Annotated in this window: 60 protein-coding genes (2 of these 60 only partly in view); 9 read left to right on the top strand and 51 right to left on the bottom strand. The window is 42.3% G+C overall.

From position 1 onward, the window contains the following. On the top strand, positions 1-1,011 hold the 3' portion of the coding sequence (rny, locus tag ACZIX4_RS14595) for a ribonuclease Y (RefSeq protein WP_463336370.1). Its footprint begins 552 nt before the window's first position; the window shows 1,011 of its 1,563 coding nt (coding positions 553-1,563); its start codon lies beyond the left edge, outside the window; it ends in the stop codon at positions 1,009-1,011. A 290-nt stretch (positions 1,012-1,301) separates the two neighbouring features. On the opposite strand, the gene ACZIX4_RS14590 is transcribed toward rny, so the two are convergent. The 8 genes from ACZIX4_RS14590 to ACZIX4_RS14555 all read right to left on the bottom strand — a co-directional run bounded on the left by ACZIX4_RS14590 (position 1,302) and on the right by ACZIX4_RS14555 (position 14,536). Beyond that, the gene (locus tag ACZIX4_RS14590) at positions 1,302-2,564 is read right to left on the bottom strand and encodes an asparagine synthetase B (protein ID WP_463336369.1); all 1,263 of its coding nucleotides are present in this window, start codon (positions 2,562-2,564) and stop codon (positions 1,302-1,304) included. Between the two features lie 175 nt (positions 2,565-2,739). Continuing rightward, entirely contained in the window at positions 2,740-3,252 is a 513-nt protein-coding gene (locus tag ACZIX4_RS14585) for a 3'-5' exonuclease (RefSeq protein WP_463336368.1), read from the bottom strand. Between the two features lie 134 nt (positions 3,253-3,386). Next, positions 3,387-4,748, bottom strand: coding sequence for a pyridoxal-phosphate dependent enzyme (locus ACZIX4_RS14580; RefSeq protein ID WP_463336367.1), 1,362 nt, complete (start codon positions 4,746-4,748; stop codon positions 3,387-3,389). A 45-nt stretch (positions 4,749-4,793) separates the two neighbouring features. Further along, on the bottom strand, positions 4,794-6,740 hold the full coding sequence (locus ACZIX4_RS14575) for a putative porin (RefSeq protein WP_463336366.1): 1,947 nt from the start codon (positions 6,738-6,740) through the stop codon (positions 4,794-4,796). A gap of 138 nt (positions 6,741-6,878) precedes the next feature. Continuing rightward, entirely contained in the window at positions 6,879-7,694 is an 816-nt protein-coding gene (locus tag ACZIX4_RS14570; protein WP_463336365.1) for a DUF4843 domain-containing protein, read from the bottom strand. 18 nt (positions 7,695-7,712) lie between these two features. After that, complete coding sequence (locus tag ACZIX4_RS14565; protein ID WP_463336364.1) at positions 7,713-9,302, bottom strand: RagB/SusD family nutrient uptake outer membrane protein; 1,590 nt, start codon at positions 9,300-9,302, stop codon at positions 7,713-7,715. Positions 9,303-9,315: 13 nt separating this feature from the next. Continuing rightward, entirely contained in the window at positions 9,316-12,369 is a 3,054-nt protein-coding gene (locus ACZIX4_RS14560; protein WP_463336363.1) for a SusC/RagA family TonB-linked outer membrane protein, read from the bottom strand. A 250-nt stretch (positions 12,370-12,619) separates the two neighbouring features. Beyond that, entirely contained in the window at positions 12,620-14,536 is a 1,917-nt protein-coding gene (locus ACZIX4_RS14555) for a S8 family serine peptidase (protein WP_463336362.1), read from the bottom strand. A 187-nt stretch (positions 14,537-14,723) separates the two neighbouring features. On the opposite strand from ACZIX4_RS14555, the gene ACZIX4_RS14550 reads away from it, so the two are divergent. Then, positions 14,724-15,329: a ribonuclease HII gene (locus tag ACZIX4_RS14550; protein ID WP_463336361.1), complete on the top strand. Its 606-nt coding sequence runs from the start codon at positions 14,724-14,726 to the stop codon at positions 15,327-15,329. A gap of 2 nt (positions 15,330-15,331) precedes the next feature. On the opposite strand, the gene lipB is transcribed toward ACZIX4_RS14550, so the two are convergent. Beyond that, on the bottom strand, positions 15,332-16,057 hold the full coding sequence (gene lipB, locus ACZIX4_RS14545) for a lipoyl(octanoyl) transferase LipB (RefSeq protein WP_463336360.1): 726 nt from the start codon (positions 16,055-16,057) through the stop codon (positions 15,332-15,334). Positions 16,058-16,213: 156 nt separating this feature from the next. On the opposite strand from lipB, the gene lysS reads away from it, so the two are divergent. Next, positions 16,214-17,908 (top strand): lysine--tRNA ligase, encoded by a 1,695-nt coding sequence (lysS, locus tag ACZIX4_RS14540; protein WP_463336359.1) that lies wholly within the window; start codon positions 16,214-16,216, stop codon positions 17,906-17,908. 68 nt (positions 17,909-17,976) lie between these two features. Here lysS and ACZIX4_RS14535 read toward each other — a convergent pair whose 3' ends face one another. From ACZIX4_RS14535 to rpsL, 39 genes are all read right to left on the bottom strand, one after another. After that, a complete protein-coding gene (locus ACZIX4_RS14535) occupies positions 17,977-20,175 on the bottom strand; it encodes a DUF7619 domain-containing protein (RefSeq protein ID WP_463336358.1) in 2,199 nt (732 codons plus the stop codon). Between the two features lie 40 nt (positions 20,176-20,215). Then, positions 20,216-20,977: a LytR/AlgR family response regulator transcription factor gene (locus tag ACZIX4_RS14530; RefSeq protein WP_463336357.1), complete on the bottom strand. Its 762-nt coding sequence runs from the start codon at positions 20,975-20,977 to the stop codon at positions 20,216-20,218. After that, positions 20,974-22,947: a tetratricopeptide repeat-containing sensor histidine kinase gene (locus ACZIX4_RS14525; protein WP_463336356.1), complete on the bottom strand. Its 1,974-nt coding sequence runs from the start codon at positions 22,945-22,947 to the stop codon at positions 20,974-20,976. The genes ACZIX4_RS14530 and ACZIX4_RS14525 overlap by 4 nt, the downstream gene beginning before the upstream one ends. A gap of 125 nt (positions 22,948-23,072) precedes the next feature. Continuing rightward, the gene (locus ACZIX4_RS14520; protein WP_463336355.1) at positions 23,073-25,232 is read right to left on the bottom strand and encodes a DUF7619 domain-containing protein; all 2,160 of its coding nucleotides are present in this window, start codon (positions 25,230-25,232) and stop codon (positions 23,073-23,075) included. Positions 25,233-25,345: 113 nt separating this feature from the next. Continuing rightward, entirely contained in the window at positions 25,346-26,641 is a 1,296-nt protein-coding gene (gene eno / locus ACZIX4_RS14515; protein WP_463336354.1) for a phosphopyruvate hydratase, read from the bottom strand. A gap of 24 nt (positions 26,642-26,665) precedes the next feature. Then, a complete protein-coding gene (gene carA / locus ACZIX4_RS14510) occupies positions 26,666-27,781 on the bottom strand; it encodes a glutamine-hydrolyzing carbamoyl-phosphate synthase small subunit (RefSeq protein WP_463336353.1) in 1,116 nt (371 codons plus the stop codon). 176 nt (positions 27,782-27,957) lie between these two features. Next, positions 27,958-28,449 (bottom strand): 50S ribosomal protein L17, encoded by a 492-nt coding sequence (gene rplQ / locus ACZIX4_RS14505; protein WP_463336352.1) that lies wholly within the window; start codon positions 28,447-28,449, stop codon positions 27,958-27,960. A gap of 38 nt (positions 28,450-28,487) precedes the next feature. Continuing rightward, positions 28,488-29,480, bottom strand: coding sequence for a DNA-directed RNA polymerase subunit alpha (locus ACZIX4_RS14500; protein WP_463336351.1), 993 nt, complete (start codon positions 29,478-29,480; stop codon positions 28,488-28,490). A 23-nt stretch (positions 29,481-29,503) separates the two neighbouring features. Continuing rightward, positions 29,504-30,109 carry a 30S ribosomal protein S4 gene (gene rpsD / locus ACZIX4_RS14495; RefSeq protein WP_463336350.1) on the bottom strand — a complete coding sequence of 202 codons (606 nt, stop codon included), beginning with the start codon at positions 30,107-30,109 and terminating at the stop codon, positions 29,504-29,506. A gap of 90 nt (positions 30,110-30,199) precedes the next feature. Further along, positions 30,200-30,583: a 30S ribosomal protein S11 gene (gene rpsK, locus ACZIX4_RS14490; RefSeq protein WP_463336349.1), complete on the bottom strand. Its 384-nt coding sequence runs from the start codon at positions 30,581-30,583 to the stop codon at positions 30,200-30,202. A gap of 8 nt (positions 30,584-30,591) precedes the next feature. Next, positions 30,592-30,966, bottom strand: coding sequence for a 30S ribosomal protein S13 (gene rpsM, locus ACZIX4_RS14485; RefSeq protein ID WP_463336348.1), 375 nt, complete (start codon positions 30,964-30,966; stop codon positions 30,592-30,594). Positions 30,967-30,968: 2 nt separating this feature from the next. After that, the gene (gene ykgO, locus ACZIX4_RS14480) at positions 30,969-31,085 is read right to left on the bottom strand and encodes a type B 50S ribosomal protein L36 (protein WP_002987490.1); all 117 of its coding nucleotides are present in this window, start codon (positions 31,083-31,085) and stop codon (positions 30,969-30,971) included. A gap of 14 nt (positions 31,086-31,099) precedes the next feature. After that, positions 31,100-31,315 carry a translation initiation factor IF-1 gene (infA, locus tag ACZIX4_RS14475; protein ID WP_026714631.1) on the bottom strand — a complete coding sequence of 72 codons (216 nt, stop codon included), beginning with the start codon at positions 31,313-31,315 and terminating at the stop codon, positions 31,100-31,102. A gap of 5 nt (positions 31,316-31,320) precedes the next feature. Next, on the bottom strand, positions 31,321-32,670 hold the full coding sequence (gene secY, locus ACZIX4_RS14470) for a preprotein translocase subunit SecY (protein WP_463336347.1): 1,350 nt from the start codon (positions 32,668-32,670) through the stop codon (positions 31,321-31,323). 16 nt (positions 32,671-32,686) lie between these two features. Next, the gene (gene rplO / locus ACZIX4_RS14465; protein WP_463336346.1) at positions 32,687-33,139 is read right to left on the bottom strand and encodes a 50S ribosomal protein L15; all 453 of its coding nucleotides are present in this window, start codon (positions 33,137-33,139) and stop codon (positions 32,687-32,689) included. A gap of 13 nt (positions 33,140-33,152) precedes the next feature. Then, positions 33,153-33,335 carry a 50S ribosomal protein L30 gene (gene rpmD, locus ACZIX4_RS14460; protein WP_463336345.1) on the bottom strand — a complete coding sequence of 61 codons (183 nt, stop codon included), beginning with the start codon at positions 33,333-33,335 and terminating at the stop codon, positions 33,153-33,155. A 13-nt stretch (positions 33,336-33,348) separates the two neighbouring features. Then, positions 33,349-33,873 (bottom strand): 30S ribosomal protein S5, encoded by a 525-nt coding sequence (rpsE, locus tag ACZIX4_RS14455; RefSeq protein ID WP_463336344.1) that lies wholly within the window; start codon positions 33,871-33,873, stop codon positions 33,349-33,351. An 8-nt stretch (positions 33,874-33,881) separates the two neighbouring features. Continuing rightward, on the bottom strand, positions 33,882-34,232 hold the full coding sequence (rplR, locus tag ACZIX4_RS14450) for a 50S ribosomal protein L18 (RefSeq protein WP_463336343.1): 351 nt from the start codon (positions 34,230-34,232) through the stop codon (positions 33,882-33,884). Between the two features lie 13 nt (positions 34,233-34,245). Further along, positions 34,246-34,788 (bottom strand): 50S ribosomal protein L6, encoded by a 543-nt coding sequence (gene rplF, locus ACZIX4_RS14445; protein ID WP_463336342.1) that lies wholly within the window; start codon positions 34,786-34,788, stop codon positions 34,246-34,248. Positions 34,789-34,806: 18 nt separating this feature from the next. After that, entirely contained in the window at positions 34,807-35,205 is a 399-nt protein-coding gene (gene rpsH, locus ACZIX4_RS14440; protein ID WP_463336341.1) for a 30S ribosomal protein S8, read from the bottom strand. A gap of 72 nt (positions 35,206-35,277) precedes the next feature. Beyond that, positions 35,278-35,547, bottom strand: coding sequence for a 30S ribosomal protein S14 (gene rpsN, locus ACZIX4_RS14435; RefSeq protein ID WP_322625147.1), 270 nt, complete (start codon positions 35,545-35,547; stop codon positions 35,278-35,280). A gap of 3 nt (positions 35,548-35,550) precedes the next feature. Then, the gene (rplE, locus tag ACZIX4_RS14430) at positions 35,551-36,102 is read right to left on the bottom strand and encodes a 50S ribosomal protein L5 (RefSeq protein ID WP_463336340.1); all 552 of its coding nucleotides are present in this window, start codon (positions 36,100-36,102) and stop codon (positions 35,551-35,553) included. A gap of 2 nt (positions 36,103-36,104) precedes the next feature. After that, positions 36,105-36,419: a 50S ribosomal protein L24 gene (rplX, locus tag ACZIX4_RS14425; RefSeq protein WP_463336339.1), complete on the bottom strand. Its 315-nt coding sequence runs from the start codon at positions 36,417-36,419 to the stop codon at positions 36,105-36,107. Between the two features lie 11 nt (positions 36,420-36,430). Continuing rightward, a complete protein-coding gene (gene rplN / locus ACZIX4_RS14420) occupies positions 36,431-36,799 on the bottom strand; it encodes a 50S ribosomal protein L14 (RefSeq protein WP_116787132.1) in 369 nt (122 codons plus the stop codon). Positions 36,800-36,801: 2 nt separating this feature from the next. After that, positions 36,802-37,059, bottom strand: coding sequence for a 30S ribosomal protein S17 (gene rpsQ / locus ACZIX4_RS14415; protein WP_411409567.1), 258 nt, complete (start codon positions 37,057-37,059; stop codon positions 36,802-36,804). 16 nt (positions 37,060-37,075) lie between these two features. Continuing rightward, a complete protein-coding gene (gene rpmC / locus ACZIX4_RS14410) occupies positions 37,076-37,267 on the bottom strand; it encodes a 50S ribosomal protein L29 (protein WP_463336338.1) in 192 nt (63 codons plus the stop codon). A gap of 12 nt (positions 37,268-37,279) precedes the next feature. Continuing rightward, positions 37,280-37,699 (bottom strand): 50S ribosomal protein L16, encoded by a 420-nt coding sequence (rplP, locus tag ACZIX4_RS14405; RefSeq protein ID WP_072781252.1) that lies wholly within the window; start codon positions 37,697-37,699, stop codon positions 37,280-37,282. Positions 37,700-37,717: 18 nt separating this feature from the next. After that, the gene (rpsC, locus tag ACZIX4_RS14400) at positions 37,718-38,467 is read right to left on the bottom strand and encodes a 30S ribosomal protein S3 (RefSeq protein ID WP_463336337.1); all 750 of its coding nucleotides are present in this window, start codon (positions 38,465-38,467) and stop codon (positions 37,718-37,720) included. A gap of 5 nt (positions 38,468-38,472) precedes the next feature. Then, positions 38,473-38,886: a 50S ribosomal protein L22 gene (rplV, locus tag ACZIX4_RS14395; RefSeq protein WP_322625153.1), complete on the bottom strand. Its 414-nt coding sequence runs from the start codon at positions 38,884-38,886 to the stop codon at positions 38,473-38,475. Positions 38,887-38,891: 5 nt separating this feature from the next. Further along, positions 38,892-39,170 carry a 30S ribosomal protein S19 gene (gene rpsS / locus ACZIX4_RS14390; RefSeq protein WP_073583326.1) on the bottom strand — a complete coding sequence of 93 codons (279 nt, stop codon included), beginning with the start codon at positions 39,168-39,170 and terminating at the stop codon, positions 38,892-38,894. 10 nt (positions 39,171-39,180) lie between these two features. Beyond that, the gene (gene rplB, locus ACZIX4_RS14385; protein WP_463336336.1) at positions 39,181-40,005 is read right to left on the bottom strand and encodes a 50S ribosomal protein L2; all 825 of its coding nucleotides are present in this window, start codon (positions 40,003-40,005) and stop codon (positions 39,181-39,183) included. A gap of 6 nt (positions 40,006-40,011) precedes the next feature. After that, positions 40,012-40,302: a 50S ribosomal protein L23 gene (rplW, locus tag ACZIX4_RS14380; RefSeq protein WP_411409562.1), complete on the bottom strand. Its 291-nt coding sequence runs from the start codon at positions 40,300-40,302 to the stop codon at positions 40,012-40,014. A gap of 8 nt (positions 40,303-40,310) precedes the next feature. Next, positions 40,311-40,940 (bottom strand): 50S ribosomal protein L4, encoded by a 630-nt coding sequence (gene rplD / locus ACZIX4_RS14375; protein WP_463336335.1) that lies wholly within the window; start codon positions 40,938-40,940, stop codon positions 40,311-40,313. Further along, the gene (rplC, locus tag ACZIX4_RS14370; protein ID WP_463336334.1) at positions 40,940-41,557 is read right to left on the bottom strand and encodes a 50S ribosomal protein L3; all 618 of its coding nucleotides are present in this window, start codon (positions 41,555-41,557) and stop codon (positions 40,940-40,942) included. The genes rplD and rplC overlap by 1 nt, the downstream gene beginning before the upstream one ends. A 493-nt stretch (positions 41,558-42,050) precedes the next feature. Next, entirely contained in the window at positions 42,051-43,526 is a 1,476-nt protein-coding gene (locus ACZIX4_RS14365; protein WP_463336333.1) for a T9SS type A sorting domain-containing protein, read from the bottom strand. Positions 43,527-43,687: 161 nt separating this feature from the next. Next, positions 43,688-43,993 (bottom strand): 30S ribosomal protein S10, encoded by a 306-nt coding sequence (rpsJ, locus tag ACZIX4_RS14360; RefSeq protein WP_114676975.1) that lies wholly within the window; start codon positions 43,991-43,993, stop codon positions 43,688-43,690. Positions 43,994-44,004: 11 nt separating this feature from the next. Further along, entirely contained in the window at positions 44,005-46,140 is a 2,136-nt protein-coding gene (gene fusA / locus ACZIX4_RS14355; protein ID WP_463336332.1) for an elongation factor G, read from the bottom strand. 29 nt (positions 46,141-46,169) lie between these two features. Beyond that, positions 46,170-46,646, bottom strand: coding sequence for a 30S ribosomal protein S7 (gene rpsG / locus ACZIX4_RS14350; RefSeq protein ID WP_463336331.1), 477 nt, complete (start codon positions 46,644-46,646; stop codon positions 46,170-46,172). Positions 46,647-46,671: 25 nt separating this feature from the next. Further along, positions 46,672-47,085, bottom strand: a complete 414-nt coding sequence (gene rpsL, locus ACZIX4_RS14345) for a 30S ribosomal protein S12 (RefSeq protein WP_322625160.1) — start codon at positions 47,083-47,085, stop codon at positions 46,672-46,674. Positions 47,086-47,267: 182 nt separating this feature from the next. On the opposite strand from rpsL, the gene ACZIX4_RS14340 reads away from it, so the two are divergent. From ACZIX4_RS14340 to rlmB, 6 genes are all read left to right on the top strand, one after another. Further along, positions 47,268-48,932 (top strand): BamA/TamA family outer membrane protein, encoded by a 1,665-nt coding sequence (locus ACZIX4_RS14340; protein WP_463336330.1) that lies wholly within the window; start codon positions 47,268-47,270, stop codon positions 48,930-48,932. A 165-nt stretch (positions 48,933-49,097) separates the two neighbouring features. Further along, entirely contained in the window at positions 49,098-52,190 is a 3,093-nt protein-coding gene (locus ACZIX4_RS14335; protein ID WP_463336329.1) for a SusC/RagA family TonB-linked outer membrane protein, read from the top strand. A gap of 12 nt (positions 52,191-52,202) precedes the next feature. After that, positions 52,203-53,699 carry a SusD/RagB family nutrient-binding outer membrane lipoprotein gene (locus ACZIX4_RS14330; RefSeq protein ID WP_463336328.1) on the top strand — a complete coding sequence of 499 codons (1,497 nt, stop codon included), beginning with the start codon at positions 52,203-52,205 and terminating at the stop codon, positions 53,697-53,699. Between the two features lie 11 nt (positions 53,700-53,710). Beyond that, positions 53,711-54,460: a BT_2262 family domain-containing protein gene (locus ACZIX4_RS14325; protein ID WP_463336327.1), complete on the top strand. Its 750-nt coding sequence runs from the start codon at positions 53,711-53,713 to the stop codon at positions 54,458-54,460. A 12-nt stretch (positions 54,461-54,472) separates the two neighbouring features. Beyond that, a complete protein-coding gene (locus ACZIX4_RS14320) occupies positions 54,473-54,982 on the top strand; it encodes a lipid-binding protein (RefSeq protein ID WP_463336326.1) in 510 nt (169 codons plus the stop codon). Between the two features lie 70 nt (positions 54,983-55,052). Next, complete coding sequence (gene rlmB / locus ACZIX4_RS14315; RefSeq protein WP_463336325.1) at positions 55,053-55,802, top strand: 23S rRNA (guanosine(2251)-2'-O)-methyltransferase RlmB; 750 nt, start codon at positions 55,053-55,055, stop codon at positions 55,800-55,802. Between the two features lie 94 nt (positions 55,803-55,896). Here rlmB and ACZIX4_RS14310 read toward each other — a convergent pair whose 3' ends face one another. The 3 genes from ACZIX4_RS14310 to ACZIX4_RS14300 all read right to left on the bottom strand — a co-directional run. Beyond that, positions 55,897-56,334 carry a hypothetical protein gene (locus ACZIX4_RS14310; RefSeq protein WP_463336324.1) on the bottom strand — a complete coding sequence of 146 codons (438 nt, stop codon included), beginning with the start codon at positions 56,332-56,334 and terminating at the stop codon, positions 55,897-55,899. Between the two features lie 15 nt (positions 56,335-56,349). Next, a complete protein-coding gene (locus tag ACZIX4_RS14305; RefSeq protein ID WP_463336323.1) occupies positions 56,350-57,018 on the bottom strand; it encodes a hypothetical protein in 669 nt (222 codons plus the stop codon). Between the two features lie 123 nt (positions 57,019-57,141). Beyond that, positions 57,142-57,671 carry the 3' portion of a rhomboid family intramembrane serine protease gene (locus tag ACZIX4_RS14300; RefSeq protein WP_463336322.1) on the bottom strand. Its footprint extends 241 nt past the window's final position, so the window shows 530 of its 771 coding nt (coding positions 242-771); the start codon falls outside the window, past its right edge — the gene reads right to left on this strand; it ends in the stop codon at positions 57,142-57,144.

Below are 57,671 nucleotides of genomic sequence, written 5' to 3'. Positions count from 1 at the left end.
ACTGCACAGCAGGAAGCCAAGAAAATCATTATCAACACCATACAACGTGTAGGTACTGAAGAAGCCGTAGAAAACTGTGTATCGGTATTCAACATAGAGTCTGATGACGTTAAAGGACGTATCATTGGCCGTGAAGGACGTAACATCCGTGCGCTTGAAGCTGCTACCGGCGTAGAAATCATTGTGGACGATACCCCAGAGGCTATCATCCTTTCGTGCTTTGACCCTGTAAGGAGGGAAATTGCGCGCCTTTCACTACACAAACTGGTGACGGACGGACGTATACACCCTGCGCGTATTGAAGAAGTTGTTGCCAAAACTGCCAAGCAGATTGAGGACGAAATTATAGAAGTAGGTAAACGTACCGTTATAGACCTTGGTATCCACGGGCTTCACCCGGAACTTATCAAGATTGTAGGCCGTATGAAATACCGTTCGTCTTACGGACAAAACCTGTTACAGCACAGCCGCGAGGTAGCCAAACTTTGTGGTATTATGGCTGCTGAACTGGGCCTTAACGTGAAACTTGCCAAACGTGCCGGCTTACTACACGATATAGGTAAGGTTCCTGATACTGAAAGCGACCTTCCGCACGCGCTACTGGGTATGCAATGGGCTGAGAAATACGGTGAAAAAGAAGAGGTGTGCAACGCGATTGGTGCCCACCACGACGAAATAGAAATGAAGTCGATGCTGTCGCCAATTGTACAGGTATGTGACGCTATTAGCGGTGCAAGGCCGGGTGCTCGCAGGCAGGTGCTTGACTCGTACATACAGCGCCTTAAAGACCTTGAAGATATCGCTTACGGTTTCCAGGGTGTGAAGAGCGCTTATGCGATACAGGCAGGTCGTGAGCTTCGTGTAATAGTAGAAAGCGAAAAAGTAACCGACGATATGGCGGCTAACCTTTCGTTTGAAATATCTCACAAAATACAAACCGAAATGACCTATCCGGGCCAGGTAAAAATTACCGTAATCCGTGAAACAAGGGCGGTGAATATTGCTAAGTAACCGGTTATATGGTTATTTGTTAATTCGGTTATTCGATATAAAGGCTGCAGTTTTGCAGCCTTTTTTATTGCTTTATATTTTCTCGAATTATACTTTCTCTCGCAAAGGAGCTGCTTTTTTGAGTAGATATCATACCACTATTTTTATAGCAGGTTTCATCTCGCAAAGACGCCAAGGCGCAAAGTTTTTAACCCTATAAAGCGTGGCAAATCTTAGCGCCTTGGCGTCTTTGCGCGAAATAGCATACAAAAAAAGCCCTCTTTGGGCTTTTCTGAATCTATAGATATTTATTACGTTTTAAGCTTCTTCTTCTTGGCAGCAGGGAACAAAACATTGTTCAGGATAAGCCTGTAGCCCGGTGAGTTCGGGTGCAGGTCGAGCACTGTAGGGGCATCCCCTACCCTATGCTGGTAATCTTCAGGATCGTGTCCGCCAAAGAAGGTAAACATCCCCTTGCCTTTAGTGCCGTGTATGTAGCGTGCTTCGCCATTCTGCTTGCATTCGCCCATAACAAGAATATTAGATTTCACAAGGTCACCCACAAAAGCAGTGGTTTGCCCCATAAAGCCTTTTACCAATTGGGTATGGTTTTGGCACAGCATGCTTGGAATCGGGTCCCACTTGGCCGAATATTCCATCAGGGTGAAATAATCATTATCAGGCAAGATATTTCGTTTGGTAGTAGTATCGATATCCGAGAACTCGTACACCACAGGATTGCGTTCCAACACAAAATCCTTAAAGGCAAAAGTACTGTTGTAGTCAATACGCGACTGGTAGTTGGCATCGCTTGGGTCACCGTCAAACATCGGTTCGCATATATCCGTACCTTCCGCCGAAAGCGCAATATCAAAACTATCCGTAGCCGAACACATGGCAAACATAAAGCCGCCGCTAATTACAAAATCACGTATTTTTTTGGCCACAGCCAGCTTCTCCTGCGAAACCTTATTGTAACCTAATTTTGCAGCCAGCTTCTCAGCGTCCTGCTTTTGTTCTATATACCAGGGCGCATTGCGGTATGCCCCAAAGAATTTACCGTATTGCCCTGTAAAATCCTCATGGTGCAGGTGTAGCCAGTCATACAACAGCAGGCCATCGCCCAGCACTTCCTCATCATATATCGGCGTAAACGGTATCTCCGCATACGTAAGCACAAGCGTTACGGCATCGTCCCAAGGCTGCTTGCCCGGTGGTGTGTATACGGCCACTTTAGGTGCTTTTTCCAGCAGCACGTTTTCCATGTTTTGAGACGGGCTGCTTATTTCATCGAGTATACTGTTAGCCTGTCCATCGCTGAGTACTTCAAAGCTTACACCGCGAATCTGGCACTCTTTACGTATTTCAGAAGCATCAGGCAGCAGGAACGAGCCACCACGATAGTTCAGCAGCCAGTTGGCTTTATAGTTTTTAGAAAGTACCCAGTAGGTAATACCGTAGGCTTTGAGGTGGTTTTTTTGAGAGGTTTCGTCCATTGGCACCAGTATCATAGAGGCTTTTGCCCCAAATGACAACAGCAATACCAGCACGAAACATATTTTCCTGAAATTCATTACAAACAACTTTACTCCAAAGATAACGAATAAAAGGCAGATTAGATTGTAGGAGGTTTGGATTATTAGATTTGTTAGAACGTTAGATTTTTGGATTTTAAGAATATCAGAAAGCATGCGTAGTTTCCAATTTTCTAAAAATCTAAAAATCTAACAATCCAATAATCTAAAAAAATCAAATCTTCATTTTCACCTGGCTATCGTGCAGCAGGTATAGCTTTGCACACGCACGGGCATCGCTCAGGGCTTCGTGGTGGTTCAGTGCTATGTTGTTACGGTCGCAGCAGTATTGCAGATTGGCTTTAGGGTAACCTTTAGCGCGGTAAATTTTTACGGTACATTCCCATCGGTTGGCAATTTCAAGCTCGTCATAATGCAAGCCGTAATACGCCATGGTTTTAGACAATACACTACGGTCAAAACTTTCGTTATGAGCAACGATTTTTCTGCCAAAAAGCCGCTTCTGTATCTCCGGGAACAGCGTATCGAATGTAGGCACATTAAGAGTATCGTATGGTTTTATGCCATGCACCATAATGTTACGCGACCAATATTCATTATCGGGCGGCTGAATCAGGGTATGGTATTCTTCGGTAATAATACTGTCCTCTACTGTAATAATACCCACGGCACAGGCACTGTGGCCGTACCCGGTAGCGGTTTCAAAGTCTATTGCGGTAAAGTTCATGACTGTATTTTTACATTAGCCTCAACGTAGTTTCATTGTGAAGAACGAAGCAATCTCATCACTATAAAGTTATTTATGAGATTGCTTCGTCGTTCCTCCTCGCAATGACAGTACGCAAGGTATCGGGAGTTCCCTTATTTTATTGAACTAATGATGTCGTGCTTCGTAATGATGTGGTACCTGCCCTCTTCCAGTTCTACCAGTACAGCCTGGTTGTCTTTGGTAAACAGCTTTGAGATTTCATCTACCGAAGTACCTGATTTAACTACCGGATACGGTTTGCCCATTACATCCTTAATAGGTTTATCAGCGATGTCCTTATCCTCAATATAACTACGGAACAGGTCGGTTTCATCCACAGACCCAACAAAACCATCGACATCTACCACCGGTATCTGCGATATTTTGTACTTCCGCAGGCGGTCTATGGCGTGGCTTACCAGCTCTTCGGTGCGCACGGTTACCAGCGGCTTATCCGAATGGTCTTTAATAAGGTCTTCAGCCTTGGTTATTTCATCGTCAAGATAACCGCGTTCGCGCATCCAATCGTCGTTAAACATCTTGCCTACGTAACGGCTGCCACTGTCATGGAACAATACCACAACCACATCTTCGGGTTTAAAATGCTCTTTTAGCTGCAGCACGCCTTTCATGGCAGCACCTGCTGAGTTGCCTACAAAAATACCTTCCTCAAGTGCCAGCTTACGGGTATATACCGCAGCATCCTTGTCGGTTACTTTTGTGAAGCCGTCAATCAGGCTAAAATCAACGTTCTTTGGCAAAATGTCTTCACCTATACCTTCTGTAACATACGAGTAGATTTCGTTTTCATCGAAAATACCGGTTTCGTGGTACTTTTTAAACACTGAACCATAGGTATCTATACCCCAAATCTTTACATTCGGGTTGTTTTCTTTAAGGTATTTCGCTACACCGGAGATAGTACCACCGGTACCCACACCCACTACAAAATGCGTAATCTTGCCTTCAGTTTGTTCCCAGATTTCAGGGCCGGTTTGCTCATAGTGTGCCACTGTATTGCTAAGGTTATCGTACTGGTTTACGTACCATGAGTTAGGCGTTTCCTCAGCAAGACGCTTTGATACGGAGTAATACGAACGCGGGTCGGTAGGCTCCACATCGGTAGGGCAAACCACCACACGGGCACCAACGGCGCGCAGTATGTCCATTTTTTCCTTGCTCTGCTTGTCTGATATTACACATACAAGCTTATACCCTTTTACTATAGCACCCAGTGCAAGGCCCATACCAGTATTACCTGATGTACCTTCTATAATGGTCCCACCCGGTTTCAGGCGGCCATCGGCTTCGGCATCCTCTATCATTTTTACGGCCATACGGTCTTTTACCGAGTTGCCGGGGTTAAAAGTTTCTACTTTAGCCAGTACCAAGGCATCGATTTCCTTAGCCAGCTTGTTTATTTTTACCAAAGGAGTGTTACCAATGGTTTGCAGTATATTTTCAGCGTATTTCATATCAGTTGAATATGGCACAAAGATACGTTTATTTGTGAAATTGTTTTACGAGAAGAAATCCCAGATGACGCCAAAACGCACGGTGAAATCACGGTAAGGGTAGTTTGGCGCAGAATAAAAAGTAGGGCTGCTAAATGAGGAATTAAAATGTTCCGCACGGAGAAACACCCTAAACTCCTGGATTTTTGCATTTATGAAAAAATCCATCAACGGGAAACCACCAAACTTGCGTTTATCCTGCGAATAAAACTCACCCATTATAGGGTTGTAGTCGTTGCCATAATATTTTGTGAAGTACTGGAACGTAAAACCAGTTTGTATTTGCAATGCCCTTTTAAACCATCTGTCTGTGTAGTACAGTGTATTTCGTGTTACGAAAGAAGGCACATTAAGCACGTTACTTTCTTGTTGCACATTTTGGTACAATACCGTGTTATCAAGCCCAAGCTTCCAAAAACGGATATCCTTATGCGCCTTTACTGACAGGTAATTAATGGTTTTATCATACTGCACAGGCTTTACATACAGTGTATCAAAATAATTGGCTGTGTCTTCGCTTTCAAATGTATTAGCAAAGTAAAGATGGTCTTGTAATATAGAATACTGTACTGAAGCATCGAGCCATTTGGTTTTTGCTTCAAACTCAAAGCTGTTTATTTTTTCGTTCTTAAACGTATTGCTCCAGTTATACTCCTTGTAATCGCTTTGGTACAGCTGGTAATTCAGGTCGGGTAGCTTGTTCATATTCTGGTAGCGTGCCGAAACCTGGTTTTTATCGTCAAACTTATACGATGCCTGCAGGTCGATATTAGCCAACGACTGGTCTGTAATACTGTTTGAAATTAGTGCAGTACCTTTCCAGTTATTTTTTTGGTAACTATACTTAGCACCATAAGTATCTATACGGTCATTAAGTGCATTTGGCACTTCTACAGAAAAGTCGTTTTGCAGGATTATAGAATTGTAATAGTAATTATAGGTATAATCTTCTACGTAAAATTCTATATCGCCAATGGTTTCATTAGAGTACGCCGCACCAACCATATTGTACATGCGGTTATACCTGGTCTTGTTATTTGCCGATGTGGTATATGCATCACCGTACTTATCACTGAGTGTGGGCTGCTTAAACTCGAAAAATTTATCCTCGTAGTTAAAACGGTGGTGTACTACAATACTATTTGGGTTGCTTTTACTAAGACGGAACTCGTGGTCTATGAAAAAGCGCTTGCCTTTAAGCATGGAGCTTGCATCGGTAAAGTATACCTCAAGGCGTTCGCGCTCCGATGATGTCTGGTCACCGCCTTCAAATACACCGGTATCAATAATACCGCCATTTTCTTCATTTGAGAAATCCTGGCCGGTAAAGTGGAATTTAAGCATATAGCGGTTACCTTCCGTATTATAGCTGCCACCTATTTTAAAAACACCATTACTGGAAATAGAATTGATGTACTTACCTATAGACCGAAGGCCTTTATATCCCACAAAAAGGTTCAGTTTTTCAGATGTGTTTACCGTAAACAATGCATCAAGTATTTGCCCCTGCGACTGTGTGGAGCGGTACATTAAATCCGAATACGGTGTGGGTACATTATAGTACTTTATATCTTCAACTTCTGCATACGCAAAATGTTTGGCTTTAAAGCCAAAACCCGGGAAAGGGTCGAATTTAGTTAGCCCAAAATCAAGGGTATTGTATGCCTGCCCGTCATTAGCTAACGGCAACAACCCGAAATTATCTTTACGCAGATAGTTTGTAGTATATTCCTTTTCTATGGTAAGGGTGGTATCTACAAGAATAGTATCACGCTCAAGCGTTACTATTTTGTACATATCTATAGTGGCTATAGTATCTGCCGGAGCAAGTTGTCCGTCTGCATCGGGTGTTTTTTTATCGGCAGAGGTATCGCGCTTTATATTCATGTTCTTTGCCCTCGTAAGGCCCTGCTGCGAAAGCATTACCAACGGAAACAGTAACAGTATAAGCAAAAGCTGTTTTTTAAACATATATCGGGTATATGGAGAATATAACGGCAAAGATACTTTTTTAATATAAAAATAAGCTATTTATATAATGCGAAAAAGGCTGCCCAATGGGCAGCCTTTAATCTATTGAACAAACAGTAATTACTCTGCTGGAGTAAATATTGTTGTAGTGTCAAACTCAACATTGAAGAATGCCTGATCGAAAGTAACCGTTATAACACCGGTTTCAAAATCATAGGTACCCTCACCTTCACCAGTATCGCCACTGGCGTTAGTACCTTCCATTACTACACTACCATCACAATTTATAGTGATTAGCCCCGGATATATATAACCGGCATAAGATGTGTTATCAGCAAGTACTGCAGGAAGTGTTCCCCACATTGAATTGCTTGTAAAAGAGTTAATACCTACAATTTCAGATGCACGTGTTAAAACAGCATCAAATTCAACAGTAGTACCATAACCTGTAGCCTGGGCAGTATAGTTACCTTCAGCTTCTATAATACAACCCCTGAATATAAATACGTTAGCATCTACACTTTGGTCGTTGTAAGAATCAGCATCCTGTACAGAAACAAGTGTAAGTGCAATCATGCGTTGTTCCGTTTCAGGAAGGTTAGCATAATTAGCAGTTACTTTAACCTCACCTACATACTCACCTGCAGGTATTACCATTACAGGGTCTATAGTATACTGGTCTGGTGTTGCAGTACTAAGCAGTTCTTCAACCTGTACTACAAAAGTACGGTCATAGTCAACTTTATTTGTAACCCCTACTTCTACATAAGCTACATTTTCTGCAGCATCTTCAAAAGCAGGCAGGTTAACAATTTCCTGGTTAAAACCGGCATAAGAATAGCTTGAAACCAAGGTTTCGTTTTCAAAAGACTCACAGCTTGCAAGGGAAACAATCGCTAATGCAAACAAAAAAGACTTTATAAAATATTGTTTCATAATAATAAGCTTTTTTTATTAATAACCAGGGTTTTGCTGATCCTGAATATTAGGGTTAGAGATTATCTCAAGATTAGGGATTGGCATTGTAAACCTGTAATCAGTAGAACTAAGTGTACAAGAACCATATGGCTCACAATCCTTAAGGTAACGGTCTACGTTTTTACCGGTTACAGGACCAAGACGCTTAAGGTCAAGGTAACGGAAGCCCATAAATGCAAGCTCTTTCCTTCTTTCATCAAGGATGATAGAAAATGCTTCCTGTTGCGAGCTACCCATACTTACTGCAGTATTTATACCGGTACGGAAATTACGAAGCCTCCTTATCCAGTAGGCAGCAGAATTAACAGTGTTTCCGTTATAGTTACCTACACCGGCAAGGGCTTCTGCCCTAAGCAGTATAAGTTCACCTATTGTAAATATTTTAACGTCGTTAAGTAGTGCCTCACCCTGAACTTCATTACCCGGATATTTATTCACTACAAGTACATCATTATTCCTGTAAGTGCTTTGCGAAGCTATAGCCAGCTGCGCAGGACTCATTATAAGAGATGTTTCATCTATAAGAGCATTTGGTTGTATCCTGATATCTGTACTTCCGTAAGAGTTATAAAGCGCACGGCCAACTTCAAAGAACGGTGCACCATCTATATTACTACTTTGAGAGTTCCAGTAGCCACCAATCTGCGCATCGCCAAATACACGTGCAATTTTAAATATCATTTCTTCTGAAGATGTTTCCTCTAACTGGCCTATATAGCCATCAACTGTATTTTGAAGCGTATATGGAGCAGAACCCATAGGTAAGTCCGTAACAACATCTAAAGCTTCCTGATATTTTTTACGGTATACAAGCTCGCGTACTTTTAGTGCTAAAAGGAAATCCTCAGACACATAATACGTACTTTCAAGCACCGGATTTGGTGAAGCATCATAAATATCAAGAGCTTTCTGTATGTCTGAATCTACAAGTGCATAGATTTTATCATTAGTTACCCTTGGTAAAAACGTACTGTAATCATCAGCAGGTACAAAATCAAGCAGCATTACGCCAAGTGCACTGTCGTCAGCAGGATCTGTAGAGAACCAGCTTACAAGATCTACATAAGCATATGCCCTAAGGCCGTATAACTGTGCCCAAATATTGTCGTAACGGGTTGTTACATCAAGTTTTTCGTTTATTTCATCTTGAGAGGCATCAGGACCAGACTCTTCCCAGTAATACGGATTGTTATCCTTAAAATTCTGGGCAGCTACCATAAGGCGGTTAGCAAAGTTAATAAGCAAATAGTTCCTTTGCCATATAGCCTGTGGTGCATCAGAACCTGCGTTCAGGTTAAAGTTATAAACACCACTAATAAGGCCCTGGCCACCATTCTGTATACCTATTGAAGTTTCATCAGTAAAAATTGAGGTAAACTCAATTTCTGCATCAGTACCGAAAACTGCATAAACACCGTTAAGGCCGCTTTCAAGATTATCAATAGAAGTATAAACATCATCAGGATTAGTAACCTCTCCCGGCTGAGCAATGTTATAAGCATCATCACACGATGCTAAAAGCCCTAAAAGAGCTAAAGCTGTTAATAAAAATTTATTTTTTCTCATAGTAATGTTTTTTTTAGAATTGAACCTCAAGGCCTAACGACAGCATTTTTGGAGTAGGATACTGTGATTGGTCTGAACCACGGTTACTTTCCGCATCATAACCTCTCCACTTTGTCCATGTGTAAAGGTTTTCTGCTTGTCCATAAGCCCTGATAGCGCTAAATGGAGTTTTGGCAAGAAGTTCTTTGCTGAAGCTGTAACCTACACTAAGGTAACGAAGCCTTACGTAAGAAGCATCAATAAGGAACCTGTCTGAATAACCATCCCAAGACCTGTTAGTTGCATAAAGGCCCGGTACATTAGTTACACGGTTTTCAGGAGTCCAGTAATTATTAATATCTGTAGATTTATTAAACAGGTTAATATCTGTAGGGTCCATTAGGTTAGACCAGTCCCAGTCAAACCTGTAAAGGTCTGCTACGTAAGTAAACATTGCGTTAGCAAAGAAGCCTTTGTACTGAACGTCAAAACCAAAACTTCCCTGATATTTAGGCAACGATGATTTGTTTGTCCACTGGCGGTCTGCCTGCGATGGGTTTTCTGTAAGGTTACCATCTTTGTCATAAAACAACAGGTTACCGTTAGCAGGGTTAACACCGGCATATTTAATTACATAGTATTCATTGATAAGGCCACCTTCCTTCATTGCAGAAAGTGAGTTACCATCCCATATTACACCACTTGGAGGTGTAAGGTCTAACAGTTTGTTTTTGTTGTAAGAACCGTTAAAGTTTAACGTCAACAAGAAATCGTTAGTACTGATAACGTCATAACCTAACTGAAGTTCAACACCCCTGTTGTAAAGTGAACCGAAGTTACCGGCAATACTGTTAGAACCGTTTACAGCAGAGATACCTTTATCCTGGTAAAGATCTACCGTCCTTTTTTCGTACACGTCGAATACACCACGAAGCCTCCTGTTAAGCAATTCAAAATCTACGCCGAAGTCAAGCTGTTTAACCGTTTCCCATTGAAGGTTAGGACCTGCAAGTGAAGTAAGGGTATACGCCTGGCTGTTGTTGTAACCAGAACTAATGTTGTAAATAAACTTAGTAAGCGAGTTACCTATGTAAAGGCCAGAACCTGTAACATCCTGGTTACCTGTAGTACCGTAAGAACCACGAACTTTAAGCGCATTAAACACGCTCTCTTTCATAAAGTCCTCCTGGTCTACATTCCAGCGGCCGGCTATAGAGTAAAAAGTACCCCACCTGTTTTCTCCTGTAAACCTGAATGAAGCATCCCTCCTTATTGTTGCAGAAACACCATATTTCTCTTTGTAGTCATAATCTGCCGAAGCAAAGTAAGAGAACAAACCAGATTCACTTTTAGATGAACCCACTTCAGGAACATAGTATGTGTTATCTGACTGGAAGCCAATATAACCATTACCTGTACCAGGATGAGAGAACACAGGATCTAAACCGTTTTGTGTAGCAGAGAAACCTTTGTAGTGTGCTTTAAGATATTCTGTAAACGCACTGAAATCAATGCTGTGGTTACCGAAACGCTTAGAGTATGAAATGTTAGTAGTAGTAGTCATAGACACACTCCTTACGTAGCTTTCAGTCTGAAAACCACCCACCTGGTCACCTATGCTAAAGTAATAAGAGTTAAAACTCTCAGGATCTTGCCATGTAAGGCCTGTAGTATTTACATAATCAAGACCAAACTGTGTGCCTACAGAAAGATCATCTGTAATTTTATAGTTAGCCTTACCCTGCCCTATACCTTTAACCTCTTCTACCTGGTTTTTAAAATACCTTAGCTTATCCATTAGATAAAGCGGGGTTTTTTCAAGAGATAAAGCCTGGTTCCTCGCAAGATCAAAACCACTTGTGTAATCACCAGGGGTAATGTAAGGCGCTGCCTGAATGGCACCGATTACAAAGTTCTGGTTTATACCACCTGTACCAAGGCTGGTAACAGTGTTAGAAACTGAGTAGTTAGCTGTAAAAGTAGTAGAGAAGGTAAATTTACCATCGTTGCTTTTACCATCAAGGTTACTCCTGAAGTTAAACCTCCTAAGGTCAGAACCTTTAAGGATACCTTCCTGGTCAAGGAAAGCTAAAGAGGTAAACGAAGAAAGGTTTTTAGAACCTGCAGAAATATTCAGGGTGTGGTTTTGAGAAACACCAGTCCTGTAAAAATAATCTTTCCAGTCATAGTTAGCAGATGCTGCAATTTCCGCATCTGTCATAGGACGAGCTGTCTCAGTACCGGTAGCACCTGTATAAGCAGCACCACGACCTGCACCGTAAGTCCTTTGAAGCTCAAGCAACTGCTGGCCACTCATGGTGTTGTAACGGTTTTTCTGCATTTCAGAGAAACCTGTTATACCGCTATATTTAACCGTCATTTTAGAGTCATAAGACCCCCTTTTGGTTTTTACAACGATAACACCGTTAGCACCCCTGTTACCGTAAATAGCAGTAGCACCGGCATCTTTAAGTACAGTAGCACTTTCAATATCAGCAGGGTTAATACTCCTGAAGTTATCTCCGGTTTGCGGTACACCATCTATTACATATAACGGCTCTATGTTACCGTTAATAGAACCCGCACCCCTAAGGATTACCGTAGTATTGTTAGAACCCGGCTGACCCGATCCTGAAGCAATGTTAAGACCCGGAACCTGGCCCTGAAGGGTTTGCACAAACGAAGCGTTCGGGCGGCCTTCAATGGTTTTAGACGTTACTACTGCAGCAGCAGTAGCATTCTTAGGCCTTGACATGGTCCTGTAGCTGTCTACAACCACATCCTTAAGCACAGTACCTTCCTCAAGCTGTACATCTATTGTAGAAGAATTACCCACAGTAATCACCTGTGTAGTAAAACCTACAAAAGAGAAAACAAGCTTTTGGCCCGGAGCAGCACTAATAGAGTACTTACCATCAAGGTCTGTCTGAACACCTGGCGCCTTGCCCTCAACCATAACAGTTGCATTAGGTAATCCCAATCCCTGGGCATCATTAACTGTACCCGTAATGGTTTTTTCCTGGGCAAAGGTTAACTGAATGCAAAACGCCATTAAAAGCGTAAAAATCCAAGTAAACTTTGATTTCATATTTAAATTAAATTTGAGTTAGTTAAGCTGCAAAGCTAAAAATTTATTTTTATATAACAAAGTTTTAACATTGCATATTCCTTGATTAAAAACACGATTTTTTTTAATGTAAGCAATAAATCCACAACATATTTACGTCTATAACCTCCATATTTATATATTTTTAAAAAAAACGTCAGCTACAAAGAGCTGACGTTTATAATTACATATATAAGATGTAGATTATCTAAAAAGGTTGCGTAACTGCTAATTATTTAACAATAATTTTTTTAACAAATTCGTTACCACCACTAAATACTTTCACAAAATACACTCCGGCCGTTAGCTGGCTTATATTAGCAGTAGCAGCATTAGAACTTATTGCTTTGCGTAGTACTTCACGGCCTTGTATGTCAAAAATAGCCATTGAAGCATTAGCACCAAAATCGCCTGTAGCAAGTGATACGTTTACCACATCTTGCGCAGGGTTTGGCCATACTGTAATATTTTTATCCATATACTCCTTAACACCATTAGTACCGCCTATACCAGTTATAATAAGGGTATAATCCTGCGCCTGGGCACCATAAAGCGATGCTTTGTGAGATACTGTAACAACATAAGTACCTATACCAGGGTTTGGTATCCATATTTTCTCTATGTTATCTACTTTATTGTCTCCTGTAGTAACTGTAGGATTCACTAAAGTACCGGTTAGCTTCCATGGATAATATATTTCGCCGGTTTCTAAATTTTCCAGCCTAAGGTCAAGGTCGTTTACCAAAAGATCCTGCGCATTGTTTAGCAAAGCATCAGGATTATTTGTATTGTTATTTTCAGCAGCAGGCCTGTCTGTCCATGATATGGTAGCTTCAAGCGGATTTTCACCGTTAGACACTACTTCAAATGTATACTGGTCACCGTTTTCTAAAGATGTTTCTTCAAACACTTGCGATTCCGAACCTTCATTTTGGATTATAAGGGCAGCTTTGTATGCATTAGCAAGCCCCCAGCCCGTCATATGGTCCGGTCCGTCATTTGGTCCGGCCTCATCTGCCGTGTGCGCCAGCAAGCCCCTTACAGAAGCAGAGCGTAACAGGTTTAAAATATCAATATCATCTGAAGGATGCATATCAGAATACAATTGCTGTAACAATACTATAACCCCAGTTATACCCGGCGCAGCCATTGAAGTACCACTAAGGTTTCCGTAAGCCGTATTGTTGCTACTCACAGAAGAAAGCACGTTTACACCTTTTGTAGCGATATCCGGTTTAATACGCATATCGTCAGTAGGGCCATAGTTAGAAAAACCAGCAATTTGTACTGAGTTATGGTCAACGTAAGTATCTACCTGGTTTACCGCAGCAACCGTAATAACGTTTTTAGCCACACCCAAGCCAGACAACAGGTCGTTACCCCCTTTATCGGGGTTAATACCGTTATTCCTATCATTACCTGCTGCAATTACCGGCTGGTAGTACGGGTTATTAAACGTAACCTGATCAACATCATGGGCTTCATAGTTATACCTTCCGAATGGATATACAGCCCCGTTTAACACTTCAGCCTTTAACCCGTAAGAGTGGTTTGAGGCACAGATATTATCTGCAGCAGAAGTCATTTCAGCGATATCACCGTTCCAATCATAATCCCATATTGAAGCACTGTAAGCAAGACCCCTTGCCTGGGTGTTTCCTGAACCGGAACCTATTATAGTACCACTTACGTGCGTATTGTGCTCAGACAATTCGCTACCGGCATCTTTAACCGAAAGCCTGCCCCCGAAAGTAATATGGGTAGAGCGTGCATGTAGTTCATCCCACACACCGGCAAGCATCTGGCTACCGTCAAGGTCAAAGCCCATATTAGCACTTGAATAAAGAAGGTTAGCCCTTGAGGTAATAGCAGAACCTACATTGTATGTCTGGTAATATTTAGGCTCACCGCCCGGCATAATGCCTACAAGCTCTGCGTGTACACCGTTTTCCTCTATTTTCAGTGGCCAGCCTTTTATGGCAGCCATCTGTATTGCTTTTTCTTTTTGCAGAACAGAACGGTTGTAAAAAACCTTAGCAAGAGAGTCGTTAATTGCCAGCCTGGCAGGGTCTTTACGCTGTCCGTAAGCAACGGTACCTAAACACGCAAAACCAAACACCAGGACAACCCTCAGCGTATTTTTTTTCATGATAGTTTTAATAAAAAATTAATAATTGTAAACCTCTTAGCACCGCAAATATCTTTAAAAAAAATGTTAAGGCGGTAAAAAGAATAGCAAAAATAGCAATTATAACAAATTAAACTTCAAGAATTTAAATTTTAACTTTCAGGAAGTTATATTTGCGGAGTTACAATTCCTAAACAAAATCGTTATAATGCTTTTACTTAAACACTCTGTATACCAGGTTGAAACAGGAACAGACGAAGCCGGGCGCGGCTGCCTTGCAGGTCCCGTTACCGCAGCCGCTGTAATACTGCCTGACGATTTTGAAATGGAAGAACTGAACGACTCTAAACTACTTACGGAAAAAACGAGGAAACGGTTGCGTCCTATTATAGAAGAAAAAGCGATTTGCTATCACGTAGTACACCTGGGTCCTGAAGTTATAGATGAAATAAATATACTGAACGCCTCTATACGTGCCATGCAGCAATGCATAGAAAACCTTACCCCCGTACCGGAATATATTATTGTAGACGGCAACCGTTTTAAAGCCGTAGGCAACATACCGCACAGCTGCATTGTAAAAGGCGACAGCAAATACCTGAGCATAGCAGCAGCATCGGTACTGGCAAAAACGTATAGGGATGAATACATGGAGCGCCTGCATGAGGAATACCCTATGTACAACTGGAAACAGAACAAAGGCTACCCTACCGCAGCACACCGTGAAGCCATAAGGCAATTCGGCCCTACACCACACCACCGCATGTCATTCCAGTTACTGCCTGCACAGTTGGAAATGGATTTCGGATTGTAAAATTATTCTACCGGAACTACAGCATCTGAAGCAACTACAACCTCTGCTTCAAAAAGCTGTGAAAAGTATTTGAGTATCTTTTCACGCACTTCTGCTTCGTCTACTTCGCGGTTCAGTTCAGCATGCATAGAAGTAACGGCTTTGCCGCGTATACCACATGGGATGATATTATCAAAATAACCGAGGTTAGCATTTACATTCAGCGCAAAACCGTGCATGGTTACCCATCGTGATGCACGCACCCCCATAGCACATATTTTGCGGGCAAAGGGCGTACCCACGTCCAGCCACACACCGGTTTCGCCTTCGCTGCGTACACCGTTAATACCATAATCAGCCAAAACCATAATCATGGTTTCCTCCATAAGGCGCAGGTATTTGTGTATGTCGGTAAAAAAGTTCTCCAAATCGAGTATCGGGTAGCCTACAATTTGCCCGGGACCGTGGTAGGTAATATCCCCTCCCCTGTTTACCTTGTAATATTTGGCACCTTTTTCCTCAAGCTGTTTTTCATTGATAAGCAGGTTACTGAAATCGCCGCTTTTACCCAACGTATACACATGCGGATGCTCCACTAACAGTAAATAGTTTGGCGTTTCGGTTTCAGTACCTTCCCTCCTGTTTATTATTTTAACATCCAGGGTCTTCTGGAAAAGTTCTTCCTGGTATTCCCACGTATCTTTATAATCCTTTTCACCTAAATCCTGCACAAATATTTTCCTGTTCATGGTATACAGACTAATGTTTTACAGTACAAATTTACGAACATATTCTCAAAATTGTTCACCTGTATGCAAGCTAATAAAGTAAGCGATTTGCAAATTGCTTATTCATTAACATTCACTATCTTTGCAGCCTTAAAAACACTATTAATTTAATATATCATGCAGCTTTCAGAACAGGAAATCATCCGCAGAGAAAAACTGGACACGCTGAGGAACCTCGGCATTGAACCCTATCCCGCAAACCTTTTTCCGGTAGATACTACAAGTAAACAGGTTAAGGAAGATTTTTCTGAAGGTAAACAGGTGGTACTTGCCGGCCGTGTTATGAGCATGCGTATACAGGGTAAAGCCTCGTTTGCAGAGCTACAGGACAGCGAAGGCCGTATACAGATATACATTAACCGCGACGAAATTTGCCCCGGCGAAGACAAAACCCTTTATAACGATATATTTAAAAAACTGATTGACCTTGGCGACTTCATAGGCGTTGAGGGCAAACTGTTTACCACACAGGTAGGCGAAAAATCAGTTTGGGTAACCAATTTTACCTTGCTGAGCAAAACGCTGCGCCCGCTTCCGCTGCCTAAAACGGATGCCGAAGGTAATACGTTTGACGGCTTTACCGACCCAGAGCTGCGTTACCGCCAACGCTACGTAGACCTTGTGGTAAACCCTCAGGTGAAAGAGGTGTTTGTAAAACGCACCAAGCTGTTTAACGCCATGCGTAACTTCTTTAACGACAAAGGTTACTTTGAAGTGGAGACCCCTATCCTGCAATCTATTCCGGGTGGGGCAAGCGCCAGGCCGTTCATTACGCACCACAACTCGCTGGACATTCCGCTGTACATGCGTATTGCCAATGAGCTGTACCTGAAACGCCTTATTGTAGGTGGTTTTGACGGTGTGTACGAGTTTAGTAAAAATTTCCGTAACGAGGGTATGGACCGCACCCACAACCCTGAGTTTACGGCCATGGAAATATATGTAGCCTACAAAGACTACAACTGGATGATGGAGTTTACCGAAAACCTGCTGGAGCACTGTGCTACTGCGGTTAACGGTACTACCGAAGCTACTTTTGGCGAGCATAAAGTAAACTTTAAAGCGCCATATGCCCGCGTAACCATGACGGATGCTATTAAGCAATTCACAGGTTTTGACATTACAGGCAAAACCGAAGCTGAACTGTTTGAAGCTGCACGTGGTATGGGCATAGCCGTAGATGAAACTATGGGTAAAGGCAAGCTTATCGACGAAATATTCGGGGAGAAATGCGAAGGCAACTTTATTCAGCCTACGTTTATTACTGACTACCCTATCGAGATGAGCCCGCTGTGTAAAAAACACCGCGAAAACCCTGAGCTTACGGAGCGTTTTGAGCTTATGGTATGCGGTAAGGAGATTGCCAACGCCTACAGCGAGCTGAACGACCCTATAGACCAGCGTGAGCGTTTTGAAGCCCAGCTGAAGCTTAGCGAGCGTGGCGACGTAGAGGCAGCCCAGTTTATAGATAACGACTTCCTGCGTGCGCTGGAGTACGGTATGCCGCCTACATCGGGCCTTGGTATCGGTATGGACAGGCTAATTATGTTCCTTACCAATAACCCAAGCATACAGGAAGTACTGTTCTTCCCGCAAATGCGCCCGGAGAAAAAAGGCCCTGAACTTACCGAAGATGAAAAAGCCGTAGCCGAACTGCTTAAAGCTGCCGGGCAACTTGCCCTTGATGCGCTTAAAACCCAGGCCAACCTAAGCGGCAAAAAATGGGATGCTGCCATGAAAGGACTTGCCAAACATGGGCTTGTAAAAGTGGTAGTAGACGGAGACACCAAAACCGCAGAATACAAAGGATAATTTTTATCCTCTTTATAAACTAAAAAAGGTTCGGCAATGCCGAACCTTTTTTAGTATCTGTTATTATATTATTGCTTAATTAGCTTTTGTGTTGTGGTGCCTTTTGCTGTACTCACTTTTACAAAGTACACACCTACCGCCCTTGACGAAAGGTTAATTGTAGCCCTGTTAAGGTTTACAATATCTGACTGCAGCAGCCTGCCCTGTACATCGTAAAGCTGTACTGAGCTGATTTGGCCTTCGGCACTTATGGTAACCTCTGTAGTTGCAGGGTTAGGATATACCTTAACGCTGGCATCTTGGTTTACTTCATCTACACCGGCAATACCAAATACGGTTGTTGCGGCATTAGTCTGCTGTGGAAGCGCATAGTCGTAGAAAATACGTGCCTGGCCACTTACCTGGCTGTTCACCGCAAGGTTACCCCTGGTTTTCAGCTTAAACAATATATCGCCATGCCCGTTTCCGGCAGCTACGTTAGCACCATCCATTAAAAACTTGATGCTGTTGTTGCTTATCCTTGCCGTAGCATCGTGCGATGTATTCATTACTTCAAGGGTACTGATGTCAAACTGTGTAGGGTCTATATCCTGGGTTACTACCACATTTTCAGCTGCAGTGCTGCCGGTATTGGTAAAATAAATATGGTAATGCAGGTATTCGCCTATATAATCAGATGACAGTGTTTCGCCCTCCAGGCATTGTATAAAGTTATCCTGGTAAGCGTTTTCCACCTGCTGGTCCAATACAAAACTGTTATCATCAGGCAACTGGTCCAGGTATTGGGTTATTGTTGCCGTAAACGGAATGTCATCACCCACATACACCGGAGTACCAGAACCTGAATTATTCAGGGTAAGCGTCATGGTTATTTGTCGGCTTTCAAAAGGCTTCAGGTCGTAGAAGCTCCACTGGTAGTTATTTATACCCATGTAGCTTGCAGATGGGTTTATGTTTGATACAGCACTAAACTGGCTGGTATTCCAGTTACAGTTTACAACACCAAACAACGTTGTATTCCCTTTATTCTTATACACTATTTTATAATCGGCAGGCATGCCCGGCACCGCTTTGGTTACAGGTACCATTACCACCTCCAGGTCGTTACTGCTGCCCACGGCGCTTACGCAAAAATCCTGCCCGTTTACAGAACCGTCTACCGCTGCAAAATTTACAGTAGCCGATGGCGGGTATGCCGAAAACAAACTGCTGTTTTCAAACTGTGGCGTCACGGTATAACTGCCCGCCTGGGTATAAAAATCATACGAACCAAACATATCGGTAAAAGTATACGAGCCATCGCTCAGCATTACCTTCATATAACACTGCGGTGCATCTGAGCTGTCGCAGCCATTTCCGTCACTGTCTGAAATAATAGTGCTTGTTATAGTATTGTATTCACCACCCGGGGTAAATGTGCAAAAGGTATTTACACTGATGTTGCTGTACCCGTCAAGAATCAGCTGGTCTTCAATAATTGTTATTTCATCTTCATCGCCGCATACATACGTCAGGGGATTATTTTCCCAGTCGTTAATATTGTATACAGCCGACTGTACATTTCCGTTTTTAAGGATAATGGTAGTTATACTATTATTAGCACACCTTAGCACAGAAAACTGCGGGCAATCGCTAAAATCAAGCTCTGTAAAGTAGTTACCGGCACCGTTAAAGCTTTGCAGGTATCCCAAACCTGCAAATGAAAGTGCCGTTAGCTGATTGTTTGTACATACCAGTTCCTGCAAATGGTCTAATCCCGTAAGCGAAAGTGTACTGATACTATTGTAGCTGCAATCAAGGTTACGTAAATCATCAAGCCCCGACAGGTTTAGTACAGAAAGCTGGCAACTGTTGCAATACAATTCCCTTAACGACGACATGCCCGCTACAGTTAGTGATGTAAGCCCCACACTTCCCTGGCAGTCCAATATCCTTAGTTCGGTTAACGCCGTAACATCAAGCGTTGCAAAAGAGTTACCGCTACAATCCAGCGTGCGTAATCCTGTAAAGTGCTGCACGCCCTCCATATTGTCTATATTGAGTCCACCCAAATATAATTCTTCTATTTCATCGGCTTCACTTTGCTGTATAAGCCCGTCACTATTTGTATCTATCACCACCGGGTTACCGCCGCTGTTAAGCGCAATGCCGTTGACAGTATTTGCCGAAAGCAGTGCATTCAGCAAATTGGCATTGGGTATGGTAATAACCTGCGCCTCGGAAAAAGCAACGGAAAGCAAGAGCAGGGTAATCAAAATCTTCTTCATAACGCGGGGATTTTATGTTTTTTCTATGGGCTTCTTTGGTTTAAAGTGATTTAAGCAGTTCCTGTAACCTTTCTTTTTTGCGCTGGCTTATGGGCAGGTTACTGTTATCGGCCATTACAGCATAGCCTCCATCCTTTTTTATGTACGACTTAAGGTAGGCCAGGTTAATCAGGTGGCTCTGGTGTATGCGTTCAAAACCCTGTTCGCTAAGCAGGTCTTCATATTCCTTCAGTGTTTTTGCTATCAGCACCGGCTTACTGTTCTTAATATAGAACTTAGTATAGTTATCCTGTGATTCAAGTCTTATAATGTCGCTTACTTCAAACAAATGTATGCCATCTGAAGTAGAAAGGGCAATACGTTTAAACTTGTCCACTTTTTTCCGGATATTTTCCAGCAACAAATCAATATGCGCATAGTTATCATTACCCGAAAAAGCCTTTTTCACTTTCTCGGTTACTTTGCGCAACTCCTCAGGGTCTACGGGCTTCAGCAGGTAATCCAGCGCACTGAAACGGAATGCTTTTACTGCATACTGCTCATGGGCGGTAATAAAAACCACCTGCGATTTCAGCTTGCCGTTTTTTTGTGCAAACTGCTCCAGTATATCAAAGCCGGTACCGTCGCCCAGCTGTATGTCCATAAAAACAACATCGGGCGTAAACTGCGAAATGGCCGCTATACCTGCCTTAACGCTGTCTGCCTCGCCCAATATGTGGATGTCCGGAGCATACATACCCAGCAACCCCTTCATGGCGTTACGAAGGTTAGTATCGTCGTCTATGAGTAATGCCGAAATCATTTGCTGTCAGATAAATATTGTACAGGTAAATATAATGTTATTTTAGTTCCTTCAGGGCTGCCATCCTCACCTGTGCCGTCTGTAATTTCCACATGGGCAGGTTTACCGGTGTAGGCCTGTATCACTTCAAGCCGCTTCTTTGTTATTTCCAGCGCCATAGATTTGTGCACGGTAACAGAGTTGGCCTTCATTTCCCTGCTTTTTTGCATGCCTATGCCATCATCAGTCACGGTACACACCAGCGAATCGCCTTTAATAGCAAAATTCACTGCTATGTGCCCCTTCTCTTTTTTAGGCACTAAGCCGTGTATTATAGCATTTTCTACAAACGGCTGAATGAGCAGTGGTGGCATGGCCGTATCGTCTTCTATAGCCGGATCTTTGGTTATTGTAAAATCAAAAATCTGGTTAAAACGCAGCTGTTCCAGTTCCAGGTAGTTTTGCAGGCTTTCGGTTTCCTTATCTATGGGAATCAGCGGCTCTTTGCTATATTCCAGCGTAAGGCGCATCAGCTTGCTGAATTTAGACAGGTATTTTATAGCCGAATCGGTACCGTTTTGCACTATAAACCCAGATATGGCACCAAGGCAGTTAAACACAAAATGCGGGTTCATTTGCAAATGCAGTGCCTTTTGTTCGTACTCAGCCAAATCACGCTGCAATGTAAGGTTTTTCTTTATTTGTCTGCGGTTGTATATTAAAAAAGCAAAACCGAATACTAATATTCCCAGCAATGCCGAAAAGAACAATTGCAGCCTGTGGCGCTTGCTCTGCTCGTTGTACAGCGCCTGTTTCTTTTCAATTTCAAGTTTGCGTTGTGCCTCGCGGCGTTCAAACTCAAAATTCATTTCCTCGCGCACCAGCGCTTTTATATTTTCGCCGTTAACAATACTGTCATTGGCCACCACATATTTTTTATAATGCTCAAAGGCATTTTTTACATCGCCCTGTTTTTCATACAGCTCGCTCAGCGCCTTTTCAGAATCCCGAAGCTGGTCTGTAGCACCTACTGCTGTTGCTGCCGCAGATGAAGCTTTGTAATACTCTATCGCTTCGTTAAACTGCTTCTCCTGCTCTGCAATCCTGCCCAGGTATTCCAGCGAAGCCGATGCCCCAAAACTGTATTCTACAGCATTAAATAACCCCAAAGCCTTTTCATAATAGCCACGGGCTGTTTCGGTTTGTTTTTGTTTGCGGTAATAATTCCCGAAGTTGTTGTACAACTCACCCAAAACGGTTTTATCGGTATCGTTAACCAGTTTTTCTTCGGCTTTTTTGTACGCCGCCAGTGCTTCGGCATCCTTACCCTGGTCCAGGTAAACGTTGCCTATATTAGTAATGGTTACACCACTGTCGTCATACTTGCTGTTTTGTTGTAGAGCGAGTGATTTGTTGTAATACTGAAGCGCCTTATCATACTCTTTCTGCGATTCGTACACTACACCTATACCATTGTAAATGCGTGCTACAACTTCATTTTGCCGGGTTTCTTTATACAGCTTCAGGGCTTTAAAAAAATATTCAAGCGCCTTTGGATAATCGCTTTGCCTGTTGCACACAATACCTATGCTGCCGTAAGCGCGAGCCAGGCCGTCTTTTACTTCTTCAGAACGGTCTTTATGCAAAAGGCGCTCATATACCGCCTGCGAAGCGGTAAAATACTTTATCGCTTCGGGGTAATTCCCGTTCATTATACCACAATTCCCCAGGTTAAACCAGGCATCGGCCTGTTCGCGCTCCATATTTCCTTTTTTGGCTAAAGCCAAAGCTTTATGGGCATACTCTTCTGATTTTTTATCGTCAGTACCCGAATATTCGCTGGAAATTAGATTGTACAAATGCGCTTTATCTGCATCTGCCGATGCATGCCCGAGTTTTGTAAGTAAGCTGTCAAGCACCTGTTGCTGGGCAAAAACATTTGCTCCACACAACAAAACAGCACCTGCCAGCAATATCCTTAAAAGCCTCATATAGTTCTCCTTAATCTACTGCAAAAATATGATATTGTACGCATACTACGCGCGCGAATTAGAATTTGCCCATAATGGGTTAGAATTTGAAATAAAAAATCCTCCGCTATGGGAGGATTTTATCATCACTGTTTTATAAGCCTTCGGGTTATGCTCCCGGTATCTGTGGTAATTTTTACGAGGTAGACCCCTATAGGCTGTGCAGCTATATTTAAAACAGCGCTGCTGCTTGCCGGTTGCGATTTTTGAACGAGCCTTCCCGCTATGTCAAACACACTTATTTCTGCTATCTCCGATATTGCTTCAAGTGTCACTATGTCTTTAGCAGGGTTAGGGTAAATATGTATATTATTTAGTCTAAATTCATCTGTAGCAGCAGTATCCTCATATACAGTAACTGCCTCGTTAGTAGCAATGGCTTCATTAAAATCGAAAACAATGCTTGCCTGGTTTATTACTGCATCGCCTTCCGCAAGGGTTTCAAGAGATTTTATTTTAAAGGTAACACTCCCCTGCCCCTGCGGCGCCAGGCCTATATCATTAAACCTGAATTCAAGGATGTTGTTTTCTAATGACGGGGTAACAAGGTGGGTACTGCCTAATATTTCTATTGAACTTACATCATATTTGGCAGCATCTATAGCACTGGTAACAATTACAAAATTTGCAGCTGCCGTTCCTATATTCTCAAAATTTATGGTGTAGTGCAGGTACTCCCCTATTTTAGTCACCGGTTCAGAATCGCCTTCAAGGCAAACAATATTGTTCGGGTCTAACGATGCCCTTACTTCCTGGCTGAAGTCAAACTGGTTATTCTCCGGGGTTTCATCCTCCTGGCTTATACTTCCTGTAAACGAAAACTCAAGGATATCGCCAAGCAAAACCGGCGGGGTACTTGCAGGGGTGTTTACATAAAGGGTCACCAAAACAGTGCGGATTTCAAAAGGCTCCAGATTTGAAAAATCCCACGAAACCAGCCCTGTAGCAGAACTTGTATAAGGCACTGTTGCAGTAACATAATTCAGGGCATCGTCGTTATAGCTAAATGAAACTGTGCCATTAAGCGTTTGGTTACCGTTATTTTTATACGTAAGCAAATAATCACGGTTAGTACCTACAACAACACCGGCTGTAGCACCAATACTAACCTCAAGGTCAGGATGCACACCAACAGGCACTATACAAAAATCCTGTATTGTTTCGGTACCGTTTAGTTCAGGAAAACTTATTAATGGCGCAGTAGTGCTTGTACCAAAATACTGTAAACCCTGCAAATCAAGCGAAAGCTGGTAATCTCCGGTTTCGGCAGCAAAAGCATAGTATCCGGAAGGTGTTGTCCATACAGAAGATGTGTTGCCGTTGTGTAATGATGATACTTTAACCAATTGCAGTAAAGAATCCCCGCTATCGCAGCCATTGGCATCCCCGTCAAAACGTATTGTACCTGTAATGGTATTATTTTCCTCCCCGTTAACAGAGCATATGGTAGAAAATTCAATGTTTTCGACACTAACTCCACTACTAAATTCTGACATTGCAACTATAGCATTATAAGCCAAGTCATACTCTCCTTCATCAAGGCATATATAATTCAGGCTTATGCATCCGCCAAAAGTCTCAACATCAAAAAAGTCAATATGATTGTTTTTTAAATATATAGAGCTTAAATAAGGACATCCAAATACATTAAAATATTCTAAGCCCGTTTGTGTAGAAAAATCAAGACTGGTAAATAAATTATCGCCTGCGGTAATTTCTGACAGGCTAACAGGAGACAAATCTATTTCGGTCATCAGATTACTACTGCAATGCAATTCATCCAGGCTTGTAAGCCCCGTAAGGTCTAAACCTGTCAATTCATTCATTCCACAATTAAGGAATACAAGCCCCGTACATCCGCTAAGGTTAAGCGTGGCCAGTGAATTGTTATATACATTCATGTTAGCCAGGTTTACCATACCCGACACATCTAATGCTGTAAGGTTATTATTACTTTTACAGATAAATTCGGTAAGGTTAGTAAACGACTGTATACCCGTCAGGCTACTAAGGCCTATGTTATTCGCTATATTCAGCCTGTAAACCAGTTGCGCTTCAGCCTCTTGGATTTCCCCGTCGGCGTTAGCATCTACAACCATACTGTTGCCACTTATATCCCTTGCGTAGTGGTTAGTAGCCGTAGCATTCAACAGGAAGTTTTTAAAAACATTATCCGGTATATCCACAATCTGTGCAGAAGCAATTGCAGTAACAAACAATAGCGCTAAAAGTAATTTTTGTTTCATAATTGTAAGGTGGTTTTCCTTTAGAACAATTTAAACCTAAAATACCCTATATGCCGTGCACAAAAAAAGCCCCCACCTGTCGGCGAGGGCTTCATATTATAGAACCTTAATGATTAAGCTTTTACTTTAAAAGCTTTTTCACCAGGGAAGTAAGCTACTTCACCAAGTTCTTCTTCAATACGAAGAAGTTGGTTGTACTTAGCCATACGGTCTGAACGTGAAGCAGAACCGGTCTTAATCTGGCCACAGTTAAGGGCTACAGCAAGGTCGGCAATGGTGTTATCTTCAGTTTCACCCGAACGGTGCGACATTACAGATGTATAACCCGCATTGTGTGCCATGTTTACAGCAGCAATAGTCTCAGTAAGTGTACCTATCTGGTTTACTTTGATAAGGATAGAGTTAGCAATGCTTTGGTCTATACCCCTAGAAAGGCGCTCTACGTTAGTAACGAATAAATCGTCACCTACAAGCTGTACTTTATCACCGATTTTTTCAGTAAGCAGTTTCCAGCCAGCCCAGTCATCTTCATACATACCATCTTCAATAGAGATGATAGGGTATTTAGCAGCAAGCTCGGCAAGGTATTCTACCTGCTCTTCTGAAGTACGGATTTTTCCGGTTGGGCCTTCAAATTTAGAGTAGTCGTATTTACCGTTTACATAGAACTCAGAAGCAGCACAGTCTAGCGCGATTTTAACGTCGTCACCAAAAGTGTAACCTGCTTTTTCTACAGCAATTTTAATAGTTTCAAGGGCGTCTTCAGTACCACCTTCAAAGTTTGGCGCAAAACCACCTTCGTCACCTACAGCAGTGCTAAGGCCACGGTCGTGAAGCACTTTTTTAAGGTTGTGGAATACCTCAGTACCTATTTTCATAGCGTGAGTAAAGCTTTCTGCCTTTACAGGGAAAATCATGAACTCCTGGAACGCGATAGGCGCATCTGAATGCGAACCACCGTTTACAATGTTCATCATTGGTACAGGAAGCGTATTACCAGATACACCGCCTACGTAACGGTACAGTGGAAGGCCCAGCTCATTTGCAGCCGCTTTAGCTACAGCAAGAGAAACACCAAGGATAGCATTAGCACCAAGGTTTGATTTGTTTGCTGTACCATCAAGCTCTATCATGGTTTTGTCTATAGCATTTTGCTCAAAAACAGACATACCTACAACAGCAGCAGCAATAGTGGTGTTTACATTTTCTACAGCCTTAAGAACGCCTTTGCCCATGTAATCTTTACCACCGTCGCGAAGCTCTACTGCCTCGTGCTCACCGGTTGAAGCTCCTGAAGGCACTGCAGCCCTGCCAAGAACACCGTTTTCTGTAATTACATCTACTTCTACCGTTGGGTTGCCACGAGAATCCAGTATTTGCCTGGCGTGTACTTTGATAATAATACTCATAATCGCTTTCGGTTGTTTTAAAGTTTAATTATTGTGTTTACCTTTTTCTATGTTTTCTATGAACTGGTCAAACAGGTACGTAGCATCGTGCGGGCCGGGGCTGGCCTCAGGGTGGTACTGTACCGAGAAACAGTTCTTATTTTTCATACGCATACCTGCCACCGTACCGTCATTAACGTGTACGTGTGTAATTTCAAAGTCAGGGTGCTGCTCCAGGGCTTCCCTGTCTACCGCAAATCCGTGGTTTTGCGATGTTATTTCGCCTTCGCCTGTAATAATGTTCTTTACCGGGTGGTTTATACCCCTGTGCCCGTTAAACATCTTGTAGGTAGGGATGCCGTTAGCCAGTGCCAGTACCTGATGGCCAAGGCATATACCGAATACAGGCTCATCATTTGCCAGTATCTGACGGGCAGTTTCCTGAGCCGAGAACAGCGGATCAGGGTCGCCGGGGCCGTTAGACAGGAAGTAACCGTCAGGGCTGAATGTTTTCAGGTCCTCGTACGATGCATCATACGGGAACACTTTTATGTAACAATCCCTTTTAGCAAGGTTGCGTAATATGTTCTTTTTAATACCAAGATCCAGTGCCGATACTTTGTATTTAGCATCCGGGTTGCCCACAAAATAAGGCTCTTTGGTAGATACTTTGCTGCTCAGCTCCAGGCCTTTCATATCAGGCACGGCTGCAAGGCGCTGCTTCAGCTCCTCTATATCGCAGTCTTCTGTACAAATAGCTGCATTTTGTGCGCCGTGGTCGCGTATGTAGCTTACCAGCGCACGGGTATCTACATCAGATATTGCCACAAGGTTTTGCTCTTCAAAATATTGTTTCAGGCTCTCATCAGAGTTAACGCGCGAGTGGTTAAAGCTGAAGTTTTTACAAACAAGGCCCGAAATCATGATTTTATCGGCCTCTACTTCTTCACCGTTGGTGCCGTAGTTGCCTATGTGAGCGTTAGATGCTACCATTATCTGCCCGAAATAAGACGGGTCTGTAAATATCTCCTGGTAGCCTGTCATACCGGTATTAAAGCATACCTCGCCAAATACAGTGCCCTCTAAGCCGACAGATTTGCCATAAAATATTGTTCCGTCTGCCAGTAGTAGGATCGCTTTATTCCTGCTTTTGTATTTCATTTAAGTAGTGTAAAATGTTGTTGTGTTGCGTGCAAATTTACTATAATTTTTCGTGAAGATAAAAGTATGGTATTACTTTTACATTAAGCGTAACCGATAACGGTAAAGCCTTGCCAAAAAAAAAGGACAAACTATAAAGTTTATCCTTTTTATATTGAAAAATCAGTTGTTCATGATTATTCAGTAGCTTCAGTGTTTTCAGCTGTGTCAACGGCAGGAGCTTCAGCAGCAGGTGCAGCTTCAGCTTTCTTAGCAGTACGGCTACGACGGGTAGTCTTCTTAGCCTCTTTCTTAGCTACGTTGTACAGTTCATTGAAGTCTACAAGCTCGATCATTGCCATATCAGCGTTGTCACCAAGACGGTTTCCAAGCTTAATGATACGGGTATATCCACCCGGACGATCGCCTACTTTTGCAGCTACTTCGCGGAAAAGCTCAGTAACAGCATATTTGTTGCGTAGGTAAGAGAAAACAATACGCCTGTTGTGTGTAGTGTCCTCTTTTGCTTTAGTTACCAATGGCTCAAAGTATACTTTAAGCGCCTTGGCTTTTGCCACAGTCGTATTAATACGCTTGTGTTCTATAAGTGAGCAAGCCATGTTAGCCAGCATCAGTTTCCTGTGCCCAGCCTGCCTGCTTAGGTGATTAACTTTTTTACCGTGTCTCATTGTCTGTAACTTTAAACCAGTACCACAGGGGTATCAGGTTATTCTTTATCTAATTTGTATTTGCTTAGATCCATCCCGAAGTGCAGGTTTTTAGAAGCTACAAGCTCATCAAGCTCTGTAAGCGACTTTTTACCGAAGTTACGGAACTTCATTAAGTCATTTTTGTTGAAAGATACCAGGTCTCCTAATGTATCCACTTCAGCCGCTTTTAAGCAATTCAGTGCCCTTACAGACAGATCCATGTCTACAAGCTTCGTCTTAAGAAGCTGCCTCATGTGAAGTGATTCTTCATCATAAGATTCTGTTTGTGCAATTTCGTCGGCCTCAAGTGTTATCCTTTCGTCAGAGAACAGCATAAAGTGGTGTATCAGCGTTTTTGCTGCCTCTGTAAGCGCATCCTTAGGGTGAATAGAACCATCTGTAATGATTTCAAAAACCAGCTTTTCATAGTCGGTCTTCTGCTCCACACGGAAGTTTTCTATTGTATATTTTACATTCTTTACCGGGGTAAAGATAGAATCTGTAAATATAGTACCAATAGGAGCGTTTTGCTTTTTGTTCTCCTCAGCCGGTACATAACCACGTCCTTTCTCTATAGAAAGTTCCATGTTTATGTTAATGCTGCTGTCCATGTTGCAGATCACAAGCTCCGGGTTAAGCACCTGAAAGCCTGAGATAAATTTCTGGAAGTCACCTGCAGTAAGCTGGTCTTTACCGGTAAAAGAAATAGATACACTTTCGTTATCTACGTCCTCTATCTGGCGCTTAAAGCGAACCTGCTTCAGGTTAAGGATAATTTCTGTAACATCTTCAACAACCCCGGGGATAGTAGAAAACTCATGCTCCACACCTTCGATACGAACAGATGAAACAGCATAACCTTCTAACGAAGAAAGCAAAACTCTTCTAAGTGCGTTACCAACTGTCAATCCATAACCAGGCTCCAGGGGGCGGAATTCGAATTTCCCCTGAAAATCGGTTGAATCGATCATGATAACTTTATCGGGCTTCTGAAAATTAAATATTGCCATATTGTCGACTAAAATGTCAATTATTATTTGTTATACAACTCAACGATTAGTTGTTCTTTGATGTTTTCCGGTATCTGGATCCTCGCAGGTGCATTTACAAATGTACCTTCCTGAGTATCGTTGTTCCAGGTAATCCACTCATATACGTGAGCAGAGTTAGATAAAGAATTTGTGATAGTTTCAAGTGATTTTGATTTCTCACGTACAGCAACTTTATCGCCGGCTTTAAGGTGGTAAGACGGGATGTTAACAAGCTCACCGTTTACTGTAATATGCCTGTGGCCTACGATTTGACGGGCAGCACGGCGAGACGGGGCTATACCCATCCTGAATACTACGTTATCAAGCCTTGCTTCGCAAAGTTGAAGTAGTACTTCACCGGTTACACCTTTAGTAGCAGCAGCTTTTTCATACAGGTTACGGAATTGTTTCTCAAGGATACCGTAAGTGTATTTAGCTTTCTGCTTCTCCATAAGCTGAACAGCATATTCAGATTTTTTACCCCTTTTCTTGGCTAAACCATGTTGTCCCGGAGGGTAATTTCTTTTTTCGAAGGCTTTGTCGTCTCCGAATATCGCCTCGCCGAATTTACGGGCGATTTTAGTAGTTGGACCAGTATATCTTGCCATTTCTAAAAATTAAAACGAACAGGGGATTATGAATTCAGGTTCCATCCTACGATAATCCTTGCCCTGTTCTTGTTATACTCTAATAAAAAATTAAACTCTCCTTCTCTTCGGAGGGCGACAACCATTGTGTGGTAGCGGAGTTACGTCGATGATCTCAGTAACCTCAATTCCTCCGTTGTGGATAGACCTGATAGCAGACTCACGTCCGTTACCCGGGCCTTTAACGTAAACTTTCACTTTCTTTAGGCCAGCCTCAAGAGCTACTTTACCACAATCTTCTGCAGCCATCTGTGCGGCATATGGTGTGTTCTTTTTAGAACCGCGGAAACCCATTTTACCTGCTGATGACCAAGAGATAACTTCACCTTTCTTATTAGTAAGTGAAATGATGATATTATTGAAAGTAGCGCTGATATGAGCTTCGCCTGTAGATTCTACTACAACTTTACGTTTTTTGGTACTAGCTTTAGCCATACTATTTATTATTTAGTTGCTTTTTTCTTGTTAGCAACAGTTTTCCTCTTACCTTTTCTTGTCCTTGAGTTATTCTTGGTACGTTGGCCACGTAGTGGAAGACCAGCCCTGTGGCGGATACCCCTGTAGCAGCCTATGTCCATAAGGCGCTTAATGTTAAGCTGTATTTCTGAACGAAGTTCACCTTCAATCTTAAAGAAAGAAACTGCTTCACGGATGGCGCTGATATCATCATCATTCCACTCGTTAACTTTTTTATCTTCGTTCACCTGGGCTTTAGCCAGTATTTCTTGTGCCCTGCTTTTTCCAATACCAAAGATGTATGTTAAAGCAATAACTCCTCGTTTGTTTTTAGGTACATCTACCCCTGCAATTCTTGCCATAATTATCCTTGCCTTTGTTTAAATCTAGGATTCTTTTTGTTAATAACGTATAATCTGCCTTTCCTGCGCACTATAATGCACTCGGCACTTCTTTTCTTAACTGATGCTCTTACTTTCATTTTAGTATTTAGCTTTAGTATCTATAAGTAATTCTTGCTTTAGACAAATCATAAGGGCTCATTTCCAGCTTCACTTTGTCGCCCGGAAGCAACTTTATGTAGTGCATACGCATTTTGCCGGAAATATGAGCGATTACCACGTGCCCGTTTTCTAATTCAACACGGAACATAGCATTTGATAATGCCTCAATAATTGATCCGTCTTGTTCTATTGCTGATTGTTTTGCCATAAAAATTAAGCTACAGCCTTTCTGTTTTTACCACTCTTCATCAAACCATCATAGTGCCTGTTCAGCAGGTAGGTATTTATTTGCTGTATGGTATCGATAGCAACACCTACCATAATTAGCAATGAAGTACCTCCGTAGAACAATGCCCACTGTTGCTGAACTCCGAAGTTATGCACCACAGCCGGGAACACGGCAAGCAGGGCAAGGAACAGAGCTCCAGGCAGTGTGATAAGTGACATAATCCTGTCTAGGTAGTCTCCGGTTTCTACACCAGGCCTTACGCCGGGTATAAATCCTCCACTCCTTTTAAGGTCGTCTGCCATCTTATTTGTAGGCACCGTAATGGCGGTGTAAAAGTACGTAAAAATTATAATTAATAAAGCAAACACGCAATTATAGGCTAAACCAAAGACATTCTGGAAGTTAGCTGTAAAAGTTTTAGCCGTATCAGACTGAGAAAGGCCAGCCAGTGCAGCAGGAATGAACATAATAGCCTGTGCAAAGATGATAGGCATAACACCACTGGCGTTTAGTTTAAGCGGAATCCACTGGCGGTTGCCACCGAACATGTCCTGCTCAAAATCGCCCGATGCGGTGCGCCTTGCATACTGTACCGGTATTTTCCTTACGGCCATAACCATAAGAATACACGCTATTATTACCCCAAGCCAAACTACAACTTCAAGAAGCAGTTTTAGAGGGCCACCGTTGTTTTGTGTTACCACAGAGGTGAACTCCTGTACAAATGCCTGAGGCAACCTTGCTATAATACCAACAAGGATAAGAAGCGATATACCGTTTCCTATACCTTTGTCTGTAATCCTTTCACCCAGCCACATTGCAAAAATGGTACCGGTTACAAGGATAACGATAGAAGATACAAGGAACTGTAGCGAATCTGAAGGCAGCAAGAATGCGCCCGGAGTATCGTTAAGCTGACGGTGCAGGTTGTATATATAACCAGGACCTTGTACTAACGTAATAAGTATCGTTAGCCAACGGGTAATCTGGTTAAGCGTACGCCTGCCGCTTTCCCCCTCTTTCTGCAGTTTTTGCAGGTACGGAATGGCTATACCCATAAGCTGCACCACGATAGATGCAGATATATATGGCATAATACCCAATGCAAACACAGATGCCTGCGAAAACGCACCACCTGTGAATACATCGATAAGCCAACCGATACCGCTATCAGTCTGCTTAGTTAAGTTTGCAAGCCTTGCAGCATCAATACCGGGAAGCGTTACGTGTGCACCGAAACGGTATACAAGTAATAATCCCAAAGTAACTAAGATACGGTTCTTTAGTTCTTCAATCTTCCAGACATTTTTAAATGCTTCAAAAAATTTCTTCATAAGGCTTTAATTGGGGTTATAAACTTACAGCTTCACCACCAGCAGCTTCAATAGCAGCTTTAGCGGCAGCAGTAAATTTGTGGGCACTAACTTTTAGTTTTGCCTTCAGCTCTCCTCTTCCTAGTATTTTTACCTCTTCATTTTTAGTAGCCAGGCGGTTTTCTACAAGTACTGCAAAATCTACAGTATCTGTAACAAGACCTTTGTCTACAAGAGCTTGAAGCGTGTCAAGGTTTACACCTGCATACTCCTTACGGTTTATGTTGTTAAAACCATATTTAGGAACACGCCTTTGAAGTGGCATCTGTCCACCTTCAAAACCTATCTTTTTAGAGTAACCAGAGCGTGATTTAGCACCTTTGTGGCCACGAGCAGCAGTACCACCCTTGCCAGAACCTTCACCACGTCCTACCCTTTTATTTTGATTATGAACTGAACCCTCAGCCGGTTGTAAGTTACTTAAATTCATTGTCGTTCAAGTATTAGTTAGTTTCTTCAACAGAAACTAAGTGTTTAACTTTATTTACCATTCCAAGGATAGCAGGAGTAGCATCGTGCTCTACAACTTGCCCAAGCTTACGAAGGCCAAGAGACTCTAGCGTAAGTTTTTGTGTTTGAGGGCAGTTGATTTTGCTCTTTATTTGTTTTACTTTTATTTTTCCCATGATTTCCCTTGAATTAACCTTTGAATACTTTTTCTAAAGAAATACCCCTTTGTTTTGCAACAGTAACGGCACTCCTCATTTGAAGAAGGGCATCAAAAGTAGCTTTAACAACATTGTGAGGGTTAGATGAACCCTGAGATTTAGATAGTACGTCGTGTATACCTACAGATTCAAGTACGGCACGTACAGCACCACCGGCAATAACACCGGTACCATGAGAAGCAGGCATAAGCAGTACACGTGCACCACCGAATTTACCTTTTTGCTCATGCGGTACGCTTTGTCCGCTAAGTGGAATCCTTACAAGGCTTTTCTTAGCATCTTCTACGGCTTTAGCAATAGCTTCAGATACGTCTTTAGACTTACCAAGGCCATGGCCTACTACACCGTGCTCGTCTCCTACCACTACGATAGCAGAAAAACCGAATGCCCTACCACCTTTAGTAACTTTAGTTACACGGTTTACAGCTACCAGGCGATCTTTAAGCTCAAGACCGCTTGGTTTTACTAGTTCTACGTTTTTATAATTATGATACATAATTTCTCTTAGAATTTAAGTCCGGCTTCCCTTGCGCCTTCTGCTAATGATTTAACACGTCCGTGGTACAGGTAACCACCCCTATCAAAAGAGATAGTTGATATACCGGCTTGTAGCGCCCTTTCAGCAACAAGTTTACCTACTGCAGCTGCAGTTTCGATGTTAGTACCTTTTGTGATACCACCTTCGCGAGAAGAAGCAGCAGCAAGGGTTACACCGTTAACGTCATCTATGATCTGTGCGTAGATCTCTTTATTGCTCCTGAATACAGAAAGACGTGGCTGAGATGCAGTTCCGCTTACAATCTTCCTGATCCTGTACTGAATCCTTTGTCTTCTTTCAGATTTATTTAATGCCATGATCTTTTAATTTTTAAGCTGATTTACCTGCTTTTCTCCTTAGAACCTCACCTACAAACTTAACACCTTTTCCTTTGTAAGGCTCAGGCTTACGGAACGAACGTATCTTAGCAGCTACCTGACCAAGAAGTTGTTTGTCGTATGACGTAAGTTTGATGATTGGGTTCTTACCTTTTTCTGATATAGTTTCTACAACTACTTCAGGAACAACCTCAAGTACAATGTTGTGAGAGAAACCTAAAGCTATATCCAGTTTTTGACCCTGGTTAGAAGCCCTGTAACCAACACCTACAAGCTCTAGAGACTTTGTAAAGCCTTCGCTAACGCCTGTAATCATGTTGTTTATAAGAGCCCTGTACAATCCGTGTTTAGACCTTTGAACTTTGTGATCAGAAGACCTTTCCACAATAACCTGACCTTCTTCTACTTTAATGGTTACATCATTGTAATCCTGAGTAAGCTGGCCGTTTTTTCCTTTTACCGTAACCAGGGTATCTGTAACTTCTACAGTTACACCCGCCGGTATTGTGATTGGATTTTTACCTATTCTTGACATCGTGTAAAGTCTTTTAGATTAGTAAACGTAGCAAATTACTTCACCACCTACATTGTTTTGCCTTGCCTGCTTATCAGTCATAAGACCTTTAGAAGTAGAAACAATAGCAACACCAAGTCCATTAAGAATCCTTGGAAGGCTGTCAGCACCGGCGTACTTACGCAGACCTGGCTTACTTATCCTTTGGATGTCTTTAATTACCGACTCTTTAGTCTCTTTGTCGTACTTAAGAGCGATTTTAATGGTACCTTGTACACTACTGTCTTCGAATTTGTAGCTTAGGATGTACCCTTGGTCAAATAAAATCTTGGTGATTTCCTTTTTAAGGTTTGATGCAGGGATTTCCACTACTTTGTGGTTTGCCCTTACAGCATTTCTTACCCTTGTAAGGAAGTCAGCGATAGGATCTGTATACATATTTGTTTATTTGCGGTAACGGTTTTCGGCCCTGTCGGGCCGAACCTGGTACCAATTATACTCTTTGTTTTATTACCAGCTAGACTTTTTAACACCCGGTATTAGGCCGCTGTTAGCCATTTCACGGAAAGTAACACGTGATATACCGAACTGGCGCATATAACCCCTTGGTCTTCCTGTTAGCTTGCAACGGTTGTGCAGACGTACAGGCGAAGCATTTTTAGGTAGTTTTTGCAGGCCTTCATAATCTCCGGCTTCTATAAGAGCCTTCCTTTTTGCAGCGTACTTTTCTACCAATTTCTCCCTTTTTACCTCGCGGGCTTTCATTGATTCTTTAGCCATGTCTTAATTCTTTTTAAAAGGTAAACCTAGTTCTGTTAATAGTGACTTTGCTTCTTTATCTGTTTGCGCAGAAGTTACAAAGGTAATATCTAAACCTGATATTTTGTTAACTTTATCAATATCAATTTCAGGGAAAATGATTTGTTCAGTTACACCAAGGTTATAGTTACCCCTACCGTCAAAACCAGTAGCCTTAATACCACCGAAATCACGCACACGTGGAAGAGAAGCTGTAATAAGCCTGTCAAGGAATTCATACATCCTTTCGCCACGTAGTGTAACTTTTGCACCAATTGGCATACCTTTCCTTAGTTTAAACGTAGCAACGTCTTTCTTAGAAATAGTAGATACCGCTTTTTGGCCGGTGATTTTTGTTAGCTCGTCTACTGCATAGTCGATAAGTTTTTTATCAGATACAGCGGCGCCAACACCACGGCTAAGAACGATTTTTTCAAGTTTTGGAACCTGCATAACGTTCTTATAACCGAATTCTTCTTTAAGAGCAGCAACAACACGGTCCTTATACTCTTGTTTTAATCTTGGTATATAAGCCATGACTATAGTACTTGATTAGATTTTTTTGAAAATCTCACGTTCTTATCTCCTTCAGTCCTAACACCTACTTTAGTAGCTTCCTTAGTTTTAGGATCTACAAGTGCAATGTTAGAAATATGGATAGGAGCCTCTTTTTTAACGATACCACCCTGAGGGTTTTTAGCGCTTGGCTTAGTGTGCTTAGACACAAGGTTTACGCCTTCTACGATCGCTTTGTTTTTCTCACGAAGTACACGCAGCACTTTACCTTCGCTACCTTTGTGGTCGCCGGCAATTACTGTTACGGTGTCTCCCGATTTTATTTTTAGCTTCGACATCTTAATAACAATTAAAGCACTTCAGGTGCCAGTGATACAATTTTCATGAATTGTTTTTCACGAAGTTCCCTTGCTACAGGACCAAAAACACGTGTACCCCTCATTTCACCGGCAGCGTTTAACAACACACATGCGTTGTCATCAAACCTGATGTATGAACCGTCGGCACGACGTACTTCTTTTTTGGTACGAACAACTACTGCAGTAGATACAGCACCTTTTTTAACGTTTCCGTTTGGTGTTGCGTCCTTAACGGCTACTACAATTTTATCTCCAACAGAGGCATAACGACGTTTCGTTCCTCCTAGAACACGGATAGTTAAAACTTCTTTAGCTCCCGTGTTATCTGCTACTTTTAGTCTAGATTCCTGTTGTACCATAATTACTTCGCTCTTTCAATGATTTCAACTAACCTCCAACATTTTGTTTTACTTAAAGGTCGTGTTTCCATGATCTTTACTGTATCACCTATGTTACAGTCGTTCTTTTCGTCGTGTGCTACAAACTTTTTAGTTTTTAGTACGAACTTTCCATATAGTGGGTGTTTTACTCGTGTAACCTGGGCAACCACGATTGATTTGTCCATTTTGTTACTGGTTACTACACCTATACGCTCTTTTCTTAAATTTCTGTTTTCCATCTTTCAGCAGATACAATTATTGTAACTCTTTTTTGGTTAGCTCTGTAGCCACCCTTGCTATAGACCTGCGTACAGACCTAAGTTCAAGTGGGTTTGCTATCGGAGAGATAGCGTGAGCTGATTGTAGGTCCGAATATGTTTTCTTTAGCTCACCAAGTTTACTCTGTAACTCAGCTGCAGATAGATTCTTTATCTCTGATTGTTTCATAATAAAATTGGATTATGCTTCGAAATCTCTGGCAACGATAAACTTAGTTTTCACCGGTAGTTTCTGAGCAGCAAGGCGAAGGGCCTCTTTTGCTACAGATAGAGGCACGCCTCCTACTTCAAACATAATACGTCCCGGTTTTACAACGGCTGCCCAGTATTCTACGGCACCCTTACCTTTACCCATACGTACCTCTAGAGGTTTTTTAGTGATAGGCTTATCCGGGAATATTTTAATCCACAACTGTCCTTCCCTTTTCATGAAACGGGTTGCAGCGATACGTGCAGCCTCGATTTGACGAGAAGTAATGAAAGAATAATCTAAAGATTTTATACCAAACATACCATTAGAAAGTTCGTGACCCCTTTGAGACACGCCTTTCATTTTACCTTTCTGTACCTTACGGTATTTCGTTCTTTTAGGCTGTAACATTTTTCTTTAGTTTAAGGATTACTTTCTTTTGCGCTGGTTAGGTTTACCATCCCTGTTCGGCCTTCCGCCTTGAGGTCTGTCCTGAGATCCTGAAGGTTTAGACTTTTGTTTGTCCATACCTGCTAACGGAGAAAGATCCCTTTTGCCGTAAACTTCACCTTTCATGATCCATACTTTGATACCCATCCTACCGTAGGCAGTGTGAGCTTCAGCCAAAGCATAGTCAATATCGGCCCTGAAAGTTGATAGAGGAATACGACCTTCTTTGAACATCTCAGAACGTGCCATTTCGGCACCGTTAAGACGACCTGAAATCATTACCTTGATACCTTCTGCGTTCATACGCATAGCGGCAGCAATAGCCATTTTAATAGCCCTCCTGTAAGAGATACGGCTTTCAATCTGGCGGGCAATGCTTGTACCTACAAGGTAAGCATCAAGTTCCGGCCTTTTGATTTCAAAGATGTTGATCTGAACCTCTTTGTCTGTAATTTTCTTAAGTTCTTCTTTCAGCTTGTCTACCTCCTGGCCGCCTTTACCGATAATGATACCCGGACGGGCAGTGGTGATAGTAACGGTTACAAGTTTAAGAGTCCTCTCGATGATCACTTTACTTACACTAGCTTTAGATAAACGGGCATGGATATATTTCCTGATTTTGTGATCCTCGGCAATTTTATCGCCGTAATCATTTCCACCATACCAGTTAGAATCCCAACCCCTGATGATACCAAGGCGATTTCCTATTGGATTTGTTTTTTGTCCCATGTTTATTAATTGCTTTGTGTATTATTGTTAGTAGCTCCAAGCACAATAGTTACGTGGTTTGAGCGTTTCCTTATCCTGTGGGCACGGCCCTGTGGTGCAGGCCTAAGCCTTTTTAGCATAGCACCACCGTCTACCGTGATTTCCTTTACAAAAAGGCCTGCTTCTTCAAGGTTAGCATCTGCATTCTTTTGCTGCCAGTTGTTTATGGCGCTAAGAAGCAGTTTTTCTATTTTACCAGAAGCGTCTTTTGCATTGAATTTCAGTATATTTAGGGCTAGTTCAACTTTTTTACCCCTTACCAGGTCAGCAACAATGCGCATTTTCCTTGGAGAAGAGGGGCAGTTGTTAAGTTTTGCGAAAGCAATTGACTTATTAGCCTCTTTTCTAGCCTCAGCTGTTTCTCTTTTACGAACTCCCATTGCTCTTATTTTTTACCTTTATTTTTAGCACCAGCGTGGCCCCTGAAAGAGCGAGTTGGTGAAAATTCTCCTAATTTATGACCTACCATGTTTTCTGTTACATAAACCGGAACGAATTGACGTCCGTTGTGTACTGCGATAGTCTGCCCAACAAAATCCGGGGTAATCATAGAAGCGCGAGACCAAGTCTTAACCACACCTTTATTACCACCAGCAATGTTTTCCTGAACTTTCTTTTCTAGTTTATAGTGTACGAAAGGTCCTTTCTTTAATGAACGTGCCATATCTTACTTATTATTTCTTTCTACGTTCTACGATATACTTATTAGACGGGTTAACTTTAGAACGAGTCCTGTAACCTTTAGACGGAAGACCTTTCCTAGAGCGTGGGTGACCTCCTGAAGAGCGTCCTTCACCACCACCCATCGGGTGATCTACCGGGTTCATAGCTACCGGCCTTGTCCTAGGCCTACGGCCTAACCAACGGCTCCTACCTGCCTTACCAGAAACGATAAGCTGGTGGTCTGAGTTAGAAACAGCTCCTATAGTAGCGCTGCAGGTAAGAAGGATAAGCCTTGTTTCACCTGATGGCATTTTTATAGTAGCATATTTACCGTCCCTTGCCATAAGTTGTGCAAATGTACCAGCACTACGTGCTATTACAGCACCCTGGCCAGGGCGTAGTTCGATGCAAGATATAACAGTTCCCAGAGGAATTTTACTTAAAGGAAGAGTGTTACCAATTTCCGGAGCAGCATTCTCTCCTGAAACTACGGTTTGGCCTACCTGAAGTCCGTTTTGTGCAATTACATAAGTTTTAGCACCGTCCACATACGTTAATAGGGAAATAAACGCTGAACGGTTCGGGTCGTACTCTATTGTTTTAACCGTTGCAGGAACGCCTGCTTTTGTACGTTTAAAATCAATAACACGATACCTTTGTTTGTGACCACCGCCTGTATAACGCATGGTCATTTTTCCTTGACTATTTCTACCGCCTGAGTTTTTTTTCGGAGCTAGTAATGAACGCTCCGGCTTATCAGTTGTTATAGTGTCAAAGCTATTAACAACTCTAAAACGCTGACCCGGGGTAATAGGTTTTAATTTTCTAACTGACATTTTCTATTAGATATTGTTGTAAAAATCTATTGTTTCACCCTCTTTTACCTGTACAACTGCTTTTTTGTAAGCACTTGTTTTACCAGAGATTAAACCACTCTTAGTGTATTTAACCGATCTATCAGCCCTGTAAATCATTGTATTTACATCAGTAACAGATACATTATAAGCAGCCTCAACAGCTTTCTTAATCTCTATCTTGTTAGCTTTTTTGTTTACAATAAAACCAAAACGGTTAAAAACTTCGCCGTCTTTAGTTATCTTTTCAGTGATGATAGGCTTAATTATGATACTCATATTCCCTATTATTTACTTAAAGTTTCTTCAATTCCTGCAAGTGAACCCTCAAAAAGAACTACACTTTTCGCGTTAAGTATCGTGTAAGTACTTAATTCTGAGGTAGTTACAACACTTGAAGCCTTTAAATTGCGTGAGGACAAATATACATTATTATTTGTATCTCCCAACACAAACAAAGATTTTTTGTTCTCTAACCCTAAAGCTTTCAAAACGTTAATGAAATTTTTAGTGCTTGGAGCTTCGAATTCGAAGTTTTCAACTACCACTAAATTTGATTCCTGAGCTTTGATTGAAAGGGCAGATTTCCTTGCAAGACGCTTAAGGCCTTTGTTCAGTTTAAAAGAGTAGCTCCTTGGCCTTGGACCGAAGATAGTACCACCACCTTTAAACAAAGGGTTTTTAACGCTACCGGCACGTGCAGTACCAGTACCTTTTTGTTTTTTAATTTTACGGGTACTACCAGTAACCTCGTTACGCTCTTTTGCCTTGTGCGTACCTTGCCTTTGGTTAGCCAGGTATTGTTTTACATCCAGGTACACTGCATGCTTGTTCGGCTCAATTGCGAATACTGAATCAGAAAGGGTTACCGTCCTGCCAGTTTCTTTTCCGTTGATATCTAAAACTTTTACTTCCATTACTTCTGAAGGATTACATAAGAGTTTTTGTGTCCCGGTATAGCACCTTTAACCACGATAAGGTTTTTATCGGCTACAACCTTTAAAACTCTAAGGTTTTGTACTGTTACATTTTCTCCACCTGTACGACCGGCCATACGCATACCTTTAAATACCCTTGAAGGATAAGACGATGCACCTACCGAACCCGGCGCCCTAAGACGGTTATGCTGACCGTGTGTAGACTGGCCAACACCACCAAATCCGTGGCGTTTTACAACACCCTGGAAACCTTTACCTTTAGAAACACCTTGTACATCTACGAAATCGCCTTCAGCGAAAAGATCTACAGTAACAGTGTCACCTAAATTAAACGATTGCTCAAAACCTTGGAATTCAACGACTTTTTTCTTCGCAACTGTACCCGCTTTTTTAAAGTGGCCAGCCTCAGCTTTAACAGTGTGTTTTTCTGTTTTGTCATCGAAACCAAGTTGAACAGCTTCATACCCGTCAACCGCGTTGGTTCTGACTTGGGTAACAACGCATGGTCCAGCTTCGATTACTGTACACGGAATGTTTTTTCCGTTTTCATCGAAAATACTGGTCATGCCGATTTTTTTACCAATTAACCCAGACATAGATTATTATTATTAATTATTAAAACCCTTCAATTTGAAGTAACAGAATACTCCAAACAGGGGTGCAAAAGTAAATATTAAATTGAGAAAATCAAACAGTTACAAAAAAATAAATGAAAAATATTTCATTTACAGCAATTAAGGGTTTAGTCCGCTATTTAAAAACGACATTTTATCAGTAAAATGTCGTAAACTTTTTTGTAACAATAAAAATAGAATCGTACCAGATTCACAACAGAACCGATAAAACAAAACACTTTACAATAAATAAGGCCGATGCATTTACCACATATACCTAATTCTGCACACCCCTACCCTTACCAGCTTCGGTTCAGCCTAGTGCGCGCACAACACTATGAAGCACACTCTTATGTGGTGTGGTAAAAAACAGGCCCGCAAAATCGTAATTAAGCATCCTGCCCATATTTATAATAAATAGGGTAATTTACTTCATATTCAGAAAAACTTAAAGCCGGCCTTTAAAAACCAAACGCTATTGTTTAATAAATTTTCCTTTAAAAATTTCACCCGTCGAAGTTGCAGTAATGTAATACACACCTGTTGCCAACCTCGAAACATCAATAACACTACTATTGCCGGTAGCAACAATACGCCCTTCACCATCTGACACCGCAACACCGGTAAGTTCAAAACCATCAGGAAGGCTAATATTGACTGATGATGCAGCCGGGTTAGGCCAAACACTTACAACAGACCTATTATAGTTGCGACTTCCCAAATCTTCAGTTACAAGCTTGGCAATAAACATATCGTTTTGACCAAAGCCATCTGTTTGCACAAAGCCACAAACTATGTATTCTCCTTCTGCAATTTCTTTTATTTCATACCCCACATCAAAATAGGGCACGCCCAGCTTTTTCTGCCATAGTATTTCACCATCCGCATCAAGGCGTATAAACCAGGCCTTACCTTCACCAGGTATCTCTGCCAAATCTCCATCTATGGAATGTGTAAATCCGGAGGCCGCATAACCGCCGTCTGCCGTAAGGTTTATTGAATCCAATTCATCTTGCGCGCTGCCCCCTATCTGATGTTGCCAGAGCATGTTTCCCTCTGCATCAATTTTCACCACTAAGCTGTCATAACCCTGTGTAGCTAAATACACATATCCTCCGTCCGGTGTTACCTTAATATCAGTAATATTTTCGCAGCCACTGTCGCCAATTGTTTGCTCCCACTCCAGTTCGCCTTCTGCAGTCAGTTTTACTAACCAGCCGTCATAGCAACCTGCAAACCCGGTTACATCACCATCATCCGAATTAGTCCATCCGGCAGCCAAATAGCCGCCATCCGAAGTTTGCTGAACGGTAAGCGCCTGGTCATCGACTGAGCCGCCTAAAGTTTTTTGCCACACAAGGCCGCCAGAGCTGTCAAGTTTAATAACCCAAAAATCATACGAACCCTGAAGTCCTGTAACATCTCCACCGTTTGCTGCTGCTGTTCCGGCAAGCACATAACCGCCATCTGCCGATTGTATTAACTGTTGCGCCTGAGACTGCCCTACACCACTACCATAACTCTTTTGCCAGTTTATTGTTCCGTCAACATTTAATTTAACTACCCAAAATCCCCAGTATTGGTTACCGGTTACATCACCGTCATTAGACAATGCAGTTCCTGCCGCGGCATATCCGCCATCAGTAGTATTTATAATACTTTCCGCCCAGTCGCTATGGGTACCGCCATAGGTTTGCTGCCATTCATAGTTGCCATCGGCATCAAATTTTAACAGCCACATATCCCTTGATCCCGGACCTCCATGCTGCCCTATCACATCTCCGTCATTAGAGGTAGTCCCCCCGGCCGTGAGGTAGCCGCCATCAGCCGTCTGAACAACGCCTTTTGCAAAATCGCTGGCAGAGCCTCCATAGGTATGCATCCATTGTACCTCAGGAGCCTGGGAAAATGAATAAAACGGCAATAGTAAAAAGAGTAATTTTATATTCATGATAATTAATATTGGTTGCCTGGTAAGCAGTTGTATTTTAATGCAAAATAACTATAAACGTTTAAAAGTACTCAATATATTATATCAAATATTATAAGTAGAACATATATAAAACAAAAAACCCGGCCATAAGGCCGGGTTTTGTATATAAGGTGAAATTATCACACTTTGATTTCAACTTCTACACCACTAGGAAGCTCCAGTTTCATTAGAGCATCGATAGTTTTAGAAGAAGAACTGTAAATATCAAGAAGCCTCTTGTAAGAGCTAACTTCAAACTGCTCCCTTGATTTTTTGTTTACGTGCGGAGAACGTAGTACAGTGAAAATCTTTTTGTTTGTAGGAAGCGGAATAGGGCCAGTTACAACTGCACCTGTGCTTTTTACAGTTTTAACGATCTTTTCAGCAGACTTGTCTACAAGGCTGTGATCGTATGATTTTAATTTTATTCTGATCTTTTGACTCATTTTCTTAAAAATTAAGCGTTGCCTTTAGCTTTTTTGATTACATCGTCAGCGATGTTTGAAGGTGTTTCTGCATAGTGAGAGAACTCCATTGTAGAAGTTGCACGACCAGAAGAAAGTGTCCTTAGCGTAGTAACGTAACCAAACATTTCTGAAAGTGGCACGCTAGCTTTAACTACTTTAGAACCTGCCCTGTCATCCATGTTGTTGATTTGGCCGCGACGACGGTTAAGGTCACCTACGATATCACCCATGTTTTCTTCAGGAGTAAGTACTTCAAGTTTCATGATAGGCTCAAGGATAACAGCACCGGCAGCTTTAGCAGCCTCTTTGTAACCCATTTTAGCAGCAAGTTCAAAAGAAAGGGCATCCGAGTCAACCGGGTGGAATGAACCGTCGATAAGTGTAACTTTCATACTGTCCATTTCATAACCGGCAAGAGGACCTTGCTTCATAGCTTCTTTGAAACCTTTCTCGATAGCAGGGATAAATTCCCTTGGGATGTTACCACCCTTAACTTCGTTAACGAACTGAAGTCCCATTGGCACTTTACCGTCAACTTCGTCAGCCGGCTCAAGACGGAATACGATATCACCGAATTTACCACGACCACCTGATTGTTTCTTGTATGTTTCCCTGTGGTTAGCAGCACGTGTAATAGCCTCTTTGTACTCTACCTGTGGCTCTCCCTGGTTAACCTCTACCTTAAACTCACGCTTAAGACGGTCTACAAGGATGTCAAGGTGAAGCTCACCCATACCAGAGATAATAGTTTGGCCAGAAGCGTGGTCTGTCCTTACCGTAAACGTAGGGTCTTCTTCTGCAAGTTTTGCAAGAGCCATACCCATTTTATCTACGTCGGCCTTAGTTTTAGGCTCAACAGCGATACCGATTACCGGATCCGGGAAGTCCATACTTTCAAGAACGATAGGGTTTTTCTCATCACAAAGTGTATCACCTGTTTTGATATCTTTAAAACCTACAGCAGCTCCAATATCACCGGCTTCGATAAAATCGATTGGGTTTTGCTTGTTAGCGTGCATCTGGTAGATACGAGAGATACGCTCTTTGTTTTCGCTACGCGCGTTAAACACGTAAGAACCCGCGTCAAGACGTCCAGAGTAAGCCCTGAAGAATGCAAGACGGCCTACATAAGGGTCTGTTGCAATCTTAAATGCAAGAGCCGAGAATGGCTCAGATGCAGATGGCTTACGAGAGATAGCCTCGCCTGTATCAGGATGTGTACCTTCAATAGCTTCTTTATCAAGAGGCGAAGGAAGGAACTTACATACTGCATCAAGCATAAACTGTACACCTTTATTTTTGAAAGATGAACCACAAAGCATAGGGATGATAGCCATATCTATGGTAGCTTTCCTTAGTGCTTCGTTGATTTCTTCTTCAGTGATTGAATCTTCATCCTCCATGAATTTCTCAAGAAGGTTTTCATCATAAGCAGCTACCTCTTCGATAAGTTGAGACCTGTACTGGTGTACTTCGTCTTTCATATCTTCAGGGATAGGCACAATATCAAAAGTAGCGCCCTGGGTTTCGTCATGCCATACAATAGCCTGGTTCCTTATAAGGTCTACAACACCCCTGAAGTCTTGCTCCTCACCGATTGGAAGAACCAATGGCACAGCGTTAGACTTAAGCATGTCTTTCACCTGCTGGCATACAGCAAGGAAGTTAGAACCCTGGCGGTCCATTTTGTTTACGAAGCCCATACGGGGAACTTTGTAGTTGTCTGCAAGCCTCCAGTTAGTTTCAGATTGTGGTTCCACACCATCAACTGCACTGAAAAGGAATACAAGACCATCAAGAACCCTAAGAGAACGGTTTACCTCTACGGTAAAGTCAACGTGGCCCGGGGTATCAATGATGTTAAAGTGGTACCCTTGAGTTTCAGGAAGTGATTTTCCTTGCTCTGTAGGGAAGTTCCACGTACACGTAGTAGCAGCAGAAGTAATGGTAATACCCCTTTCCTGCTCTTGTGCCATCCAGTCCATGGTAGCAGCACCATCGTGAACCTCACCTATTTTGTGAGATTTACCGGTGTAGAAAAGAATACGCTCTGTGGTCGTAGTCTTACCGGCGTCGATGTGGGCAGCAATACCTATATTACGCGTGAATTTTAAATCTCTTGCCATTTTAGTTGTTCTTTATGCTGTGTGTTTAATTAAAATTTAAAGTGAGAGAACGCCTTGTTAGCCTCAGCCATTTTGTGAGTATCCATCCTCTTCTTTACAGCAGCTCCTTCTTCCCTTGCAGCAGCAAGAACTTCGTTAGCCAGCCTTTGAGCCATAGATTTCTCGTTTCTCCTCCTTGCATAAAGTATAAGCCATTTCATGGCCATAGATATTTTCCTGTCCGGACGGATCTGCATTGGTATCTGGAAAGTAGCACCACCTACCCTGCGGCTACGCACTTCTACGTGAGGCATAACGTTAGTTAGGGCATCTTTCCAAGTTTCAAGCGCAGATTTTTCCGCATCCTGCTTTTTGTTTTCTACGATTTCAAGAGCATCATAAAATACTTTAAAAGCTGTAGATTTCTTACCGTCCCACATTAGGTTGTTAACGAAACGTGTTACTAACTGGTCGTTAAATTTCGGATCCGGTAAAAGTGGTCTTTTTTTAGCCTGTCTTTTTCTCATGTCTTTTGTTTAAAAGCTTTAATGATTACTTTTTCTTACCTTTTGCCGGAGCTGCAGCTGGTTGTCCCGGCTTAGGACGCTTAGCTCCGTATTTAGACCTGCGTTGCGTTCTTCCTGCAACACCAGCCGTATCTAAAGCACCACGAACAATGTGATACCTTACACCAGGTAAGTCTTTTACCCTTCCGCCCCTAACTAATACTATCGAGTGCTCTTGCAGGTTATGTCCTTCTCCAGGGATGTACGCATTCACTTCGTTACCATTTGTTAAACGTACCCTTGCAACTTTACGCATTGCCGAGTTTGGTTTTTTAGGTGTTGTAGTGTAAACACGTGTACAAACGCCCCTGCGTTGTGGACATGAATCCAAAGCAGCCGATTTACTCTTCTTAGTTATCTGGGTTCTACCAGTTCTTACTAATTGTTGAATTGTTGGCATAATTAATACTAAAAATTTCTAATTCTTTAAAAACCCGATTTTTTCGGGCATGCAAAGGTAGAAATTATAATCAATAAAACAAATCCTAATCTATTAATTTTCAAATGCCTTATCAATAGCATAACACCCGTATATTTTTCCGTAAATATTTGCGTTATTTTTACAGCACAGAAACCCGCGCGTTGAAAAAATCACTCCTTATATATATAGTATTACTTTTTTGCCTGAAAACGGCAGCGCAAAACCTGTACCTGAAAACCGAAGGCCGCAACCCCAAGGAAACCGCCGTACTGGACTCTGTTGGTTACAACAAAATACACCCGAATGCCAAAAGCGTGAATGAGGAAGCCAACAGCCTTTCGGCAAAACTGTACCAGGCCGGTTATTTTGAAAACCATATTGAAGCCTACCTCAAAACAAACGATTCTACTTTTGTGTTCCAATATAAAGTAGGCAACCGCATACATACTATTAAGGTGTATACCGGCAGGCTTTCACCCAAAGAAAAACTACTCCTTAATATAGATAAAGACACCTTATATATAAACCCCGCCGAAACCGAAACTTTTATGGAGCGTAACCTGGCTTTGCTGGAGCAGCAAGGCTACCCGTTGAGCAACCTTCAGTTGGTGGATTATAAAAAGAAAGGCAGCACACTCACCGCCACACTAAACCTATCTATAGAAAAAAGACGCACGGTAGACAACATCATTATAGAAGGCTACCCGAAATTCCCCGAAGGCATACGCCGCAACATATTGCGCCAGTACAGAAGAAAGGCATTTAACAAAAACAACCTGCAGCGGGTATATAACGATTTTAGCAGCCTGCGGTTTGTAACCCTGCCCCGCTACCCCGAAATCCTGTTCAAGCAGGACACTACTAATATATATGTGTATGCCGAAAAGGCACGCCCCAATACTTTCGACGGTTTTATAGGCTTCAGCAATGATGAAAACAGCAAGCTGCGCCTTAACGGCTACCTGGACCTTAACCTTATAAATACCCTGAATAACGGTGAGCGCTTTAACCTGTACTGGAAAAACAACGGCGACCGCCAAACCACCTTTAATACCAGCCTGGAACTGCCCTACCTGTTTAAAAGCCCGGTAGGCGCCAAAGCCAGCCTTAAAATATTTAAGCAGGACAGCACGTTCCAGAATACGGTGAGCGAACTGAATCTGGGGTATTACTTTAACTACAACTCACGCGTGTACCTGGGCTACCAGCAAACACAATCTACCAACATACGGGAAACAAGCACTGCCATCCTTAGTGACTACAACAGCAAGTTTTACACCGGCACATATGACCTGACACTGTACAACCCGCAAGACCTTATGTTTCCGCAACGGGGTACACTATACATACATACCGGAACGGGTAAGCGCGATAGCGAGGCCGGCAATAGCAGCCAGTTTTTTGGTGAACTGAACGCGTCCTACAATTTCTATCTTAACAAAACAAATATCATTAACCTGAAATCCCACAGTTATTACCTTAACAGCCGGAATTACATCACAAATGAATTACAGCGGTTTGGAGGGATAAATTCCATACGGGGTTTTAACGAAAACAGCCTTCAGGCCGATATGTACTCCTTATTAATGGCCGAATACCGCTATGCTGCCAGCAGCAACCTCTACGTACACACCATTACAGACTATGGGTATTACCAGGACCACACTACCGATTCAAAAAACAGGCTTTTGGGATTAGGTTTCGGAATGGGGCTTTTCACTAACAACGGATTATTTAACATAATTTACGCAAATGGCAGTATAAACTCACAAAACATAAAGCTCTCAAACTCAATAGTCCACCTCAGCTACAAAACTACTTTTTAACGTTTTATTTGCATTTTGATTAACATTTAGATACTTCCAGTCTAAAAATTATCATAAAAAAGTTGTGTTCGTTAAGTTTATTTTATTACTTTGAAGTTGACTAACTCAATTTACTAACTAATGAAAACGAGACTTCATGTTTTATTAACACTGCTCTGCGTGTTAATGATGCAAATTTCATTTGCACAAGAAAGGACAGTTTCCGGTACTGTTACAGACGACACGGGTTTTCCCATTCCGGGGGTAAATGTGGCCATAAAAGGCACAACGACCAGCGCCCAGACTGATTTTGACGGAAAATACCAAATTTCCGCCGCACCGGACCAAATTTTAGTATTTACCTACATCGGCATGGCTACACGCGAGGTTAAGGCTACATCGGCCACGCTTGACGTAAAAATGGCCAGCCAGGCCACTGAGCTTGAGGGCGTAGTGGTTACCGCAGTAGGTATTAAACGCGAAAAGGCATCAATTGGTGCCGCAACAACTACCTTTAAATCTGACCAGATTGTAAAAGGTGAACAGGCAAACATTTCAGATGCGCTTAAAGGTAAGGTAGCAGGGGTTACAATATCTGCTTCTTCAACTGACCCGGGTGCTTCGCAAAGTGTTATGATAAGGGGTATTAAATCCCTGAGCACCTCTAACCAGCCGCTTTACATTGTAGATGGTATTCCGGTAGGTAACCCGGCTAACTACTCTTCGGCTCTGAGCAATGCGTATGACTTCGGTAACGGGGCAAACGACATTAACCCACAGGACATTGAAAGCATGACTGTACTGAAAGGTGCTTCGGCTACCGTACTTTACGGTTCCAGGGCTGCTAACGGTGCTATTATAATCACCACCAAAAAAGGGAAACAGGGTAAACTGTCGGTAGATTTTACTACTACGACCACGTTTTCACAAATAAACAGGACGCCTAAGTACCAGTCAAGCTTCGGCCAGGGATGGGATGGTGTACATTACCTTATAGAAAACGGTTCGTGGGGACCGCGTTTTGACGGTCAACCACGCGTATGGGGAAATGTGGTAAACAACAGCCAGCTGCTTAAGCCGTACTCTTTCCAGAAAGACCAGCTTGAAAACTTCTTTACTACAGGTACTTCTAAGATAAATTCGGTGGCAGTATCGGGCGGCCACGGCGACAGCACTGTACGCCTATCGCTTTCTAACACTGCGCAAGACGGTATCTACCCTACCGACAATGACTCTTACGAAAGAAACAACCTTACCCTTTCGGGATCTACCAAGGTAAAAAACTTTAGCATGAGCGGTAGCCTTAACTATGTAAACAGTAGTGGTAAAGGCGTAGCTACCGGCCAGGGCGTTACGGTATACAACAACCTTATGCAAATACCTACCGACCTGCCTATCACTGAATTTAAAGACTACAATAGTGATTTCCATAACGTAAGTAACTACTATACGCCTTACGGTATTACAAACCCTTACTTTACGCTGAATGAAAACGGCGGAAGGAATAAAAAGGAAAGGTTCTACGGAAATACTGAATTTAACTACGAGGCTACAAAATGGTTATCGTTTACTTACCGTTTAGGTTTAGACAGTTCGAGTGATGTAACCAGGATGTGGACTGCTAAAATAGATGCCCTGCCCGGCAGCCCTAACGATGGCAGTACAACAGAAGGCCTTGGCAGCTATAGTGAACAATACTATAACTACAAGCAGGTAAACCATGACCTACTTGCCAACTTCAACTTTGACTTAACCGAGAAATTCAATCTTTTGGCATCAGTAGGTTTTAACACTAATGACGAAAGAACAACAGCACATGCTGCATCGGTAACATCACAAGACCTACCGGGTTACTACTCGTTAACTAACAGTTCTGAAATACCTTTGGTAAGCACAGTTAATACACACAGGAAAATCTATGCCTTTTACGAGACGCTTACAGCTTCTTATGACGATCAATTGTTCTTAACCGTAAATGCCCGTAATGACTGGTACTCTACACTACCAGCCGCCAACAGGTCACAACTGTATGCCGGTGCCAATGCCAGCTGGGTATTCAGCAGGACATTCAGCGGTATAGAAAAAGTAATTAACTACGGTAAGCTGCGTGTAGGTTATGGTACGGCAGGTGGTGACACAGGGCCATATCTTGCAAACGGCGTATACCCTATTACCTCAATAGATACAGGTTTCGGCTTACTTAACTATCCGATAAATAACATTAACGCCTACACTGTAGGTAACAGGATGCCTAACCCTAACCTGAAACCGGAAATACGTTCGGAATACGAGATAGGTACTGAACTTGCTCTATTTGACAGTTTTGTTACCATAGATGCTACTTATTACAACTCTAAAAACGACAACCAGATACTTCCGCTTGCAGTAGCGCCTTCTACAGGTTATACCAGCCAGCAGGCTAACGTGGGTACGCTTCGTACAAAAGGTTTTGAAGGGCTTGTTACCTTTAACTGGGCCAAAAACCCTGATGGCTTCGGCTGGAGTACCAGCGTAAACTATACCAAAAGCGAAACCGTACTGGAAGAACTGGACCCAAGGATAGAAAACGTACCACTTGGCGGACTAAGCACCTTCCAGTATATAGCAGAAGAAGGACAGCCAGTAGGTCTTATTAAAGGATCTGTAGCGGAAAGGGATCCAAACGGTAATATTGTAGTAGACTCTCACGGTATACCTGTAGCCTCATCTACACAGGAAGTGTATGGTGACACCCAGTACGATTATACCATGGGTATAAGTAACAACATCAGCTATAAAGGGCTTTCGCTTGATTTTACATTTGACGTACGCCAGGGTGGCCTTATGTACTCAAGGACTGCAGATATTACCAGGTTTACCGGCAACTCTATAACTACGGTGTATAACGATCGCCAGCCGTTTATAGTGCCAAACTCAGTTGTACTTAACGATGACGGAACCTACTCTCCAAACATTACCCCGGTTACCGGTGAATATATGGATGATTATTACAGGGCCGAGGCTTTAGCAAGGCAGACAGTAATAAATAAATCATTTGTAAAACTGCGTGAGGTAGTGCTAACCTACAAACTGCCTTCTAAATTCCTGGAAAGGACATTTATAAACAACCTTTCTATATCGGTAATCGGCCGTAACCTGTTCCTTTGGACTCCCGCCAGCAACCAGTACATTGACCCTGAAGCTTCTACCTTCGGTAACGACCTATCGGGCCAGTTTGGTGAATTCAGCGCTAACCCTTCAACCAGGAGCCTTGGTTTTAGCCTGAAAGCTAACTTCTAATAATAAAGGACTATGAAAAATCTTAATAAAATATTTATAGTATTGCTGTTAGGTATTTTTGTATCGTGTGACGAAAAACTCGACATCAATACAGACCCTAACTACCCGGGCGAAATAAACGCAGGGCTTGCACTTACATCAGCAGAAGCTACACTTGTTTCTGTAACAGGTGCTGAGCTTACTAACTTTGGTGGCTTTATGGCACAGTACCATACTCAGGCGCCATCGGCCAGCCAGTATGAAAACATCGATTCTTACAACGTTAACATTACTTATGCCGATGCATTGTGGACACAATTGTATGCCGGTACACTTACCGACCTGCAATATGTAACTACACAGTCTGAAGCGGCTGGCGATACCGGCACCCTGCTTATTGCCGAAGCGCTTAGGGCATATACCTATCAGCTGCTGGTAGACCTTTTTGGTGATGTGCCTTACACTGAAGCATTACAAGGTATATCTGGTAACATTACTCCTGTAGCCGACCCGGGTGAAGAAATATATGCCGACCTGATAACTAAGCTTGACGCCGCAGTAGCTGCCTATGAGGCAAACCCTACCGAACCGGAAGTAGGCCAGCAAGATGTTATTTACAATGCTGATATAGATTCATGGATTCAGTTTATAAATACACTGAAACTGAAAATGTACTTAAGGATGGCATACACTTCTCAGGCCAATGCTGCCGCTGTGAATGACCTTTTGGCACAAAACAACTTCATTGAGTCAGATGTTGCGTTTACCAATTTTGACGATTCTACAAACAAAACCAATCCATTCTACGGTTCTTATCTGTCTATAGCAGGCGATGGCCTTGCAGATGTAAACCATGTGGCCAGTAATACGCTGCATGACTTTTATACTGAAAACAACGACCCACGCCTTATGGCAGTATTCCGTGCCAATACAGACGGTGCTTACACATCCATCCCTCAGGGTACCGGTAACACCTTTAACAACCTGGCCCAGAATTATGCCCGCCCTAATATAGGTATGACGACCCCTGTGTTCCTTATCTCGCTTGCAGAAAGTGATTTCCTTCAGGCAGAAGCGCTTATACGCTATGCAGGTGGTACCGGTGCCAAGGAAAAATATGATGCCGGGGTGGCAGCTTCATTTGCTGTATACCAGGAATATTTTGGGCTGGATGGAACAGCATCTGCTGCTGATTTTACCGGTGCAGGCGGTGCGTATGAGTATGTACCTTCAAGCAATGTGGAAACAGCAGTAAGGCAGGTAATCATCCAAAAATGGGCGGCACTCCCTTACGTAAACACCATTGAGGCCTACATAGAGGCTACCCGTACCAAATTCCCTGAGGTGGTAACACCGGGTACAGAAAACTATGCAATAGGTAACCGTATACCTTCAGATATTTCGGTACTTACAGGTACCAATATACCGAGCATACTGTACTACCCTGCAGATGAAGTAAACCGCAACCCTAACATTACCCAGCATGCTTCGCTTACCGAAAATGTATGGTGGGACCAAAAACCTGAATAAAAAATAGCTATATGAAAAACATATTTAAACTTAGCATTTTAGGATTAGGGTTGGCATTAACCCTGGCATCCTGCAGCCCTGAAGACCCGATAGGAAGTAAGGTAACTAACTATCCTCTTATTACCGTAAACGGTGACGACTTTATGTGGGTGGAAGAAGGCGGAACATATAGCGATCCCGGTGCAGTAGCTACCATAGATGGCGTAGAAGTACCCGTAACCACTACTTATAAAGGCCGTTTTAGGGGTCAATCATACAACAGTACCCTGGGCACAACCGTAGCCGACCTGTATACAGCAAGCTATGCTGCTACAAACGAAGACGGTTTTGACGGTGTGGCTACACGTACTATATACGTAGGTAACACCGGCGACCTTGTAACCAGCATTGAAGGCCTGTACAGGGCTACCGTAACACGTAATGGTACACTTACTGCCCAGTATACGGATATGGAATATGTAGTTATCTGGAAAAATGAAGACGGCAGTTATGAAATATCAGATGCTTTTGGCGGATATTATGATATAGGCCGTGCGTATGGTATTACTTACATAACTCCGGGTGGTGTTATTGTAGCAAACGACATACCGTCTAACAGCTTTAGTTTCCCGGGCACACAATACAACGCCAGTTTTGGCGACCCGTCTGAAATCACTGCTATGACAGTTAACCCCGCTACTAACAGCATAGACCTTACTGTGGTATGGTCTACCTCTACTACCTACACGTTCCAGATACACTTAGACCAGGTTCAACTGTAAAGCGAAACACAAATGAAAAAGATACAAGCAAATATTAAATATATAGCACTGGTACTGCTGGCAGGTATTGTAGCAGTAGCATGTGACGACGATGGGTACGATGACTATGATACCGGCGGCACCCCTACCGAAGCCATGAACGGCGAATGGTGGATAGACATTAGCGATGAAGCTACAGGCGACGTGTACGTACAACACGCCCTGCACCGTACCTACGATGATAATAACGGAGGTATGTGGATTAGCGACCGCGAAGGCACCGCATTTACCGGCTGGTGGCTGGAATCTGTAGTGAATGTAGATACAGACAACCTTACCTTTACCGCTACCGATGCGTTTAACAACGCAGACGAATCGGAAGTGACAATTACCGAAGGCAAGATTATTAAAAACGGCGGCCACTCGGCTACCGGTGTGGTTGTAGACAGCATTTATTTTAAAGGCGTATTTAACTACGACCCCGAAACTGTACTTATTTTTGCCGGCCACAAACGTACAGGTTTTGAAGAAGACGAATATTAGCAGTTTAGGTATTATAATGTGAATTTGAAGCCACCCCATTTTTGGGGTGGTTTTTTTATACCTTTGCCACATGGAAAAAGAATACCAGATATTTGGCATACGCGCCATTATAGAGGCAATAAACGCAGGGAAAGAAGTAGACAAGGTGTTTATACAGAAAGATGCACAGGGCGACCTGATGCGCGAACTCTTAAAAGTACTGAAACAACACAGTATAAACTTTACCTACGTACCCGTAGAAAAGCTGAACCGCCTTACCCCTAACAACCACCAGGGTGCCGTGGGCAGCATATCGCCGGTAAAATTCCACGACCTGGAAACGCTGGTTGAAACCGTTTTGGAAAGCGGGAAAACTCCCCTGTTCCTGATACTGGACCAGCTTAGCGATGCCCGAAACTTCGGGGCTATTATCCGTACTGCCGAATGTACCGGCGTAGATGGTATTATTGTACAAAAACAAGGTTCGGCACCGGTAAACGGCGATACTGTAAAAACCTCAGCTGGGGCAGTATTTAATGTGCCTATCTGTAAAGTAGAGCATATTAAAGATGCTATTTTCCACCTGCAGGGGTCGGGTATTAAGACTGTTGCCGCTACAGAGAAGACCGAAAACAACTTATATGATGTATCGTTCAGAGAGGCTGTAGCCATTATTATGGGCAGCGAAGACCGCGGTATTAACCCATCGGTACTGAAAATTGTAGACGACAAAGCCAAACTGCCTATGTATGGCACTATATCATCGTTAAATGTATCAGTAGCCTGCGGGGCGTTCCTGTATGAAACGGTAAGGCAGAGGATTGGATCGTTAGAAGGTTAGATTATTAGAATTTCAGATTCGGCTATACTCAATAGAAAAGCCCTCCCAAAGTTGTTCACTTCGGGAGGGCTTTTTAAATTAATCAAAAATGAAATTAATATTCAGTAATAGGTGAATATTGCATTATATCCGCTTCTGAAGTAGCATTTGCATAAGCTTTATAATACTCAGCGTTTTCTTCGTAACAAACTTTACTGCTTTCAAGAGCCTCTTTATACAAAGAAACACCTTCACCTACATCTTTAAACTTTGTCTGTGAAACATTCAGTTCCAGCCATTTTTTAAAAGTCTCTTCATTTTTGAAAATACCTTTTACGGCTTTACCATTTAATTTACTTATAAGTTGATTCTGCAGTTTCTCCATGTTAATAAAACTCTCTGAGTGGATTAATTTCTCATAAAGTTCCGGTAACTTACTATTACTACCTATTGTGTCATTAATTGCTTGTACATCGGGCATATCAGCTACCTTTTTATCAGAACCACATGATAAAACTAAAAACAACAGGCTTATAAATAATAAATGTTTCATAGCGACTTATTTAAGTTAGCAGCCTTGCTGGCAAAGCTTTAGTGCCCTTAGGCAGTTTGAAAGATTAAATTGTAATTCTAACCGGAGATTAAAAGCTTCCGCCTGAAAACCAAGATCTGAAATTTCATTCGCCGCTAACTGTTGTCGAGCACGCTTAAGCCCTCCATGATAAATCATATTTGCTCCTTTGCAACAGGCATAATAACTTGCCTTGCATCCGCAGCTATTTTCTGTAATGTTGTCATCGGGCATAAGGACTTCAATGAATACATCATCATTATCAGGATCTAAAGTCGCAAGAAAAAAATCGCTATGGTTACTAACTACAGGTGCATATAAAACTTTAAGGTTGGTATATTCACTTTGAGCAGCATTGTAACTTGTAAAACTTGTTGTAGATAAATTTGAGGATATCCAGGATAATAAAGTAGTACTCGAACTAAATATACTTCCATCTCCTGTATAATTCAACTTTAACATAAATGAATCCTCAGCAGCTTTATACGTTAAATATTCACTTGAAGTAACCATACGGTTGTAAATAACTTCAAAATCCTGTTGGCTGTAACGTGCTGTAACATTAGGCTTTACTGCCTCAGTTTCTTTAGGAGTTGATACATTTTGCTCTCCCGAGCATGATAGCAAGGAAAGCGCAACAAGCGTTGCAAGAAAAAACTTCTTCATAAAAATTAGATTGATTGTTAGATTTTTTTTGGTTGACCGGTTAACTGGGACAAATGAAAAAATAAAAAAAGACAAGCAATCTTAAAGATATGTTAAAGTCGATTAACTACATAATTCTATAGATTAACCACTGTTTTTCACTATGTTATAAACAATTCTAATTTCCTGAGGCGGCGATAATATCTCTGCATCTATCACCTCTATATCCTCAGGTTTTGGTGGGTTTTGGAACACACCGTTTTCATCAAAGCGCTTCATAAAATGGTCGGCATTCGGGTCAAAATCCGGTTGTTGCCAGTCGTATACTATTTGCTGCTGCTTGTATTCTGGCGTGTCGTACAAGCGTGAGAAAATCATACCGGCCAGGAACCCACCCAGGTGGCCTTCCCAACTTATGTCGCTATCTACCCCCGGGAAAACATACCATACCATACCGCCATACAGCAGCACTATGGTAAGCGATACTGCCACTAAGCGGTAATAACCGGTTTGTATCCCTTTAAAAAACATAAAACTCACCAAGGCATAAATAAGCCCGCTGGCACCTATGTGGTAGCTGTACCCCCGCCCTATCAGCCAGGTAACAAAACCCGAAACTAATACACCGTACACTATAACACGCAGTGCATACCTTCGGTAAAAATAGCGCAACG

The sequence above is a fragment of the Flavobacterium niveum genome (assembly GCF_055231775.1).
The sequence above is the reverse complement of the archived record's forward strand: the minus strand, read 5'-3'. Positions and strand labels throughout refer to the sequence as shown.

Excerpts from the sequence above, each read along its gene's own strand:
- rpsE (WP_463336344.1), bottom strand. The coding sequence starts at position 33,873 with ATGTATCATAATTATAAAAACGTAGAACTAGTAAAACCAAGCGGTCTT.
- ACZIX4_RS14565 (WP_463336364.1), bottom strand. The coding sequence starts at position 9,302 with ATGAGAAAAAATAAATTTTTATTAACAGCTTTAGCTCTTTTAGGGCTT.
- ACZIX4_RS14325 (WP_463336327.1), top strand. The coding sequence starts at position 53,711 with ATGAAAAACATATTTAAACTTAGCATTTTAGGATTAGGGTTGGCATTA.
- ACZIX4_RS14365 (WP_463336333.1), bottom strand. The coding sequence starts at position 43,526 with ATGAATATAAAATTACTCTTTTTACTATTGCCGTTTTATTCATTTTCC.
- ACZIX4_RS14530 (WP_463336357.1), bottom strand. The coding sequence starts at position 20,977 with ATGATTTCGGCATTACTCATAGACGACGATACTAACCTTCGTAACGCC.
- rpsC (WP_463336337.1), bottom strand. The coding sequence starts at position 38,467 with ATGGGACAAAAAACAAATCCAATAGGAAATCGCCTTGGTATCATCAGG.
- rpsN (WP_322625147.1), bottom strand. The coding sequence starts at position 35,547 with ATGGCTAAAGAATCAATGAAAGCCCGCGAGGTAAAAAGGGAGAAATTG.
- rpsS (WP_073583326.1), bottom strand. The coding sequence starts at position 39,170 with ATGGCACGTTCATTAAAGAAAGGACCTTTCGTACACTATAAACTAGAA.
- rlmB (WP_463336325.1), top strand. The coding sequence starts at position 55,053 with ATGGAAAAAGAATACCAGATATTTGGCATACGCGCCATTATAGAGGCA.
- ACZIX4_RS14570 (WP_463336365.1), bottom strand. The coding sequence starts at position 7,694 with ATGAAACAATATTTTATAAAGTCTTTTTTGTTTGCATTAGCGATTGTT.
- rplD (WP_463336335.1), bottom strand. The coding sequence starts at position 40,940 with ATGGAAGTAAAAGTTTTAGATATCAACGGAAAAGAAACTGGCAGGACG.
- ACZIX4_RS14550 (WP_463336361.1), top strand. The coding sequence starts at position 14,724 with ATGCTTTTACTTAAACACTCTGTATACCAGGTTGAAACAGGAACAGAC.
- carA (WP_463336353.1), bottom strand. The coding sequence starts at position 27,781 with ATGAAATACAAAAGCAGGAATAAAGCGATCCTACTACTGGCAGACGGA.
- eno (WP_463336354.1), bottom strand. The coding sequence starts at position 26,641 with ATGAGTATTATTATCAAAGTACACGCCAGGCAAATACTGGATTCTCGT.
- ACZIX4_RS14525 (WP_463336356.1), bottom strand. The coding sequence starts at position 22,947 with ATGAGGCTTTTAAGGATATTGCTGGCAGGTGCTGTTTTGTTGTGTGGA.
- ACZIX4_RS14320 (WP_463336326.1), top strand. The coding sequence starts at position 54,473 with ATGAAAAAGATACAAGCAAATATTAAATATATAGCACTGGTACTGCTG.
- ACZIX4_RS14585 (WP_463336368.1), bottom strand. The coding sequence starts at position 3,252 with ATGAACTTTACCGCAATAGACTTTGAAACCGCTACCGGGTACGGCCAC.
- rpsJ (WP_114676975.1), bottom strand. The coding sequence starts at position 43,993 with ATGAGTCAAAAGATCAGAATAAAATTAAAATCATACGATCACAGCCTT.
- rpmD (WP_463336345.1), bottom strand. The coding sequence starts at position 33,335 with ATGGGAAAAATAAAAGTAAAACAAATAAAGAGCAAAATCAACTGCCCT.
- ACZIX4_RS14555 (WP_463336362.1), bottom strand. The coding sequence starts at position 14,536 with ATGAAAAAAAATACGCTGAGGGTTGTCCTGGTGTTTGGTTTTGCGTGT.
- rplX (WP_463336339.1), bottom strand. The coding sequence starts at position 36,419 with ATGTCGAAGCTAAAAATAAAATCGGGAGACACCGTAACAGTAATTGCC.
- ykgO (WP_002987490.1), bottom strand. The coding sequence starts at position 31,085 with ATGAAAGTAAGAGCATCAGTTAAGAAAAGAAGTGCCGAGTGCATTATA.
- rplW (WP_411409562.1), bottom strand. The coding sequence starts at position 40,302 with ATGAGTATCATAATTAAGCCTATCATCACTGAAAAGATAACTAAAGAC.
- ACZIX4_RS14535 (WP_463336358.1), bottom strand. The coding sequence starts at position 20,175 with ATGAAGAAGATTTTGATTACCCTGCTCTTGCTTTCCGTTGCTTTTTCC.
- rplB (WP_463336336.1), bottom strand. The coding sequence starts at position 40,005 with ATGTCAGTTAGAAAATTAAAACCTATTACCCCGGGTCAGCGTTTTAGA.
- rplP (WP_072781252.1), bottom strand. The coding sequence starts at position 37,699 with ATGTTACAGCCTAAAAGAACGAAATACCGTAAGGTACAGAAAGGTAAA.
- rplR (WP_463336343.1), bottom strand. The coding sequence starts at position 34,232 with ATGGCATTAAATAAATCTGAAAGAAGACAAAGGATTCAGTACAGGATC.
- fusA (WP_463336332.1), bottom strand. The coding sequence starts at position 46,140 with ATGGCAAGAGATTTAAAATTCACGCGTAATATAGGTATTGCTGCCCAC.
- rpsG (WP_463336331.1), bottom strand. The coding sequence starts at position 46,646 with ATGAGAAAAAGACAGGCTAAAAAAAGACCACTTTTACCGGATCCGAAA.
- lipB (WP_463336360.1), bottom strand. The coding sequence starts at position 16,057 with ATGAACAGGAAAATATTTGTGCAGGATTTAGGTGAAAAGGATTATAAA.
- ACZIX4_RS14500 (WP_463336351.1), bottom strand. The coding sequence starts at position 29,480 with ATGGCAATATTTAATTTTCAGAAGCCCGATAAAGTTATCATGATCGAT.
- ACZIX4_RS14305 (WP_463336323.1), bottom strand. The coding sequence starts at position 57,018 with ATGAAGAAGTTTTTTCTTGCAACGCTTGTTGCGCTTTCCTTGCTATCA.
- rplF (WP_463336342.1), bottom strand. The coding sequence starts at position 34,788 with ATGTCAAGAATAGGTAAAAATCCAATCACAATACCGGCGGGTGTAACT.
- ACZIX4_RS14335 (WP_463336329.1), top strand. The coding sequence starts at position 49,098 with ATGATGCAAATTTCATTTGCACAAGAAAGGACAGTTTCCGGTACTGTT.
- rpsH (WP_463336341.1), bottom strand. The coding sequence starts at position 35,205 with ATGTATACAGATCCTATCGCTGACTTCCTTACAAGGGTAAGAAATGCT.
- rpsD (WP_463336350.1), bottom strand. The coding sequence starts at position 30,109 with ATGGCAAGATATACTGGTCCAACTACTAAAATCGCCCGTAAATTCGGC.
- lysS (WP_463336359.1), top strand. The coding sequence starts at position 16,214 with ATGCAGCTTTCAGAACAGGAAATCATCCGCAGAGAAAAACTGGACACG.
- rpsM (WP_463336348.1), bottom strand. The coding sequence starts at position 30,966 with ATGGCAAGAATTGCAGGGGTAGATGTACCTAAAAACAAACGAGGAGTT.
- rplC (WP_463336334.1), bottom strand. The coding sequence starts at position 41,557 with ATGTCTGGGTTAATTGGTAAAAAAATCGGCATGACCAGTATTTTCGAT.
- rpsK (WP_463336349.1), bottom strand. The coding sequence starts at position 30,583 with ATGGCTAAAGCTAGTACCAAAAAACGTAAAGTTGTAGTAGAATCTACA.
- rplV (WP_322625153.1), bottom strand. The coding sequence starts at position 38,886 with ATGGGAGTTCGTAAAAGAGAAACAGCTGAGGCTAGAAAAGAGGCTAAT.
- rplO (WP_463336346.1), bottom strand. The coding sequence starts at position 33,139 with ATGAATTTAAGTAACTTACAACCGGCTGAGGGTTCAGTTCATAATCAA.
- rplE (WP_463336340.1), bottom strand. The coding sequence starts at position 36,102 with ATGGCTTATATACCAAGATTAAAACAAGAGTATAAGGACCGTGTTGTT.
- secY (WP_463336347.1), bottom strand. The coding sequence starts at position 32,670 with ATGAAGAAATTTTTTGAAGCATTTAAAAATGTCTGGAAGATTGAAGAA.
- rpmC (WP_463336338.1), bottom strand. The coding sequence starts at position 37,267 with ATGAAACAATCAGAGATAAAGAATCTATCTGCAGCTGAGTTACAGAGT.
- ACZIX4_RS14560 (WP_463336363.1), bottom strand. The coding sequence starts at position 12,369 with ATGAAATCAAAGTTTACTTGGATTTTTACGCTTTTAATGGCGTTTTGC.
- ACZIX4_RS14520 (WP_463336355.1), bottom strand. The coding sequence starts at position 25,232 with ATGAAACAAAAATTACTTTTAGCGCTATTGTTTGTTACTGCAATTGCT.
- ACZIX4_RS14590 (WP_463336369.1), bottom strand. The coding sequence starts at position 2,564 with ATGAATTTCAGGAAAATATGTTTCGTGCTGGTATTGCTGTTGTCATTT.
- ACZIX4_RS14580 (WP_463336367.1), bottom strand. The coding sequence starts at position 4,748 with ATGAAATACGCTGAAAATATACTGCAAACCATTGGTAACACTCCTTTG.
- rpsL (WP_322625160.1), bottom strand. The coding sequence starts at position 47,085 with ATGCCAACAATTCAACAATTAGTAAGAACTGGTAGAACCCAGATAACT.
- rplN (WP_116787132.1), bottom strand. The coding sequence starts at position 36,799 with ATGGTACAACAGGAATCTAGACTAAAAGTAGCAGATAACACGGGAGCT.
- rplQ (WP_463336352.1), bottom strand. The coding sequence starts at position 28,449 with ATGAGACACGGTAAAAAAGTTAATCACCTAAGCAGGCAGGCTGGGCAC.
- ACZIX4_RS14330 (WP_463336328.1), top strand. The coding sequence starts at position 52,203 with ATGAAAAATCTTAATAAAATATTTATAGTATTGCTGTTAGGTATTTTT.
- ACZIX4_RS14310 (WP_463336324.1), bottom strand. The coding sequence starts at position 56,334 with ATGAAACATTTATTATTTATAAGCCTGTTGTTTTTAGTTTTATCATGT.
- infA (WP_026714631.1), bottom strand. The coding sequence starts at position 31,315 with ATGGCAAAACAATCAGCAATAGAACAAGACGGATCAATTATTGAGGCA.
- rpsQ (WP_411409567.1), bottom strand. The coding sequence starts at position 37,059 with ATGGAAAACAGAAATTTAAGAAAAGAGCGTATAGGTGTAGTAACCAGT.